At 68.4% G+C, this 55751-nt stretch carries 57 protein-coding genes (1 of these 57 running past the window's edge); 34 read left to right on the forward strand and 23 right to left on the reverse strand.

Features of this window, described 5'->3' with window-relative positions; all coding sequences use genetic code 11:
* The coding region (locus tag ASF18_RS13960) for a chemotaxis protein (protein WP_244472707.1) at window positions 1-1021 on the reverse strand (1021 nt) is incomplete at its 3' end.
* Between the two features lie 49 nt (window positions 1022-1070).
* Entirely contained in the window at window positions 1071-1265 is a 195-nt protein-coding gene (locus ASF18_RS13965; protein WP_056275182.1) for a hypothetical protein, read from the reverse strand.
* A gap of 345 nt (window positions 1266-1610) precedes the next feature.
* Between ASF18_RS13965 and ruvC the strand changes: the two genes are divergently transcribed.
* Entirely contained in the window at window positions 1611-2177 is a 567-nt protein-coding gene (gene ruvC, locus ASF18_RS13970; protein WP_056352383.1) for a crossover junction endodeoxyribonuclease RuvC, read from the forward strand.
* 82 nt (window positions 2178-2259) lie between these two features.
* Window positions 2260-3030 (forward strand): hypothetical protein, encoded by a 771-nt coding sequence (locus ASF18_RS13975; RefSeq protein ID WP_056352385.1) that lies wholly within the window; start codon window positions 2260-2262, stop codon window positions 3028-3030.
* Here the strand turns inward: ASF18_RS13975 and ASF18_RS13980 are convergent.
* Window positions 3014-3661 carry a YceI family protein gene (locus ASF18_RS13980; RefSeq protein WP_056352854.1) on the reverse strand — a complete coding sequence of 216 codons (648 nt, stop codon included), beginning with the start codon at window positions 3659-3661 and terminating at the stop codon, window positions 3014-3016. The genes ASF18_RS13975 and ASF18_RS13980 overlap by 17 nt on opposite strands.
* 172 nt (window positions 3662-3833) lie before the next feature.
* On the opposite strand from ASF18_RS13980, the gene ruvA reads away from it, so the two are divergent.
* The 3 genes from ruvA to bfr all read left to right on the forward strand — a co-directional run bounded on the left by ruvA (window position 3834) and on the right by bfr (window position 5540).
* Window positions 3834-4451, forward strand: a complete 618-nt coding sequence (gene ruvA, locus ASF18_RS13985; protein ID WP_056352855.1) for a Holliday junction branch migration protein RuvA — start codon at window positions 3834-3836, stop codon at window positions 4449-4451.
* A gap of 259 nt (window positions 4452-4710) precedes the next feature.
* Window positions 4711-4980 (forward strand): (2Fe-2S)-binding protein, encoded by a 270-nt coding sequence (locus ASF18_RS13990; protein WP_056214472.1) that lies wholly within the window; start codon window positions 4711-4713, stop codon window positions 4978-4980.
* 62 nt (window positions 4981-5042) lie between these two features.
* Entirely contained in the window at window positions 5043-5540 is a 498-nt protein-coding gene (gene bfr, locus ASF18_RS13995) for a bacterioferritin (protein ID WP_056214475.1), read from the forward strand.
* A 40-nt stretch (window positions 5541-5580) separates the two neighbouring features.
* On the opposite strand, the gene ASF18_RS14000 is transcribed toward bfr, so the two are convergent.
* Entirely contained in the window at window positions 5581-6135 is a 555-nt protein-coding gene (locus tag ASF18_RS14000) for a Uma2 family endonuclease (protein ID WP_056275666.1), read from the reverse strand.
* A 276-nt stretch (window positions 6136-6411) separates the two neighbouring features.
* Here ASF18_RS14000 and ruvB point away from each other — a divergent pair, with 276 nt between their 5' ends.
* Window positions 6412-7413, forward strand: a complete 1002-nt coding sequence (gene ruvB / locus ASF18_RS14005) for a Holliday junction branch migration DNA helicase RuvB (RefSeq protein ID WP_056215338.1) — start codon at window positions 6412-6414, stop codon at window positions 7411-7413.
* 84 nt (window positions 7414-7497) lie between these two features.
* Here ruvB and ASF18_RS14010 read toward each other — a convergent pair whose 3' ends face one another.
* Window positions 7498-10251, reverse strand: coding sequence for an EAL domain-containing protein (locus tag ASF18_RS14010; RefSeq protein WP_056352387.1), 2754 nt, complete (start codon window positions 10249-10251; stop codon window positions 7498-7500).
* Window positions 10252-10592: 341 nt separating this feature from the next.
* On the opposite strand from ASF18_RS14010, the gene ybgC reads away from it, so the two are divergent.
* A complete protein-coding gene (ybgC, locus tag ASF18_RS14015) occupies window positions 10593-11039 on the forward strand; it encodes a tol-pal system-associated acyl-CoA thioesterase (protein WP_056275188.1) in 447 nt (148 codons plus the stop codon).
* A gap of 51 nt (window positions 11040-11090) precedes the next feature.
* On the opposite strand, the gene ASF18_RS14020 is transcribed toward ybgC, so the two are convergent.
* Window positions 11091-12344, reverse strand: coding sequence for a methyl-accepting chemotaxis protein (locus ASF18_RS14020; RefSeq protein ID WP_200917596.1), 1254 nt, complete (start codon window positions 12342-12344; stop codon window positions 11091-11093).
* 394 nt (window positions 12345-12738) lie between these two features.
* Between ASF18_RS14020 and tolQ the strand changes: the two genes are divergently transcribed.
* The 4 genes from tolQ to tolB all read left to right on the forward strand — a co-directional run bounded on the left by tolQ (window position 12739) and on the right by tolB (window position 16850).
* Window positions 12739-13455 carry a protein TolQ gene (gene tolQ / locus ASF18_RS14025; RefSeq protein ID WP_056214491.1) on the forward strand — a complete coding sequence of 239 codons (717 nt, stop codon included), beginning with the start codon at window positions 12739-12741 and terminating at the stop codon, window positions 13453-13455.
* A gap of 27 nt (window positions 13456-13482) precedes the next feature.
* Window positions 13483-13929: a biopolymer transporter ExbD gene (locus ASF18_RS14030; RefSeq protein ID WP_056214495.1), complete on the forward strand. Its 447-nt coding sequence runs from the start codon at window positions 13483-13485 to the stop codon at window positions 13927-13929.
* 11 nt (window positions 13930-13940) lie between these two features.
* Complete coding sequence (tolA, locus tag ASF18_RS14035; RefSeq protein WP_056352395.1) at window positions 13941-15365, forward strand: cell envelope integrity protein TolA; 1425 nt, start codon at window positions 13941-13943, stop codon at window positions 15363-15365.
* Window positions 15366-15530: 165 nt separating this feature from the next.
* Window positions 15531-16850, forward strand: coding sequence for a Tol-Pal system beta propeller repeat protein TolB (gene tolB, locus ASF18_RS14040; RefSeq protein WP_056214500.1), 1320 nt, complete (start codon window positions 15531-15533; stop codon window positions 16848-16850).
* Window positions 16851-16874: 24 nt separating this feature from the next.
* Here the strand turns inward: tolB and ASF18_RS14045 are convergent, their stop codons facing one another.
* The 5 genes from ASF18_RS14045 to ASF18_RS14065 form a co-directional block, all read right to left on the reverse strand.
* Complete coding sequence (locus ASF18_RS14045; protein ID WP_056352397.1) at window positions 16875-17453, reverse strand: hypothetical protein; 579 nt, start codon at window positions 17451-17453, stop codon at window positions 16875-16877.
* Window positions 17454-17630: 177 nt separating this feature from the next.
* Window positions 17631-18863: an MFS transporter gene (locus ASF18_RS14050; protein ID WP_056352399.1), complete on the reverse strand. Its 1233-nt coding sequence runs from the start codon at window positions 18861-18863 to the stop codon at window positions 17631-17633.
* Between the two features lie 138 nt (window positions 18864-19001).
* Window positions 19002-21179: a protein-disulfide reductase DsbD domain-containing protein gene (locus tag ASF18_RS14055; protein WP_056352401.1), complete on the reverse strand. Its 2178-nt coding sequence runs from the start codon at window positions 21177-21179 to the stop codon at window positions 19002-19004.
* A 154-nt stretch (window positions 21180-21333) separates the two neighbouring features.
* Window positions 21334-23160, reverse strand: a complete 1827-nt coding sequence (locus ASF18_RS14060) for an aminopeptidase P family protein (RefSeq protein ID WP_056352403.1) — start codon at window positions 23158-23160, stop codon at window positions 21334-21336.
* A 22-nt stretch (window positions 23161-23182) separates the two neighbouring features.
* Window positions 23183-24121 carry a 50S ribosomal protein L11 methyltransferase gene (locus tag ASF18_RS14065; protein WP_056352404.1) on the reverse strand — a complete coding sequence of 313 codons (939 nt, stop codon included), beginning with the start codon at window positions 24119-24121 and terminating at the stop codon, window positions 23183-23185.
* A gap of 203 nt (window positions 24122-24324) precedes the next feature.
* On the opposite strand from ASF18_RS14065, the gene ASF18_RS25075 reads away from it, so the two are divergent.
* The 5 genes from ASF18_RS25075 to ASF18_RS14090 all read left to right on the forward strand — a co-directional run bounded on the left by ASF18_RS25075 (window position 24325) and on the right by ASF18_RS14090 (window position 27749).
* Complete coding sequence (locus ASF18_RS25075) at window positions 24325-24456, forward strand: hypothetical protein (protein WP_280138938.1); 132 nt, start codon at window positions 24325-24327, stop codon at window positions 24454-24456.
* 86 nt (window positions 24457-24542) lie between these two features.
* The gene (gene modA, locus ASF18_RS14075; RefSeq protein ID WP_056352405.1) at window positions 24543-25364 is read left to right on the forward strand and encodes a molybdate ABC transporter substrate-binding protein; all 822 of its coding nucleotides are present in this window, start codon (window positions 24543-24545) and stop codon (window positions 25362-25364) included.
* A 22-nt stretch (window positions 25365-25386) separates the two neighbouring features.
* A complete protein-coding gene (modB, locus tag ASF18_RS14080) occupies window positions 25387-26088 on the forward strand; it encodes a molybdate ABC transporter permease subunit (protein ID WP_156389720.1) in 702 nt (233 codons plus the stop codon).
* 4 nt (window positions 26089-26092) lie between these two features.
* A complete protein-coding gene (gene modC / locus ASF18_RS14085) occupies window positions 26093-27205 on the forward strand; it encodes a molybdenum ABC transporter ATP-binding protein (RefSeq protein WP_056352407.1) in 1113 nt (370 codons plus the stop codon).
* Window positions 27206-27353: 148 nt separating this feature from the next.
* On the forward strand, window positions 27354-27749 hold the full coding sequence (locus tag ASF18_RS14090) for a hypothetical protein (protein WP_056352409.1): 396 nt from the start codon (window positions 27354-27356) through the stop codon (window positions 27747-27749).
* Between the two features lie 115 nt (window positions 27750-27864).
* Here ASF18_RS14090 and ASF18_RS14095 read toward each other — a convergent pair whose 3' ends face one another.
* The gene (locus tag ASF18_RS14095) at window positions 27865-29529 is read right to left on the reverse strand and encodes a flagellin (RefSeq protein ID WP_056352411.1); all 1665 of its coding nucleotides are present in this window, start codon (window positions 29527-29529) and stop codon (window positions 27865-27867) included.
* A gap of 243 nt (window positions 29530-29772) precedes the next feature.
* On the opposite strand from ASF18_RS14095, the gene ASF18_RS14100 reads away from it, so the two are divergent.
* Window positions 29773-30180, forward strand: coding sequence for a flagellar biosynthesis repressor FlbT (locus tag ASF18_RS14100; protein WP_056214538.1), 408 nt, complete (start codon window positions 29773-29775; stop codon window positions 30178-30180).
* A gap of 82 nt (window positions 30181-30262) precedes the next feature.
* Here the strand turns inward: ASF18_RS14100 and flaF are convergent, their stop codons facing one another.
* A complete protein-coding gene (flaF, locus tag ASF18_RS14105) occupies window positions 30263-30622 on the reverse strand; it encodes a flagellar biosynthesis regulator FlaF (RefSeq protein ID WP_056214542.1) in 360 nt (119 codons plus the stop codon).
* 173 nt (window positions 30623-30795) lie between these two features.
* On the opposite strand from flaF, the gene ASF18_RS23085 reads away from it, so the two are divergent.
* Window positions 30796-31041, forward strand: coding sequence for a hypothetical protein (locus ASF18_RS23085; RefSeq protein ID WP_056381226.1), 246 nt, complete (start codon window positions 30796-30798; stop codon window positions 31039-31041).
* Window positions 31042-31059: 18 nt separating this feature from the next.
* On the opposite strand, the gene ASF18_RS24300 is transcribed toward ASF18_RS23085, so the two are convergent.
* The 7 genes from ASF18_RS24300 to ASF18_RS14135 all read right to left on the reverse strand — a co-directional run bounded on the left by ASF18_RS24300 (window position 31060) and on the right by ASF18_RS14135 (window position 35180).
* The gene (locus tag ASF18_RS24300; protein WP_200917598.1) at window positions 31060-31200 is read right to left on the reverse strand and encodes a hypothetical protein; all 141 of its coding nucleotides are present in this window, start codon (window positions 31198-31200) and stop codon (window positions 31060-31062) included.
* Window positions 31201-31289: 89 nt separating this feature from the next.
* Window positions 31290-31601, reverse strand: a complete 312-nt coding sequence (locus ASF18_RS14110) for a hypothetical protein (protein WP_056352413.1) — start codon at window positions 31599-31601, stop codon at window positions 31290-31292.
* 158 nt (window positions 31602-31759) lie between these two features.
* Window positions 31760-32290, reverse strand: a complete 531-nt coding sequence (locus ASF18_RS14115) for a metallophosphoesterase family protein (protein WP_056352416.1) — start codon at window positions 32288-32290, stop codon at window positions 31760-31762.
* Between the two features lie 21 nt (window positions 32291-32311).
* Window positions 32312-33412 carry a TonB family protein gene (locus ASF18_RS14120; protein ID WP_056214558.1) on the reverse strand — a complete coding sequence of 367 codons (1101 nt, stop codon included), beginning with the start codon at window positions 33410-33412 and terminating at the stop codon, window positions 32312-32314.
* Window positions 33413-33415: 3 nt separating this feature from the next.
* A complete protein-coding gene (gene tolR / locus ASF18_RS14125) occupies window positions 33416-33910 on the reverse strand; it encodes a protein TolR (RefSeq protein ID WP_056214562.1) in 495 nt (164 codons plus the stop codon).
* A gap of 118 nt (window positions 33911-34028) precedes the next feature.
* Window positions 34029-34718 (reverse strand): MotA/TolQ/ExbB proton channel family protein, encoded by a 690-nt coding sequence (locus ASF18_RS14130; protein WP_056214567.1) that lies wholly within the window; start codon window positions 34716-34718, stop codon window positions 34029-34031.
* A gap of 60 nt (window positions 34719-34778) precedes the next feature.
* Window positions 34779-35180 carry a Tat pathway signal protein gene (locus ASF18_RS14135; RefSeq protein ID WP_244472724.1) on the reverse strand — a complete coding sequence of 134 codons (402 nt, stop codon included), beginning with the start codon at window positions 35178-35180 and terminating at the stop codon, window positions 34779-34781.
* A gap of 582 nt (window positions 35181-35762) precedes the next feature.
* Here ASF18_RS14135 and ASF18_RS14140 point away from each other — a divergent pair.
* Window positions 35763-36200: an Hsp20 family protein gene (locus ASF18_RS14140; protein WP_056214570.1), complete on the forward strand. Its 438-nt coding sequence runs from the start codon at window positions 35763-35765 to the stop codon at window positions 36198-36200.
* 74 nt (window positions 36201-36274) lie between these two features.
* Entirely contained in the window at window positions 36275-36559 is a 285-nt protein-coding gene (locus tag ASF18_RS14145) for a DUF1150 domain-containing protein (RefSeq protein ID WP_056214573.1), read from the forward strand.
* Here ASF18_RS14145 and ASF18_RS14150 read toward each other — a convergent pair.
* A complete protein-coding gene (locus ASF18_RS14150) occupies window positions 36546-37337 on the reverse strand; it encodes an alpha/beta hydrolase (RefSeq protein WP_056352418.1) in 792 nt (263 codons plus the stop codon). The two genes, ASF18_RS14145 and ASF18_RS14150, sit on opposite strands and share 14 nt — an antisense overlap.
* Before the next feature lie 183 nt (window positions 37338-37520).
* Here ASF18_RS14150 and ASF18_RS14155 point away from each other — a divergent pair, with 183 nt between their 5' ends.
* Together ASF18_RS14155 and infC are read left to right on the forward strand one after the other, a co-directional pair.
* A complete protein-coding gene (locus tag ASF18_RS14155) occupies window positions 37521-38753 on the forward strand; it encodes a glycosyltransferase family 4 protein (RefSeq protein ID WP_056352423.1) in 1233 nt (410 codons plus the stop codon).
* A 186-nt stretch (window positions 38754-38939) separates the two neighbouring features.
* Window positions 38940-39461: a translation initiation factor IF-3 gene (gene infC, locus ASF18_RS14160; protein ID WP_238280755.1), complete on the forward strand. Its 522-nt coding sequence runs from the start codon at window positions 38940-38942 to the stop codon at window positions 39459-39461.
* Between the two features lie 190 nt (window positions 39462-39651).
* On the opposite strand, the gene ASF18_RS14165 is transcribed toward infC, so the two are convergent.
* Entirely contained in the window at window positions 39652-41982 is a 2331-nt protein-coding gene (locus tag ASF18_RS14165) for a glycogen debranching N-terminal domain-containing protein (protein WP_056352424.1), read from the reverse strand.
* 160 nt (window positions 41983-42142) lie between these two features.
* Window positions 42143-43276 (reverse strand): glycosyltransferase family 4 protein, encoded by a 1134-nt coding sequence (locus ASF18_RS14170; RefSeq protein ID WP_056214584.1) that lies wholly within the window; start codon window positions 43274-43276, stop codon window positions 42143-42145.
* Window positions 43277-43701: 425 nt separating this feature from the next.
* On the opposite strand from ASF18_RS14170, the gene ASF18_RS14175 reads away from it, so the two are divergent.
* The 12 genes from ASF18_RS14175 to nuoL form a co-directional block, all read left to right on the forward strand.
* Window positions 43702-44067 carry an NADH-quinone oxidoreductase subunit A gene (locus ASF18_RS14175; protein WP_055948771.1) on the forward strand — a complete coding sequence of 122 codons (366 nt, stop codon included), beginning with the start codon at window positions 43702-43704 and terminating at the stop codon, window positions 44065-44067.
* A gap of 60 nt (window positions 44068-44127) precedes the next feature.
* Window positions 44128-44715 (forward strand): NADH-quinone oxidoreductase subunit B, encoded by a 588-nt coding sequence (locus ASF18_RS14180; protein WP_056214588.1) that lies wholly within the window; start codon window positions 44128-44130, stop codon window positions 44713-44715.
* A 15-nt stretch (window positions 44716-44730) separates the two neighbouring features.
* Window positions 44731-45378 carry an NADH-quinone oxidoreductase subunit C gene (locus ASF18_RS14185; RefSeq protein WP_056352426.1) on the forward strand — a complete coding sequence of 216 codons (648 nt, stop codon included), beginning with the start codon at window positions 44731-44733 and terminating at the stop codon, window positions 45376-45378.
* 16 nt (window positions 45379-45394) lie between these two features.
* A complete protein-coding gene (locus tag ASF18_RS14190) occupies window positions 45395-46585 on the forward strand; it encodes an NADH-quinone oxidoreductase subunit D (RefSeq protein ID WP_056352428.1) in 1191 nt (396 codons plus the stop codon).
* 19 nt (window positions 46586-46604) lie between these two features.
* A complete protein-coding gene (nuoE, locus tag ASF18_RS14195) occupies window positions 46605-47708 on the forward strand; it encodes an NADH-quinone oxidoreductase subunit NuoE (protein WP_056352430.1) in 1104 nt (367 codons plus the stop codon).
* A gap of 1 nt (window position 47709) precedes the next feature.
* Window positions 47710-49011, forward strand: coding sequence for an NADH-quinone oxidoreductase subunit NuoF (gene nuoF, locus ASF18_RS14200; protein WP_056275233.1), 1302 nt, complete (start codon window positions 47710-47712; stop codon window positions 49009-49011).
* Between the two features lie 45 nt (window positions 49012-49056).
* Window positions 49057-51138 (forward strand): NADH-quinone oxidoreductase subunit NuoG, encoded by a 2082-nt coding sequence (nuoG, locus tag ASF18_RS14205; protein ID WP_056352432.1) that lies wholly within the window; start codon window positions 49057-49059, stop codon window positions 51136-51138.
* A gap of 12 nt (window positions 51139-51150) precedes the next feature.
* A complete protein-coding gene (gene nuoH / locus ASF18_RS14210) occupies window positions 51151-52173 on the forward strand; it encodes an NADH-quinone oxidoreductase subunit NuoH (protein ID WP_056214611.1) in 1023 nt (340 codons plus the stop codon).
* A 24-nt stretch (window positions 52174-52197) separates the two neighbouring features.
* Window positions 52198-52686 carry an NADH-quinone oxidoreductase subunit NuoI gene (gene nuoI, locus ASF18_RS14215; RefSeq protein WP_056275243.1) on the forward strand — a complete coding sequence of 163 codons (489 nt, stop codon included), beginning with the start codon at window positions 52198-52200 and terminating at the stop codon, window positions 52684-52686.
* A 217-nt stretch (window positions 52687-52903) separates the two neighbouring features.
* Window positions 52904-53524, forward strand: coding sequence for an NADH-quinone oxidoreductase subunit J (locus tag ASF18_RS14220; protein ID WP_056214617.1), 621 nt, complete (start codon window positions 52904-52906; stop codon window positions 53522-53524).
* 43 nt (window positions 53525-53567) lie between these two features.
* A complete protein-coding gene (nuoK, locus tag ASF18_RS14225; RefSeq protein WP_055947368.1) occupies window positions 53568-53873 on the forward strand; it encodes an NADH-quinone oxidoreductase subunit NuoK in 306 nt (101 codons plus the stop codon).
* A gap of 148 nt (window positions 53874-54021) precedes the next feature.
* Window positions 54022-55751, forward strand: partial view of an NADH-quinone oxidoreductase subunit L gene (nuoL, locus tag ASF18_RS14230; protein ID WP_056352434.1) — the 5' portion only. The gene runs 364 nt beyond the window's last position; only the first 1730 of its 2094 coding nucleotides appear in the window; the start codon lies at window positions 54022-54024; the stop codon falls past the right edge of the window.

The raw sequence follows: 55751 nt of genomic DNA on the forward strand, positions 1-55751 counted from the left end.
CGTTGAGGGCGAGCAGGTTGGTCTGGCCGGCGATGCCCGAGATCAGGCCGACGACGTCCCCGATCCGGGCCGCGCCCGTGCTCAGGGCGTGAACCAGGCGGCCGGTGGCATCGGCCTGCCCCACCGCCCCCTGGGCCATCCGGGCCGAATCCGCGACCTGCCGGCCGATCTCCGCGACGGTGGCGCCGAGTTCCTCGGCCGCACCGGCCACCCGACCGACATTCTGCGCGGCCATCTCGGCGGCGCCGACCACGGACCCGGCGCGCCCCGCCGTGCCCTCTGCCGTTCCCGTCATGGTCTGCGCGCTGCCCTGCAGCGCCCCCGCCGCCTGCGTGACCCGGCTCAGGATGCCGCTCACCGTCGACTCGAAGGACCGGGCGGTCTGCCGCAGGGCGGCCCTGCGCTGCGCATCGGCGCCCGCCCGCGCCAGCGCGGTCTCCGATTCCAGAGCCTGCATGCGCTCCATCTGGGCGCGGATGGCGCCCTCGGAGGCCGCCTGCGCCGCGAAGGCCGTCGCGAGGGTGCGGGCGACCCAGGCCAGCACGCCCGTTTCGAGGATCAGGATGACCGCGTGCAGCATCACGCGGGCGAGGTCAAAGCGCTGGGCGGCGCCGGAGAAGATCAGGGCCGGCATCGCGAGGTTCAGGGTGAGGTGGTGCCCGGCGACGGCGGCGGCGCAGGCCACCAGGATGGTCCAGTCGCACCAGGCGACGCTCACCGCCAGGCCGGCGAAGAAATACATGTGCAGGTCGACCTGCCACGGATGCCCGGCGAAGGCCGAGAGCAGGATCGCGGCCATGCCGATCAGGGACAGGCTGCTCACCAGCCGGGTCGCCGGGCCGATGGCGGAGCGCCGCCACATCAGCGTGCTGAGGCCGGCGAGGGCGCCGGCAACCGACACCGGCACCAGCATCGGATTGCCGGCGATCCAGGCCGCGAGCACGACGATCGGCAGGTGCAGCCAGAGGAGGCCGATGAGGAAGCGGCCGAAACGCTGCCGAAGGGTGTCGAGGGTCGTCATCGCCGGGTCGGATCCAGAGGGGAGCGTCGGGGTCTTCGGGTCGGAGCGATCAGGTTCGCGAGGCGGGCGTGCAGCCCGTCGCGAACCGGGCGTCGGGGACGAGCCGGGCTCCGGACGCGTCGAGCCGGGAGACGCGGTCGGAGGATCCGGCGCGCGCCGCCAGGCCGGCCGGCAGGATCGGGGTCGCGAGGATCGCCACGGGTCCGCGGAGCCGGTTCGGGCGATGGGCCTGGGCGTCGATCACGAGGAAACCCGTCCGCCTGAATGGTGTCCTGTGAGAATAGGGGCGAACAGTCTAAGGAGCGGTTACAGGGCCGTCTGGGATCGGGGAGGTCCCCGCGCCGGTCTGCCTGTCTCGTCCGATCGATCCGCGTCCTTCGTAACGACCGCCCCGCGCGGACGCATCGCGTCCGTTTGGTCCGACGAGAAGTCCGGATTTCCTTGCGACGGGTTTGTTCGGTCCGTCGCGCCACCGCGGTCGCCATCGCCGCGGCGCGGATTGGCATAACGCTCCGTTCACGGTATGTCCCTAACGCTCGGACGGCGCGATCTTCGCGCCCGGAGCCGCGCCAGCCATGACCCAGTCCGCATGACCGTTCCCGTTCGCATCCTCGGCATCGATCCGGGCCTGCGGCGCACCGGCTGGGGCGTCGTCACGGCCACGGGGACCAAGCTCGCCTACGTGGATTGCGGCGTCGTCACCTCGGACGGGGACTTGCCGCTCGCCCTGCGCCTGCGCGAGCTCTACGAGGGCATCACCCGCATCGTCGGGGCCTTCCAGCCGGACGAGGTCTCGGTCGAGGAGACCTTCGTCAACAAGGACGCGCAGGCGACGCTGAAGCTCGGCCATGCCCGCGCGGTGGCGCTGCTGGTCCCGGCGCTCGCCGGCATGCCGGTGTTCGAGTATTCCGCCAACCTGATCAAGAAGACGGTCGCGGGCTCGGGACATGCCGACAAGGTCCAGATCCAGGCCATGGTGAAGTTCCTGCTGCCGAAGGCCGAGTTCAGGGTGGCCGACGCGGCGGATGCGCTCGCCATCGCCATCACCCACAACAGCCACCGGGGCGCCCATGCCCTCAAGCGCCAGCACGCCCCCGTGGCCGGGACGAGCAGCCTGGCGGCGGCCCGCATCGCGGCGGCCCTGGCGCGCACCTGACCGCGCCGCGCCCTGGACTCCGCCCGGGCGCTTGTGCAGTGCCTCTGTGCGCGACGCGCGCGCGGGGCGGAGATCGAACGGAATGGCCCACCAGGGAACGACGCGGCCGGCGCTGCCGGTCGGCGAGACGCTGCGGGAGGGCGTGCGGTCCGCGCTTCCGGCGATCCGCGCCCTCGGCTCGGCGACCACCGCGGCGTTCCTCGTCGTCCTGGCCAAGGAGGCGGCCCACACGCTGATGGGCGACCCGACGCGGCCCGCGCGCTTCCAGGACGACCTCTTCCTGGTCGACGGCCTCTGCACGATCCTGCTCGCCCCCTACTGGATGGCGATGTTCCGGCTCCTCCTCGGGGCCGACGGCTCCGTGCGGGCGGTCGTGGCGGGCCGGGCGGGGCCGTTCCAGGACTTCCTCGCCCTCGAGCTGTTCTGGCTTCTGGTCAGCGGGGTGCTGGACCGGGGCCTCTCGCCGGAGCGGCTCGGTCCGGGTCCGCTGATCGTCGGCCTGCTCGCCTGGATCGCCCTCCTGCTCCTGCAGATCTGGACCAGCCTGCTCGCGCCGGCCCTGGCGGTCGGCGCCCCCGAGGCGACCCTGCGCGGCGTGCTCGCGATGACCCGCGGATCGGCCGCCCGGATCGGCGTGATCCTCGTGGCCACGATCCTGCCGCTCGGCCTCGTGGACCGGATGCTGCACGCGCCCGAGCGCTCCGGGGCCGACCTACCCCCCGTCGTCCTGGCCGTCCGGATCCTCGCCTCCAGCCTGATCGACATGGCGCTGCTCGTCCTGGTGACGGCCCTCCTCGCCGCGATCTACCGGCGCCTGGGGCCGTCGGGGCGCGGCCTCACTCCACGGCCTTGAACTCGCCCTCGAGCCGCAGGGACACCTCGTCGCCGAGGAGCGGCAGGAAGGCGTTGATGCCGAAATCCGAGCGCTTGATCACCGCCCGTCCGTCGAAGCCGACCGTGTAGGCCTGGTTCACCGGGTTGATCCCGGCCTGGTTGAAGGTGGCGTCGAAGGCCACCGGCCGCGTCACCCCCTTGAGCGTCAGGTCGCCGTTGACCCGCGCGGTGGCGGGGCTCGTCGGCTCGATGCTGGTCGCGGTGAACGTGGCCTTGGGGAACTTTGCGGTGTCGAAGAAGTCCGGCGCCTTGAGGTGCTGGTTGAGCCGGTCGTTGAGCCCGTTGACGCTGTCGGTGCCGATGGTGACCGTGAGGGTGGATTTGGCCGGCTCCTTCGGGTCGAGCACCGCCTGCGCGGTCACGTCGGTGATCTGGCCGTAATAGGTCGAGAAACCGAGGTGGCTCACCGACCAGGTGATCTTGCCGTGGGCGGAATCGAGCACGTAGGCGCCCGGACGCACCTGGGTCGGATCGCTGGAGGGCGCGGCCGGTGCCGGCGTGGCCGGTGCCGGTGTCGGCGTCTCGGCCGCCCGGGCCGCGCCGGCGGTGAACAGGAGCCCGGAGGCGAGGAGCAGCGCGGTCTGGCGCATCGAGACGGTCATCCGTGTGTGTCGGGCAGGGCGCCTTTGATTTCACGAACGCCGCGCGGCCTCAAGGCGGGCCGGCCGCCGTCGCGACGGAGCACATGGCGCTCGGGCGCGCCGGCCTGTAGGCAATCCGCCGACGGATGGGCATCCGGCGGCGCGAGGGATGGGCGAGGCGATGATCGGCAAGCTGAAGGGCGTGGTGGATTCCTATGGCGAGGATTTCGTGATCCTCGACGTGCAGGGCGTCGGCTACGTGGTCCACTGCTCCGCCCGGACGCTCCAGCGCCTGCCCGGCATCGGCGAGGCGGCGGACCTCGCCATCGAGACCCATGTCCGGGAGGACATGATCCGGCTCTACGGCTTCCGCTCGGATGCCGAGCGCGAGTGGTTCCGCCTGCTCCAGACCGTGCAGGGCGTGGGCAGCAAGGTCGCCCTCGGCCTGCTCTCGGTGCTCGAGCCCGCGGCCCTCGCCTCGGCCATCGCCATGGGCGACAAGGGCGCGGTGGCGCGGGCCCCCGGCGTCGGCCCGCGCCTCGCCGCCCGCCTCGTGGCGGAACTCAAGGACAAGGCCCCGGCCTTCGCGCCCATCGATCCCGCGGTGATCGCGCTGTCCGGCGCGGTCGAGGCCCGCACGGCGCCGCAGCCCGTCGCCGACGCCATCTCGGCCCTGGTCAATCTCGGCTACGCCCCGGTCCAGGCCTCCGCGGCGATCGCCGAGGCCCTCAAGAACGCGGGCGAGGGCGCCGAGGCCAAGACCCTCATCCGGCTGGGATTGCGCGAACTCGCCCGGTGACGGCCCGTCGATCGTTGGGGCGCGACGGAATTGTGCCCTTGACGCTCGCCATTCCCGTTGCCAGTTTGGAAGGAGACAGCTAACCTGCTGAAAGTAAAGCAGTTTTCAATTGTTCTAATCTACGCGCCAATCCGATGCACGGGCTCAGCTTTTGCGCTCTGGCGTCAGCACCGCCTCAGATTCGACGAAGTGGCCGGGTGAAACCCCCACCCGGCGGCCTCTACCCGACACGCGAGCCACGCACGAGTCACGGTCCCGCATGATCGTCTGTTCCTGCAACGTCCTGTCCGATCGCGCGGTGCGCGCCTGCCTGCATCGCGGCCCGGATTGTCCGCGCACGCCGGCCCAGGTCCAGGCCTGCCTCGGGTGCAGCCCGAAATGCGGGCGCTGCGCCCGGACCATCCGCGGCATCCTGCAGAACGCCCTCGAAAATGCCCGCGATGAGGCCGCGCATGCGTGCACGGCGACTTGCGCGAGCTCCTGTAGTTTGGTCAAGGTCCAGGCTGCGGAGGAGGGGATCGCCGCCTGAGCGCCCATTCCGGGTGCTGAAGCTCCCCTCCGGCTGAACGTGCCTCAAGGGAGATTGGGCGGATGAAGGGTGATGCGAAGGTCGTCGAGTACCTCAATCGGGGACTGCGCAGCGAGCTCACGGCGGTCAGCCAGTACTGGCTCCATTTCCGCATGCTCAACGACTGGGGTTACATCGAGCTCGCCAAGTTCTGGCGCAAGGAATCCATCGAGGAGATGAACCACGCGGATCGGTTCGTCGACCGGATCCTGTTCCTCGACGGCTTCCCGAACCTGCAGGAACTCGATCCCCTGCGGATCGGTCAGAATGTCCAGGAGATCATCGAGTGCGATCTCGCCGCTGAGAACGAGGCGCGCGCGCTGTACCTCGAGGCGGCCAAGTACTGTGATTCGATCAACGACCGGGTGTCGAAGCGCCTGTTCGAGGATCTGGCCGAGGACGAGGAGGGCCATATCGACTTCCTCGAGACGCAGCTGGAGCTGATCGGCCAGATCGGCCTGCCGCTCTACGCCCAGAAGCACATCGGCGGCCTGGAGCCGATCGCTCCCGAAGCCGAATAAAGGTAGGAATGATGGGGCGCCGGGCTTCGAGGCCCGGCGCTCAAACGGATAGGACGCGAAAGTAGATATCGCGCAGGGGCAGCACCGCCTGGATCGTCGAAAGATCGAGGACCTCATCGAGGCCATCGATCACCCGATACCCGCTCCAGCGTCCTTCGATGCGGTCGAAGACCTCGAGATGCGGCCGGTCCCGCGCCACCAGCACATAGTGCTGAAGTGAGGCGAGCTGCTGATAGACGGCCCACTTCTCGAAGCGATCCCGGGCCTCGGTCCCAGGCGAGAGCACCTCGACCAGGACCGTGGGATTCTCAACAGACGTTGCGCCTGGTTCGATGTCGCCGCAGACGACGAGCACATCCGGAAGCATCGCGGCCTCCAGGGTTTTGCTCTTCATGTAGAATGTTTCGGTGAAGGTCTGGCAGGACGATCCCTTCGCGCGAAAACCGACTTCCAGGCCCAGGGCGATGTTCTGGACGATCCGCGCATGCTCCCAGCGCGCGCCGACCATCATCCGGACCACGCGTCCCCCGATCAGCTCCCAGCGCTCGTTACGGGGCTTATCGGCCAGCAACTCCTCGAAGTCGTCGAGGGCCATCCGTTCGAATTCCTGCGACGCACCGCCCACGGGAAGCTCTCCGCCTGCGACGAACCAGCGCCCCACACGCCCTGCGCCGCGACGGGAATGTAGCGCGAACGGCGCCGTTATGCGACATCCGCCAGGAGAACAGATGATGGACGCTGGCCCCGGCCCCCACCGAGAATCCGTGTGAGCAAACCTGCGAGACCCACCTCGAAGGCATCGGCGCCCAAATCGCCGACCCTCCATCCGCTTCCCGAATCGCTCCTCACGCCCGAGCGGCGCGAGGACGACCTGGAGCAGTCGATCCGGCCCTTGAGCCTGTCCGAATTCATCGGACAGCGGGCGGCGCGCGCCAACATGAGCATCTTCATCGAGTCGGCCAAGAAGACCGGTTCGGCCCTGGACCACGTGCTGTTCGTCGGGCCGCCCGGCCTCGGCAAGACGACGCTGGCGCAGATCGTTGCCCGCGAACTCGGGGTGAACTTCCGCTCCACCTCCGGCCCGGTCATCGCCAAGGCGGGCGACCTCGCCGCCCAGCTGACGAACCTGGAAGAGCGCGACGTGCTCTTCATCGACGAGATCCACCGCCTCAATCCGGCGGTGGAGGAGATCCTCTATCCGGCGATGGAGGATTACCAGCTCGACCTCATCATCGGCGAGGGGCCGGCCGCCCGCTCGGTGAAGATCGAGCTGCCCAAGTTCACCCTGGTCGGGGCCACCACCCGCGCCGGCCTGCTGACCACGCCCCTGCGCGACCGGTTCGGCATTCCGATCCGGCTGGAATTCTATGACGTCGACGAGCTCGAGCTGATCGTCAGCCGGGGCGCCCGGGTGCTCGGCCTCGGCATGTCGCCGGAGGGCGCCAACGAGATCGCCAAGCGCGCCCGGGGGACGCCCCGCATCGCCGGGCGGCTGCTGCGCCGGGTGCGCGACTTCGCCATCGTGGCCGATGCGCCCACGGTGACCCGCGCCATCGCCGACCGGGCGCTGCAACTCCTCGACGTCGATCCGGCGGGCCTCGACGTGATGGACCGCAAGTACCTGACGATGATCGCGAGCTCCTTCAACGGCGGGCCGGTCGGGATCGAGACCATCGCGGCCGCGCTGTCGGAGCCCCGCGACGCGATCGAGGACATCATCGAGCCGTTCCTGATCCAGAAGGGGTTCGTCCAGCGCACCCCGCGCGGGCGCATGCTCACGCCCCACGCCTTCCGCCACATGGGCTTTCCCGAGCCCCGGCGCGAACCGAGCGGGCAGTTCGGCCTGTTCAACGCCGGCGATCCGGACGCCTGAACGGCGTGCGGCCGAGGGATCGTACCAAATCCTTCCGATCCCTACGGGATGGCGGATTTGGGCTTCGCTCGAGCGGACCCCGTATCAGGCCGCGTCGCGCTGGTGCGTCCGGTCGGACCGCGCGTCCGCGCGATCCGGCGGGGCGAAGGTCCGGCGGGTCAGGATGTCCGTGAGGTCGGGCGCCGGCCGGGCCCGACTGAAGAGGAAGCCCTGCAGCGCGTCGCAGCCTTCCGCCTCGAGGAGGGCGGCCTGCTCGGCCGTCTCGACGCCCTCGGCGACGACGCCCATGTTGCAGGCCTTGCCGAGGCCCACCAGGGCCCGGACGATGGCGATGGCGCCCCCGTCCTGCCCGAGGGTGCGGACGAAGGACTGATCGATCTTGAGCGTGTCGAAGGGAAACCGGCGCAGGTAGCTGACGCTCGAATAGCCCGTGCCGAAATCGTCCATCGCGATCCGGACACCGAGGCTCTTCAGGCGATGCAGGATCCGGAAGGTGTCGGCGTGGTCGCGCAGGAGCACGGATTCGGTGATCTCCAGTTCCAGCCGGCTCGCCACGAGTCCGGCGCCGATCAGCGCCCGCGTCACGTCCTCGACGAGGTCGCCGCGGAGGAACTGCACGGAGGAGAGGTTGACGGCGATCGTGAGCGTGTCCGGCCAGGTCGCCGCGTCGCGGCAGGCCTGGGCCAGGACCCAGGCGCCGATCGACCGGATCAGGCCCATCTCCTCGGCCAGGGGAATGAAGGTCGCCGGACCGATCAGGCCCTCCTGGGGATGGCGCCAGCGCAGCAGCGCCTCGAAGCCCTTGAGGGTCCGGGTCCCGGCCGCGACGAGGGGCTGGTAGTGCAGCTCGAACTGCCCGGCCGCCAGGGCGCGCCGCAGCTCGGTCCCGAGCTGGTGCCGGCGCTGGATGTCCACGTCCATGTCGGTCTCGAAGAAGCGCCAGGTGCCCCGGCCCGCCGCCTTGGCCTGGTACAGGGCCACGTCGGCACGGCGCAGGACGGCGTCGCTCTCGGTGTCCGCCGGCTCCACGAGGGCGATGCCGATGCTGGTGCCGATGACGATCTCCCGGTCCTGGACCGCGAAGGGCATCTGGAGCATCGCGACGAGGCGCGCGGCGAGATCGGCCGCCTCCCCGGGCGCGACGATCCCGGACTGCACGATGGCGAACTCGTCGCCCCCCAGGCGCGCGACGAAATCGGACGGGCGCAGGCATTCCCGCAGGCGCTGCCCCGCCAGGCACAGGAGGGCATCCCCGGCCGGATGACCCAGGGTGTCGTTGACCCCCTTGAAGCCGTCGAGGTCGAGGTAGAGCACCGCCGTCCGCCTGCCGCCGCGGCCGGCGAGCACGCCCGCCATGTGCTCGCGCAGGAAGGCCCGGTTGGGCAATCCGGTCAGCGCATCGTGGCGCGCCATCCGGACGATCTGCGCCTCGCTCCGGCGGCGCTCCGTGACGTCCTCGTGCGTGCATTGCCAGCCGCCCCGGATCGGAACGTGCTTGACGGCGATGGCCCGCCCATCGGCGAGATCCCAGGTGAAGGAGGCCGGCGATCGCGCGGCCTCCTCCGGGGCGGGCCAGGGCGGAGCGCGATCGCCGTTGCTCGCCGTGAGATAGGACCGGATGGCCGCCAGCGTCGTGCCGGGCTGGCGCAGGTCCGGCGGGACGCCGTGCAGCGCGACGTAGCGCGCGTTCATCACGATCAGCCGGTTGTCCTGGTCGAACAGGCAGAGCCCTTGGGTCATGGTGTCGAGGGCGACCCCGAAGCGGGCATATTGCGTGCGCAGCGCGTGCTCGCTGCGGGCCCGCTCCTCCGCGCGCAGGAGCCGTTCCTGGCCGCCGGCCTGGCGCCGGCCGAGCACGAAGAGCCCGACGAGCCCGAGGTCGAGGAGGCCGGCGGCCGCGCCCAGCACCGTGGCCTGGCGGCGCCAGGGCGCCAGGGCCGCCGCGGTGGTGCGGCTGACGCTCAGGGTCGCCGGATAGGTCGAGAGGGCCCGGGTCGCGATGAGCCGGTCCTGCTGGTCGATCGGGCTGACGGTCCGGGTGACGCCGCCGGCCTTGTTCTGCAGGGCGATCAGGGCGGCCCCGGTCGTGGTGTACCCGCGTCCGATCGCGTTGTCCCGGTGCGGATGGCGCACCAGCAGCACGCCGTCGGTGCGGAACAGCGAGATCACGTAATCGGGCTGTGGCGCGATCTGCCCGTAGAGGCCGGCGAAGTACTCCAGCTCCACCGCGCCGAGCACGAGCCCGAGGAACGTCCCGTCTGGGGCGGAGATCTTGCGGGCGATGTACAGGGTCCAGGTTCCGTTGCCGCGGTTCTGCACCGGCTCGCTGACGAGGCGCTGGAGCAGCGGGTCCGAGGCCAGGGCCTTGAAGTAGGCCCGGTCGGCGATGTTGACGTCCGGGATGGGCCAGAACCGGGTGAAGTTGCGCAGGGTCCCGGTGTGATCGACCACCGTGACGGCGTTGACCTGGGGCAGGGCCGCCGTGCGGGCGCGCAGGGACTCGTGCATGGCGCGCGTCGAGACCTGGGCCGCGAAGGCCGCGGGCGTGGCGATCTCGGCGGCGCGGATCTCGTCGATGAGGGCGTCCTGCACGAGCTCGATCGCCTGCAGGGCCCGGTCGGCCTGGTCCGCCAGGACGGTGGCGAGGCTGACGAGGTTCTGCTCGGTATCGGCGACGGCCCGGCCGTGCAGGTCCGCGATGAAGAGTCCCGCCCCCGCGGCGATCGCCAGGCCGAGAACGCCACCCGCGGATGCGAGCAGCACGATGGAGCCGGCGTGAAGGGTTTTCGCCAGGGCGATCAGATGAGCCGATCGCTTCCGAACGCTGGCCGTAAGCATGTTCCTATCCTTGTACCGCCACGGCGGCACAGACATCGCCCCGGAGCGACTCGGCGTTGCTTCCCGGGGGGCGCCAAGTGCTCGGCGCTCCAGCGCCTTCCGGTGGATCAACGTGGGAACGCCTTAATTTTCCGTCCGTGCTTTCCGGCGGAATCTTTGCTCCGCCCGCGCCGAAACCCGCGCCGTCGACGCGCGGCCTCCCGCGGGACCGCGTTGCTCGCCCCTCGGAATCTGCTAGAGCGGCCCACCGCTCGCGGACGCTGCGCACCCCGTCGCGGAGGCCTCGGCGGGCGGTCTGCGGGCCGCGGGGGGCGTTCATCACGAATCCGGGAGCCGCCACGTTGACCCAGCCCGAACCCGGCGTGCACGCCCTCGCGGTGCGCGTCTATTACGAGGACACCGACTTCTCGGGCTTCGTCTACCACGCGAGCTACCTGCGCTTCATGGAGCGGGGACGCACCGAACTCCTGCGCGGGCTCGCGGGCGACCAGTCCGACCTGCACCGGGACGCGGCCGGAATGCACTTCGTCGTGCGCCGCATGGTGATCGACTATGCCAAGCCGGCGCGGATGGACGACCTCCTCGAGGTCCGGACCTGGACGACCGCGATGAAGGGCGCCTCGATGCACCTCGCCCAGGAGGTCCGGCGGGACGGCGCGGTGCTGGTGAAGGCCGAGGTCGTCGTCGCCTGCGTGCGCGACGGTCGCGCGATCCGCCTGCCCGACAGCCTGCGGCGGCTCCTGTCCCCGGAGCGCGACGACCCCGATCCCACGCCCCGGTCATCGTAGCGGGGCCTGTGCCGACGTCCGGTCCCGCGCCCGGAGGTGGCCGCGTCCGCGTCAGATCTTGCGGACTTCGCCCAGGAAGAGCTTGACCGCGCCCGCCACCGCCTCGATCTCGCGATTGAGATCCGCGGTCGCGCGCAGCATGCTCTGGGCCGCGTCGGCCGAATCCGTCGCGCTCGTGGCGACGGCGGCGACGCTGGAACTCACCGTCTCGGTCCGGCCCGAGGCTTCCTCGACGCTGCGGCGGATCTCGGTGGCGGTGGCCGACTGCTCCTCGACGGCCGAGCCGATGGAGATGGCGCTCTCGTCGATCCTCCCGATGATGCCGGCGATGCGCTCGATGGTGGAGGCCGTGGACGTCGTCGCGGCCTGGATCATCGCGACCTGACGGGACACGTCGTCCGTCGCCCGGGCGGTCTGGGCCGCGAGCTCCTTGACCTCGCTGGCCACGACGGCGAAGCCCCGTCCGGCCGGCCCGGCGCGGGCCGCCTCGATGGTCGCGTTGAGGGCGAGGAGGTTGGTCTGGCTGGCGATCTGCCCGATCATCCCGACGACCTGGCCGATATGGCCGGAATTCTCGCTGAGGGCGCGCACGCGCGTCACCGCCTCGCGGGCCTCCTCCACCGCCTCGCCCGTCACGGACCGGGAGCGGTCCATCTGCTGCGTGATCTCGGCATTGGCGGTGTTGAGTTCCTCGACGGCGCGGGCCACCGTCCGGACGTTGGCCGAGGTGCCGGACGCGCCGCGCGACGCCGTCGCGGCGGCCTCGGAGGTTTCGCCCGTCTTCTCCAGGACCTGGTGGGCCGCGTGGCGCAGGGTGTCGGTGGCACCGCCGGCGCCGTCGAGGGCCGCCCGGATGGCCCCGTCGAAGGCCGTGATCGCGTCGGCGAACGGCGTCACGTCGGCCCAGGACAGGACGGCGGCGATGTAGGCGCCCTGCGCCATCACCGCCGAGACATGCAGGTCGAGCGTCTTGGGGCCGAGGCGGATCTTCGTGTGCCAGGGCAGGCGCGACGGGTCCGCCACGATGCCGCGTTGGTGCTGGGGGTTCTTGTGAAACACATCCATCGAGGTTCCGACCATGCCGTCGGGATCGACGTCCCGGGGCAGGTCTTGCCGCAGCGCGTGCATGGTCTCGATGCTGCGCCGGTTGGCGAACGTGATGTTCGCGCTCACCGGATCGACGACGAGCACGTTGACCGGCAGCGCATCGAGGACCGCTTCCAGATCCATCTGCTGCGAGACCTTGGCCCGGTTCTCGGCGTGGGGGCGGCGCCATGCGTCCAGTATCGTTCTCTGGGTTTTCATCGTAGCGACCCGCCGGAATTTGGTCTTCGATAGCAATGATCTGGTTTTATCTGTGATGACGCTTAAAATTTCGTTAAAGCGCAGTTGAGCCGTTCGTGTTCAGCCTCTGGACAAATGTTGTCCTCCGGCGGCGTTCGCCGAGGACGCGCGGCGGACATCCCGATCCCTCGGCCCCCTCCGGGGCTCCGCCCGCGCGGGCCGCAAGGGAATGTTAACCCTGCCGGGTGCTTAACTGCCCTCGGGCCGGACGGGTGCACTGCACACGGCCGGCTCATACTTTCGACAGATTCGCGGGCCATTGAGCCTTGAAATCGCTCAAAGTTCCGGTTGAAGCGCGCAGGACGGACCACCGGTTCCGTGACGGCTCCGCGCGGGGTTTTTCGAGGATCATGTCATGAACCCAGCCGATGCCATGCAGGCGATGCCGGCCCCCGACATGACCCTGCTCGGCCTGTTCCTGCAGGCGCATTTCGTCGTCAAGATCGTGATGCTCGGGCTGATCGGGGCCTCGATCTGGTGCTGGTCGATCATCGTCGACAAGACCCTCCTGTTCCGCCGCACCAAGGCTGAGATGGACGCCTTCGAGGAGGCCTTCTGGTCCGGCCGCTCCCTGGAGGAGCTCTATCGCTCGTTCAACGACCGGCAGCCGGTGGGGCAGGGCGCTCTGTTCGTGGCCGCGATGCGCGAGTGGAAGCGCTCCTTCGAGGGCTCCGGGCGCCAGATCCAGAGCCTGTCCCAGCGCATCGACAAGGTGCTGGACGTGACGATCCAGCGCGAGGTCGAGCGCCTCGAGTCGCGCCTGCTCTTCCTCGCCTCCATCGGGTCGGCCGGTCCCTATATCGGCCTGTTCGGCACGGTCTGGGGCATCATGACCGCCTTCACGTCGATCGCCGCCTCCAAGAACACCTCGCTGGCCGTGGTGGCGCCGGGCATCGCCGAGGCGCTGTTCGCCACCGCCATCGGCCTGTTCGCCGCCATTCCGGCGGTGCTCGCCTACAACAAGCTGCAGTCCACGGTGGCCAAGAACCAGTCGCGCCTCGAAGGCTTCGCCGACGAGTTCTCCGCCATCCTCTCGCGGCAGATCGACGAGCGCCTCTCGCTCGTCGCCTGACCCCACCCCCACACCCGAGGAACGATCATGGGCATGGCCCACGGAGCAGCGCAGGGTGGCGGCGGACGGCGTCGGCGGGGACGCCGGCACGCGGCCATCAACGAGATCAACATGACGCCGTTCATCGACGTCGTGCTCGTGCTGCTGATCGTCTTCATGGTCGCGGCGCCGATGATGACGGTGGGCGTGCCCCTCGACCTGCCGCAATCCAAGGCGAGCCCGCTCAATTCCGACACCAAGCCCGTGACCCTGTCGATCCGTCAGTCGGGCCAGGTCTTCCTCGGGGAGAGCGAACTCTCCGACGACACCATCGTCCCGAAGCTCACCGAGAGCTCGAAGGCCGGCTTCGAGGAGCGCGTGTTCGTGCGCGGCGACAAGCGGGTCGATTACGGCCGCGTCGCCCAGGTGATGGCGATCGTGACCGGCGGCGGCTTCAAGAAGGTCGCCCTGGTCACCGAGCCGGACCAGAAGTAGCGGGCCCGGCGGTGCGGATTCCCTTCAAGCGCAGTGAACCGGGCGTCTGGGTCTCGGCGGCGACGCATGTCGGCCTGCTGACGGTCGCCCTGCTCTCGGTGGCGGCGCCCGCCCTGCCGGACGCGCAGGAGGGCGTGCCCGTCGAGGTGATGACCGAGCAGCAATATTCGGAGCTGACCAAGGGCGAGCGCAACGCCGATGCGCCCCAGCCCAACGCCAAGCCGCGTGCCGACCGCGTCGCCGAGAAGTTCGAGGAGCGCGAGCCCGAGAACGCCAAGGTCGATGCCCCGGCCCCGCCGAAGCGCCCCGCCGACATGAAGGTGGCGAGCGCCGAGGAGATGCCGCTGCGCTCCAGCGAGCCCGATCCGCAGGACGCCAAGGCCGAAGCCGCCAAGGCGGAAGCGGCCAAGGCCGAAGCGGCGGAAAAGGCCGCGAAGGCGGACGCCGCGAAGGCTGCGGCCGCCGCCGAAGCCAAGGCCGCCGCCGAGGCGAAGGCTGCCGCCGCTGCCGAGGCCAAAGCCGCGGCGGCCGAAGCCAAGGCCGCGGCCGCCGAAGCCAAGGCCGCCGCCGCCGCGAAGGCCAAGGCCGAGGCCGTCAAGCGCGAGCAACTCGCCGAACTCATCGAGAAGCAGGAGGCGGAAGCCGAGGCCAAGGCCGAAGCCGCCGCCAAGGTCGAGGCTGCGAAGGCCGAGGCGAAGGCGGAGGCGGCCCGCAAAGCACGGGCGGAGGCCAAGGCGAAGGCCGACGCCGAGGCGAAGGCCGAGAAGGAAGCCGAGGCCAAGGCGAAGGCGGTCGCGGAGGCGAAAGCCAAGGCGGAGGCCGAGCGTCAGAAGGAGCTCGCCGAAGCCAAGGCGGAGGCGGACGCCGAGGCCAAGGCCGAGGCCGCCGCGAAGGCCAAGGCCGAGGCCGCCGCCAAGGCGAAGGCCAAGGCGATGGCCGACGCCAAGGCGAAGGCGGATGGGGAAGCGAAGGCCAAGAAGCAGGCCGAACTCGCCGACAAGTTCAGCGCGGGCGACATCCGTTCGCTCCTCGCCTCGAAGGCGCCCTCGCAATCCACCGGCGCCACCGGCCGCGAGGTGCAGCGCACCGCATCCCTGGGCGCGGCCTCCGGCAACGCCCAGCGCCTGTCGCCCTCCCTGCGCGATGCCCTCGTGGGCATGCTCCAGCAGCAGATCGAGCGCTGTTACGTGGCGCCGCCCGGTGCCACCCAAGGCGTGGTGCTGCCGATGCTCGACATCCGGCTCAATCCGGACGGCACGCTGACCTCCGAACCGCGCATCATGCGGGGCGGCGCCAACGCGGTCGATCGATCGATCGCCGAGGCGGCTCAGCGCGCCGTGCGTCGCTGCGCGCCCTACAAGATCCCGGCCCAGTACGCGCCGTATTACAACGACTGGAAAGCCATCAACGCGGAGTTCGAGTTCTCGCGGGTGTGATAGGCCCGTCGGAGCGTGACCGCGTCGAAGCGTGCGGATGCCCGGCGTTCACGGGGGTCGAGGCAAGCCCTCGGCCCGATCCGCCAGGACAGGCGCAGATCCGCAGCCACGCTCCCCTCCGACCACATCGACGATCCTCGCATTCCCACGACCACGGAATCGATCATGCATCCCAGTCTTCCCAAGGGCCTGACGTCGCTCCTCGCCCTCCTGGCCCTCGTCCTGTGCGGCTTGAACCCGGCTGCGGCGCAGCTCAACCTGCGCATCGGCGGCGGGTCGTTCCAGCCGATGCCGATCGCGGTCACGGATTTCTCGGGGGATCCGAGCCTGGGCCTCCTCGTCTCCAGCGTGGTCACGAACAACCTGCGCCGGTCGGGCTACTTCACGCCCGTCGAGAAAGCGAAGTTCCCCGAGGCCCCGGGCTTCGATGCGGTCCCGGGTTTCGAGAAGTGGAAGGCGGCGGGCGTTCAGGCCCTGATCACCGGGCGGGTGGCGCGTGACGCCTCGGGCAAGCTCAAGGTCGAGTTCCGCCTCTGGGACGTCACCTCGGGCCAGCAGATGACCGGCCAGCAATACGGCACCGATCCGGCCAATGCACGCCGCACCGGCCACCTCATCTCGGACGCGGTCTACACCAAGATCACCGGCCTCGGCCCCTGGTTCGACAGCCGCATCGCCTTCGTGGACGAGTCCGGCTCAAAGGAAAACCGGCGCAAGCGCCTGATGGTGATGGACCAGGACGGCGCCAACGTGCGGGCGCTCACCAATGGCGACAACGCCGTGGTCGCGCCGCGCTACTCGCCGGCGACCCAGGACATCGCCTTCATGACCCAGACCACCGGCCAGCAGCCGCGCATCCAGGTCATCAACCTCGAGACCGGCAGCCGGCAGGCCCTCGGCAAGTCCGGCTCGATGAGCACCAGCCCGCGCTTCTCCCCCGACGGCCGTCGTCTCGTGATGAGCGTCCAGGAGGGCGGCAACGCCGACATCGTCATCATGGACCTCGCCTCGAAGGCGCAGACGCCGGTCACCAACGGCAATGCCATCGACACCTCGCCGACCTTCTCGCCCGACGGCAGCCAGATCGTGTTCGAGTCCGATCGCGGCGGCTCGCAGCAGATCTACGTCATGAGCGCCTCGGGGGGGACGCCCACCCGCCTCTCCTTCGGCGAGGGCTCCGCCTCGCAGCCGGCCTGGTCGCCGCGCGGCGACCTCATCGCCTTCACGCGCCAGCGCAAGGGCGGCTTCGCCATCTGCGTGATGAAGCCGGACGGAACGGGCGAGCGTGTGCTCACGGAAGGCTTCCACAACGAGGGCCCGACCTTCGCGCCGAACGGCCAGTACGTGCTGTTCTTCCGCGATCCGGGCGGCCAGGGCGGCGGCAAGCTCTACATGGTCGACATCACCGGCAAGGTGGAGCAGCCGGTCCCGACCCCGTCCTACGCCTCGGACCCGACCTGGTCGCCGCTGCTGTCGGGGAAGTAGGACGGGACGCGCGCGGCGGCCGTGTCAGCCGCGCTCGTAGCCCGTGGTTCGGCGCACGAAGCTGAAAGCCGAGCTCAGCGATGCGCCGGCGGCGCCGGTCACGGCCTGAACGGCACCGACTGCCGCCTGAGCCGCCTCGCTCGCCGTCGTCGCCAGGGACGAATCCGCGTGTCCCGGTCCGTCGACCGTCTGGGTCATCCGCTGTGAGGCCCGAGCGAACCCCCGTCGCAGTACTTCCCGATCGTTGCTGATCAGCGCCGGAAGCCGCGGGTCGGCCAGGGCGATCAGCAGGCCTGCGTCCTGGAACGTGATTTCCAGCAGCGTCTGAGGTTGGGATTCCTCGGCCGACACCGAGGTCAGGGCGGTCGCGGCGAGCAGCGCCGTGCCGCTCAGATCGATGTTCGATGCGAGGGCGAGACTTCCCTTCAGACCTTCGAGAAGTTGCCCGCCCCAGTTCCGGTTGCCCGCGATTTCTCCGTGCGCCTCGACGGCGAGGATGCTCTCGACGGAGCGCTCGACACCGTCCGGGCTGGTCAGAACGCCCGACTCATAGGTGCCTCTGCCTTTTCCGCAATTTCCGGCAACCACCTTGATGTCAGCCATTGCAGCCTCCTGCAGGATTTCTACGCATGCGTGCAGGCCGCTGTCATGTCGAAAAGCTCGGCCGTGCCGGCGCGATGGATCGGCAACGGGGCTCCGAGACATCGTGTAAGGCACTGTTTACGCAGGCTTTATCCCTGGTGTGCAGCGAATCGGGCGGCTAAGGGATAAATCCGCCCTTCATTCCGCCGGCACGAGCCGGTCCCGGGCCCGCAGCGCGGGAAACACCCGGCCCCAGAGCGCCGCGACGAGGAGGGTGGCGAGGCCGCCCGCCACCACGGCCGGGACGGCCCCGATCAGGGCCGCCAGGGTGCCGGATTCGAACTCGCCGAGTTCGTTCGAGGCGCCGATGAAGACCGAGTTCACCGCCGAGACCCGGCCGCGCATGGAATCGGGCGTCTCGCCCTGCACGAAGGTCTGGCGCACGAACACGCTGATCATGTCGGCCGCCCCCGTGACGAACAGGCAGGCCATGGAGAGGGGCAGGGAGGTCGAGAGGCCGAAGCCCACCGTGGCGAGGCCGAAGATCCCCACGGCCTGGAGCATGCGCAGGCCGGCCCGGCGCTGCAGCGGCCGGTAGGCGAGGGCGATCGCGGTGAGCACGGCGCCGGCCGCCGGCATGCTGCGCAGGACGCCGAGGCCGAGGGGGCCCACGTGCAGCACTTCCGCCGCGAAGATCGGCAGGAGGGCGGTGGCGCCCCCGAGGAGCACCGCCACGAGGTCGAGGCTGATGGCGCCGAGCACCACCGGATGCGTGCGGATGTAGGTCAGGCCGGCCGAGAGGGTCTCCCAGGTCACGGGCGGCCGCTCGGCGATGGGGGCGGGCCGGAACCGGATCGCCAGGATGAGGGCGCTGGCGAGCGCGAAGCTCACGGCGGCCGCCCCGAAGACCACCGCCGGCCCGAGGGCGTAGAGGAAGCCGCCGGTGGCCGGGCCGAGGATCGAGGCGCTCTGCCAGAGCGAGGCGTTCCAGGCGATGGCCGAGCTGAACAGGGGGCGGGGCACCAGGGTCGGCAGCAGGGCCTGCAGGGCCGGGTTGGCGAAGGCGCGACAGGTGCCGATCACGACGACGAGCCCGTAGATCGGCCACAGGGTCGTGGTGCCGAGCCAGGCCGCCAGGAGCAGGCCGAGATCCGCCGACGCCAGGGTCGCGTAGGCCAGGGCCGCCACGCGGCGCCGGTCGTAGGTGTCGGCGACGTGGCCCGTCACCAGGGCCGAGAGCATGGCGGGCAGGAAGCTCGCCAGGCCCACGAGGCCCAGGGCCAGGGCCGAGCGGGTGATGTCGTAGACGAACCACCCCACCGCCACCGCCTGCATCTGGAAGGCGAGGCCGGTGAGGAAGCGGGCCGCTCCGAAGAGGCGGAAATCGCCGTTGCGGAAGACGTCCCAGCGCGGCGCGGCATCGGTGCTCATGCGGCCGTGCTGAGGCAGGGCGGTTTGCGCGTCAAGCGCAAGGATGATGGGGCGGACTGAACCGTGCAGCCGCGGGGCTCGACCGTCCGCGGCGCGACCGGCCCGCCGGCGGAGACCTTCGTCAGGGCCGCACTTCGGTCAGGGTCGCACTTCGGTCAGGGCCGCACTCCGGTCCGCGGCCGCGAGGGGCACCGCCTGCAGAGCCTCCAGCACCAGGCCGGGGGTGAGGATCTGGGGCAGGACCGTGGGCTCGCCCGCACCGGAATAGAGGAGGTAGAGCGGGACGCCGCTGCGGCCGTGGCGCTCCAGCAGGCGGGTGATCTCGGGGTTCTGGTTGGTCCAGTCGCCCTTGAGGGCGGTGATGCCCCGCGCCTTCAGCCCGGCCTGGACCGCCTCGGCGCGCAGGGCCACGCGCTCGTTGACCTGGCAGGTGATGCACCAGGCCGCCGTCATGTTCACGAAGACCGGCTTGCCCTGGGCCAGGAGCCCGTCGAGGCGCGCCTGGGTGAAGGCGCTGCCATCGGCCTGCGCGGCGTCGGCCCCCGCCCGGTCCCGGTCGAGGCCGAGGGTGAGGATCGCGAGGGCGGCGAGCGCCGCCACGGCGGTGCCGCGCGCGACCCAGGTGCCGGCCGGGCCGGCCCCGTGCCCGCGCTCCCAGGCCCAGGCGGCGAGGCCCATGAGGACGAGGCCGACCAGGGCGGCGAGGAGCCCGGCCGAGCCCACCTGCTGCGACAGCACCCAGACCAACCAGGCCACGGTGGCGTAGATCGGGAAGGCCAGCGCCCCCTTCAGGGTGTCCATCCAGGCGCCGGGGCGGGGCAGCCGCCGCAGGGCCGCGGGCCAGATCGTCAGCGCGAGGAAGGGCAGGGCGAGGCCGAGGCCGAGGCTCGCGAAGACCGCGAGGCTCACGCCGGCCTCCTGGGTCAGGGCGAAGCCCACCGCCGAGCCCATGAAGGGGGCGGTGCAGGGGGTGGCCACCACGGTGGCGAGGATTCCGGTGAAGAACGAGCCTTCCAGGCCGGCCCGCCGGGTCAGGCCGTCCCCGAGGCCCGCGATGCCGGCGCCGAGATGGACGACGCCCGACAGGCTGAGTCCCATGGCGAGCAGCAGGTAGGCGAGGCCCGCCACCACCAGGGGCGATTGCAGCTGGAAGCCCCAGCCGATGCCGGCGCCGGCCCCCTTCAGGGCGATCAGCAGGCCGGCGAGGGCCAGGAAGGACGCGAGCACGCCCGCCGTGTAGGCGAGGCCGTGCAGCCGGACCCGGCCCGCCGGCTCGCCGGAATGCCGCACGAGGCTCAGGACCTTGATGGACAGGACCGGGAAGACGCAGGGCATCAGGTTGAGGAGGAGGCCGCCCAGGAAGGCGAGGCCGGCCGCGCTCCAGAGGGTCAGGCTCTCGGCCGGGACCTGCGCGGGTGTGGGCGCCATCGTCGCGTTCGTGGTCGCGGCCGAGGCCGTCGCGACGGCGGTGGCGTCCGGGGCCTCCCCGATGGCGTAGGCGCGGCGCACGGGTCCGTCCGGCGTCGCCTCCGCGAAGGTCAGCACCCCCGGCAGGGTCGCGGGGGCCGCTGCGGTGGCGTCGCCGCGGGCCAGGTCGATGTGCAGCCCATCCGCGTCGCTGCGCGCCTCTTGGGGCGCCGCGTTCTCGATGGCGGTCTCCGCATAGGGGAAGTAGGCGACGTCGGACGCCGCGAGCCCGGCCGGCGCGGCGAGGTGCACCTGCAGACGCCCGTTCTCGGCGCCGTAGCGCACCGGCCAGGGGGCGGGCGCGGGCAGGGCCGCGCGGGCGGCCTCGAACAGCATCATCGATCCGGGCGCGACGCCGGTGCTGGTGCCGGTCTGCGCCACCGGCAGGGTCAGGCGCAGCTCGGCCGAGCCCGGCACGCATTCGCGCTCGCAGACGAGGTAGGTCAGCTTGGCCTGGAGCGTCACCGGCTTGGCCGAGGCCAGCGTGGCCGGCGGGGTCACCTGCGCCAGGAGGACGGCCTCGTCCTCGTAGCCGTAGTTCATCAGGTGGGCGACCGGGATGCGGCTCGGGCTCGGCCACTGGATCGGCCCCGCCGAGAACCCGGGCGGCAGCGTCCAGGCGACCTCCGGAGCCAGGCCGGAATCGCCGGGATTGCGCCAGTAGACGTGCCAGTGCGGCCGCATCACCAGGCGGATCCCCACCGTGAAGGGCTCGCCCGGCCGGATCGCGGCGGGCTCCCCGACGAGGCTCGCCTTCACGAGGTCGGCCGGCACCTTGAAGCCCTGCGCGGAGGCGGTGGGCAGAGCGAGGCCGAACAGCGCGAGCGCCAGGGCGAGAAGCCGGATCATAGAATCCTGTTCGGAGATGGAGGCGGGCAGGTTACGTCCGTTCGGCCGGAGCGCAAAATCCCGAAGCCGCGAGATCCCTTGTCCCCGCCTTTCCGCGCCGCCGAAAGGCGCAGGATGGTCGCAAGGGCCGTCCGGCGCTCCGGCCGGGCCAGGGTCAGACCGACGCCGCCATCGGCCGGGTCGCCGCCGCCAGCCAGGCCCGCGTCGCCCCGTCGAGGTCCGGTTCCAGCGCCTCCCGCACGCGGGCGTGATAGGCGTCGATCCAGGCCGTCTCCTCCGGGCTCAGGAGCTCGGGGCGGATCAGGCGACGGTCGAAGGGCGCCAGCGTCAGGGTCTCGAAGCCGAGCATCGGGCGCTCGCCGCCGGGCACGTCGCGGACCTCGACCAGGACGAGGTTCTCCAGGCGGATGCCGTAGGCGCCGGGCCGGTAGTAGCCCGGTTCGTTCGAGAGGATCATGCCGGGCTCGAGGGCGACCGTTCCGGTCTTGGCGATGCGCTGCGGCCCCTCGTGCACCGACAGGAAGGACCCCACGCCGTGGCCGGTGCCGTGGTCGAAGTCGAGGCCGGCCTCCCAGAGGGGCAGGCGGGCGAAGGCATCGATCTGCGCGCCCGTCGTGCCCTTCGGAAACACCGCCCGGGCGATGCCGATATGCCCCCGGAGCACGCGGGTGAAGTGGTCGCGCATCGCCTCGGAGGGCGTGCCGATCGCCACCGTCCGGGTGATGTCGGTGGTGCCGTCGCGGTATTGCGCCCCGGAATCCACCAGGAACAGCTCCCCGGGCCGGATGCGCCGGTCGGTCTCGCGGCTGACCCGGTAATGGACGATGGCGCCGTTGGGGCCGCTGCCGGAGATCGTCGGGAACGAGACGTCGCGCAGCAGGCCGCCCGCGGCGCGGAAATCCTCCAGGGCCTCCACGGCGGCGATCTCGGTCAGTGTATCGCCCTGGTCCGCGAGCCAGGCGAGGAAGCGGGTCACGGCGACGCCGTCGCGCAGATGCGCCGCCCGGGTGCCGGCGATCTCCGCCGCGTTCTTCACCGCCTTCATGGCCGTGATCGGGTCGGGGCCGAGATCGGCGACGCCTCCGGCCGCCTCGACCCGCTGCTTGAGGGCGTATGCGGCGGTGGCGGCGTCGAGGCGCAGGCGCGCGGCGTTCGCCGCCTGCGCCGCGAGGCCGTCCGCGAAGGCCGCGCGCGGGTGGAGGTCGGCGAGCGGCGCGAGGGCGGCGCGCAGCTCCGGGCTCACGGCGGGCGAGGTCAGGTAGAGGGCCGCGCGGCCGTCCCGCGGCACCAGGGCGTAGCCCAGCGCCAGGGGGGTGTGGGCCACGTCGCTGCCGCGCAGGTTGAACGCCCAGGCGAGGTTGTGCGGATCGGAGATCACCAGGGCGGCGTCGTCCGCCTCGGCCAGGGCCGTGCGGATGCGGGCGAGCTTGTCCGCGGCGGACGCGCCGGCGAGCTCCGGCGGATGGGCGACGACGGGCCCCGCCGGCTGCCCCGGCCGGTCGGTCCAGACCGCGTCGACGGGGTTCCGATCCGCCGCCTGCAGGCGCGCGCCGGCCTTGGCCACCGCGCGCTCCAGGCGCGCCACGCTGTCGGGGGTGTGCAGCCAGGGATCGTAGGCCAGCACCTGGCCGGCCTTGATGTGGGCGCCGATCCAGGCCGCGACGCTGGTCTCGGCCAGGGGCACCGGGGTGATGAGGGCGGTGTCGACCTGGGCCGGCGCCTGCAGGGTGTAGCGCCCGTCGACGACGAGGGCGGCTTTTTCGGACAGGATCACGGCGGTGCCGGCCGAGCCGGTGAAGCCCGTGAGCCAGGCCAGGCGCTCGGCCTGCGGCGGCACGTACTCGGACTGGTGCTCGTCAGCGCGGGGCACCACGAAGCCGTCGAGGCCGGCGTCGCGCAGGGCCGCGCGCAGGGCCCGGATGCGGTCGGCCCCGTGGCGGTGGCTCGGATCGTCGAAGGTCTGGAAGCGGGCGCGGGTCATGGCGCCCAGGGTTACGCCGGGCTCAGAGGGGCCGCAACCGCGTCCGGCGCGGGCGCGCCGCCGCGCCGCCGCGCGTGAGCACCAGCGTCGCCCAGCCCTCGATCAGCCCGTGCCGGGCGAGGTGGAAGCCCCGGTGCCGATAGGTGGAGAGGACGCCCGGCACGTCGCGCTCGATGAGGCCGGAGAGGATCAGCACGCCGCGGTCGGCGACGACCGCCGACAGCGAGGGCGCCAGCCCCTTCAGGGGCCGCGCCAGGATGTTGGCGAAGACCACGTCGAAGCGGCGCGGCCGGTCGGCGAGGGGGTGGCGCACCCCCGGCCCCTGGTAGAGCCGCAGGACCGGCCCGAGGCCGTTGAGGCGGGCATTGCCGATGGCGGTGGTCACCGCCTCCGGGTCGAGGTCGCCGGCGATGACGGGCGTGTGCAGGTATTTCGCCGCCGCGAAGGCGAGGATGCCGGTGCCGGTGCCGACGTCGAGCACGTGGGCCGGGCGCCCGCGCTTGAGGATCCCCGCGAAGGCCCGGAGGCAGCCCAGCGTCGTGCCGTGATGGCCGGTGCCGAAGGCCAGCGCCGCCTCGATCTCGATGGCGAGGTCGTTGGCCCGGACCGTGTCGCGGTCATGGCTGCCGTGGACGAGGAAGCGGCCGGCCCGGACGGGCTTCAGGCCCTCCAGGGAGGCGCGGACCCAATCCTGCTGGTCGATGGTCTCGAAGGTGGCGACGTCCGCCTGCGCGCCGACCACGGGGCGGATCAGGTCGCGGATCATCGCCTCGTCGGGCGCATCGGCGAAGTAGGCCTCGAGCCGCCAGGTCCGGCCGTCCTCGGCCTCGAAGGCGGCCACGGCCGTCTGGGTCGGGTCGAACATCTCGCCGAGGAGGTCGGTCATCGCGCGCGCCGACCCCTCGTCGGTGAGGAGGCGCAGCACATGGGTCGGACGGTGGGGAGGCAGGCCTTCGAGCATGATCGGGGCTCTACCACCCGCGACGTCCCGCCGCCACCTCGCGCGCAAGCTTGGCCGGAACGGAACCGCCGGATCCGCGTTTGCTGTGGCTTCTCCAGGCTCGCGTCGATGTCGGAGCGTGCGTTGTGCGTATGAAAATCAGAAGAGCCGGCGGACGAACGCCGGTCGTTCTCGCGGAAAAGTCCAAGGCCCGCCGTCGCCTCGTGCGCGATCGCGGAGGCTTCACCGATGCCGAGACGCTGACGGGACCCCTGCCCGGACCGATGCTGGTGCTCCTGAGCCGTCTGCACCGCTCGGAGCGTCCGCCCGTCGAGGACGAGGAGCGGGGCGCCTGACGAGCCCCGTCCCGATCCGTGCTATGGCGGCTCCGGCGCCGGCGGCCTCTCCCGGGTCGTGCCGGCCGCAGACGAAGGGCTGATCGATGATTCCGACGCGGCGGACGTGGCTCGGGGCGGTGCTGGGATTGGCGATCTGGGCCGGCGTGACGCCGGCGCGGGCCGAAATACCCGTACGGGCCGAGACGCCCGTGGTGGTCTTCGCCGCCGCCAGCCTGAAGAACGCCCTCGACGCGGCCACCGCCGCCTGGACGACGGAGACCGGCAAGACCGCCCGGATCTCCTACGCGGCCTCCAGCGCGCTGGCCAAACAGATCGAGGCCGGGGCGCCGGCCGACCTGTTCCTCTCGGCCGATCTCGCCTGGATGGATGACGTGGCGGGCAAGGACGGCCTCAAGCCGGGCACCCGCTCGAACCTCCTGCGCAACGCCCTCGTGCTGATCGCCCCCAAGGATTCGGCTGTGGCCCTGGCGCTCAAGCCCGGCCCCGACCTCGCCGCGACCTTCGCCAAGGCGCTGGGCGACGGTCGCATCGCCATGGGCAACGTCGCGGCGGTCCCGGCCGGCAAGTACGGCAAGGCGGCGCTGGAGACTCTCGGCGCCTGGGAGGGCGTGAAGGACCGCCTCGCCCAGGCCGAGAACGTGCGGGCGGCCCTCCTGCTCGTGGCCCGCGGCGAGGCGCCGCTCGGCATCGTCTACGCCACCGACGCGGTCTCCGACCCCAGCGTCCGGGTGGTCGCCACCTTCCCGGCCGCGAGCCACCCGCCGGTGATCTATCCGGTGGCACTCACGAAGGAGTCGACCAACCCGGATGCGGCCGCGCTTCTCGCCTACCTGCGCAGCCCCGCCGCCCGGGTGTTCTTCGAGCGCCAGGGCTTCTCGGTGATCGGCGCCGAGGACCGGACCTGATCGTCCGGCCTTGAGCCCCGCGATCCTGGACCGGCTCGGCCTCTCGCCGGAGGAATGGTCCGCCATCGCCCTCAGCCTGCGCGTGGCCGGGGTCGCCACCCTGGCGAGCCTCGGCCCGGGGCTGGCCGTCGCCTGGGTGCTGGCGCGTCGGCGCTTCCCCGGACGGGCGCTCCTCGACGGGCTGGTCCATCTCCCCCTCATCCTGCCCCCGGTGGTGACGGGCTACCTCCTGCTCCTGGCCTTCGGCCGGCGCGGGACCTTCGGGGCCGTCCTGGCCGATCTCGGCATCGTCCTCTCGTTCCGCTGGACCGGGGCGGCGCTCGCCTGCGCGGTGATGGGCTTTCCCCTGATGGTGCGGGCGATGCGCCTCTCCCTGGAGGCCGTCGATGCCCGCGTCGAGCAGGCCGCCGCGACCCTCGGCGCCGGACCCTGCGCGGTCTTCCTCACCGTGACGCTGCCCCTCGCCCTGCCGGGGGTCCTGGCCGGCGCGGTGCTGGCCTTCGCGAAAGCGATGGGCGAATTCGGCGCCACCATCACGTTCGTGTCGAACATTCCCGGGGAGACCCAGACCCTGCCTTCGGCGATCTACACCCTGACCCAGGTGCCCGGCGGGGAGGCGGGGGCCCTGCGCCTCACCCTGGTCTCCGTGGCGATCTCGATGGCGGCGCTGCTGGTCTCCGAGCTCCTGGCCCGCCGGGTCGGGCGCCGGATCGGGGCGGGGTGAGCCGATGACGCTCGCGGTCGATCTCGCCCTGGCGCGCGGCGCCTTCCGCCTCGACGTGGCCTTCACCGCTCCGCCGGGCCTCACCGCCCTGTTCGGCCGCTCGGGCTCGGGCAAGAGCACGGTGATCGCCTGCCTCGCCGGTCTGGCCCGGCCCGACCGGGGCCGGATCGCCCTCGACGGCGAGACCCTGCTCGACACCGAGCGCGGCCGCGCGGTGCCCGCCCATCGCCGCCGCATCGGCACCGTCTTCCAGGAGGCGCGGCTGATGCCCCACCTCTCGGTCCGGCAGAACCTCGCCTACGGGCGCTGGTTCGCCCGCGGCCGCCGGGACAGAGGCGGCCTGGAACCGGAGGCGGTCATCGCGCTCCTGGGCATCGGCCACCTCCTTGACCGGCGGCCGGCCGGTCTCTCCGGCGGCGAGGGCCAGCGCGTGGCGATCGGCCGGGCGCTGCTGTCGCGGCCCCGCCTCCTGCTCCTGGACGAGCCGCTTGCCGCCCTCGATGCCGAGCGCAAGGCCGAGATCCTGCCGCTGATCGAGCGCCTGCGCGACGTGGCCGCGATCCCCTTGGTATACGTCAGCCATGCGGTGCCCGAGGTGGCGCGCCTCGCCGACACCATCGTGGTGCTCGAAGGGGGCCGCGTCGCTGCCGCCGGACCCGCCGAGGGCATCCTGCGCCGGGGCGATCTCGGGGCCTTCCACGCGGCCGAAGCCGGCGCCCTCCTCGACATGGTGGTGGAGGCCGATGCCCCGAATTCCGGCCTGACGCTCCTCTCCGGGCGGGCCGGGCGCCTCCTCGTGCCGCGCCTCAATCGGGCGGTCGGCACCGGCATCCGCGTCCACGTTCCCGCCCGCGACGTCCTGCTCTCCCTCGACGAGCCCATCGGCTTGAGCGCCCGAAATCGCCTGAGCGGGCAAGTCCTTGCCCTGCATCCTCAGGCGGACGGCACGGTGTTGGTGGAGGTGGATTGCGGCGGCGCCGTGCTCTCCGCACGCCTGACCCGCGCCTCCGTGCACGAACTCGGCCTCGTCCCCGGACGGCCGGTCTTCGCCATCGTCAAGAGCGTCGCCTTCGATCCGCACGGGATGGGACGGGCGGCCGGCGTCGTCGAGATCTGACCGATCGTTAAGATTCGATGCGTCGCCTTGGCATTACCTTGAGCCTGTCGGCCAAGAAGCCGGTGGCGGAACCGATTCCTTAAGATCCCATTCACGCCGCAAGCCTTGTCTAGCTGGAGACCGCGAAAGCCGCGAACAGGAGCGTGCCATGTCGATTACTAGCCTCGGCGCCGTGCTTCCGGCCCGCGTCACCGGCGCCACGCCGGCTCCCAGTCCCCCGGTTCAGCCCGTTCAGGTCCCGGCGCCCCTCGCACCGGCCGTGCGGGTGGAGATTCGCAGCCAGGACCCGGGAGCCGATCCGCGTGCAGGCACCGTCCGGACACCCACGCCCGAGCAGGACGCGAAGGCGACCCAGACCGTGATGGAGCCACGTATCCGGATCGACCAGGACACCAAGGCGGTGGTCTACCAAGAGGTGGATCCGAATTCGGGCGACGTCGTGGTGCAACTGCCCGACCCGGTGGTGCTCAAGGCCCGCGCCTATGCGGAGGCCGCCGAGGCCCGCGCCAAGCCCGTGGCCCGCCCCTTCGACCGTACCGCCTGAGCTGCAGCGAGCGAAACGAAGAGAAGGCCGGGGCGGTGCGCCCCGGCCTTCTCTTTTGACGTCCACTCGAATCAGAAAAAAGCCGCCGGCCCGAAGGCCGGCGGCCGGCTTTCCCTTAGCGGAGGAGCTGCAGGATGCCCTGCTGCGCCGTGTTGGCAAGCGAGAGGGCCGAGATGCCGATCGACTGGCGGGTCGACAGGGCCTGCGAGTTGGCGGCTTCCTCGTTGAGGTCCGCGTTCGTCAGGTTGGCCGAGCCGGTGTCGAGGATGTTGATCAGGTTCTTCGAGAAATCCTGACGGTTCTGCACCACCGTGAGATTCGAGCCGAAGGTCGAGGACTGGGCGCGAAGCTGGCTGGTGGCGGCAGTGATGGCCGTCAGGGCCGAGTTGATCTCATCATCCGACTGGAAGCCGCCGGTGATGGAGTTGAGACCCAGACCATCGGCGTCGAGCTTCGCGCCGGCAATCGTGATACTCGAAGAACCGGTCTCATTGAAAGTAACCTTCAGCGAGTTCTCACTTGGATCGCTGCCCGAGCGGGACAGCAGATTGATACCGTTGTAGCTGGAGTCCTGGGCCTGCTGCGTGATCTGGGTCAACAGGTCGTTGAACTGCTTGGCCAGCGCAGTCCGGGTAGAGTTCGTACCACTGGCCGAACCAGAGCCCGAGGCGACGACAGCCTTGGTCGTGGTACCGGCAACGCCGAAGCCGAGGTCCGTGTTGCCGCCGGCGGAGTTGTCGATGGTAATCTTCTGAGATGAGCCGGTCGCAGTCGACGTGAAGGTCAATTTGTTGTTGGTGTCGAAGCTTGCAGTGACCTGGCCCTTGAAGCCAGTATCAGATGAAAGCTGGCTGTTGATCGAGGCAAGGATCTCGGTCTTCGTCGTCGCAGCGGGTGTCGCACCTGCCGCCACCGTGATAGTCTTGGTCGGACCGCTGCCCAACTGGATGTTGAACGCAGCCGTGTTGGCGCCGGAGAGATCAAGGGTCGTCGCTACAGCCGTATTGGCAACTGCGATCGCAGCGGTTGCCGTGCTCTTAGCAGCGGCACCCGTGGCAGTCTGCGCAGCGACCGCCGTGCCGAACCCGATATCCACTTCGTTGCCAGCGGTGTTGGTGACAACCGCGGAGGCTGCCGAACCCGTTGCCGTCGAGGTGAAGACAATACGACCGTCGGTGGTCTTGGACGCGGAGACCGCTGCCGGATTGGTCGTATCGTTGGCAAGCTGATTGTTGATCGCCTTGACAACGTCGTCGGCAGTCGCTTTCGCAACATTGCTGGTAACACCGCTCAGAGTTGTCGCATCAAGCGTAATCGTAGTGGTGTTGGTCCCGTCACCAAGAGTGAAAGTGGCGTTGCGGGTGCCCGAAAAGTCTTGCGTACCATCGGTGGCAGCCGTGGTGGTGCCCTGAAAGCCAGTCACCGCTGTGAGGATTGCGGCAGTAGCAGGGGTTCCACTGGAGACAGCGCTCTTGTCGGCCAGTGCCTGGTTGGCGGTGGACTTTGCGGAGTCGACCAGCTTCTGGATCGAGGTGATACCCTGGTTGGCGGCCTGAATGGTCTGGACGCCGTTAGAGATACCGTTGAGGAGAGAGCCGAGATCGCCCGAGCGGCCGGACAGCGACTGCGAGGTGAAGAAGCTCGTCGGGTCATCGAGGGCCGAGTTGACCTTCTTGCCGGTCGAGAGCCGGTTCTGGGTGCTGGAGAGAAGGTCGGCCGTGCCCTGCAGCGAGAGCAGGTTCTGGCGGGTCGCGGCGGTAAGGGTGATGCCTGAGGACATGCTGTTCGATCCATTCTGATCGGTGCGCCTCCATTTTTGGAGGCAAGGTCACATGAACACCCATCCGTTGCGATCGACTTAAGACACGCATCGAACGAAAGCTTGACGGAAACGATCAATTGCCATCGATTTTGAAAAAGATGTTTTTTGTCAAAGTGTTGATGATGTAGGGCGGGATCGGCCTTGAGGTCCCGTTAACCAAGATCGACCATTGTACCCATCAGGTTCGCAACGAGGATCGCCATGCCCCTGAAGATCGAACTGAAGCCGTTCGAACGCCTGCTGATCGGGGGCACCGCGATTCGCAACGGTTCACGGCGTTCCAGCTTCGTCATCGAGACCGTGACGAAGTTTCTGCGCGAGAGCGACATCATCCTGGAGAGCGAGGCGGACACCGCCTGCAAGCGCCTCTATCTCACCCTCACGGTAATGTACCTCGCCGAGGTGACCTCGGAGACAGAGGATCTCTTCATCACGCAGGCCAATGCCCTGATCGCGGCAGCGCCCAGCATGGCGCCCTACCTGCGCGACATCCATGATTTCATCGCCGAGCGCGAACTTTATCGTGCTCTGAAGCGCTGCAAGGAGTTGATCCACTACGAGCAATCGCTGGCCGAGCGGCTGGCACCGCCCACGGCGTCCCGCGGTTGATGCAGGGATACCGAGGCTGAATCGAAAGAGCCCGCCGCTTCCCAGCGGCGGGCTCTTTCGATGGAGGCTTGTGGTTCGGAAGCTACATGCGCAGGCCGGCGGCGATGTTCTGATTGATGCTGATGAGGGCGGAGAGCTTCTCGGCTCTCGGTTCGATCAGCGTGTCGATCATCCGCTTGAAGACGAAGGTCGAGAGTTCCGCGATGTTGTTCTTGATCTCGACCGGCAACGGGCTCTCGGGAGCCGTGGCCGCTCCGGCGATGATGGTCCAGACCTTCTGATTGAAGTTCAGGGCGTCGTTCAGGGCAGGGGACTGATTGGTCCAATCGGTCTGGATCGCCTGCAGACGTGTCGCAGCCTTGATCAAGACGGCAGCCTCTGCCTCGCGCGGCGACAGTGCAGTCTGTGCAACCCGGGCATAGGCGCTGGCCCCGTACGACATCGCTCGATCCTCCCTCAAGGTGTGCAGACCCGATTCGGGGCGCGGGCCGAACTTAGGCATCCGATTGTTAAGGGACCGTAATATCACGCCGTGCCGTAATCATGCCCGGATATGCGACGACGGAGAGCGCGCGCCCACGCGGATCACGCGCAGGGTGTTGGATTACCGCCACCATGATGAATTTCATTCTGGGCACTGTCGCGGGCGGATTGCTGGTCGGGCTCGTCACGATTTCCGCCGTCCGCCAACCGGTCGTGCAGGCCAAGCTGGGCCTTTTTCCCGTATCCACTGCGCTGTTGATGCCATCGGCGAAGACGCCGGAGGCATCTCGCCCAGATCCGCCATGCCGTCAGACCGCGACGGTAGGACAACCGGACATGCTGTTCTCAAAGCGACGGTTCTGGTTCGTCGCTCCCTGAGCGAACGATCCGTAAGACTCAGAGGCTGCTGATCAGGAACATCACCATCGTGGTCGCCACGGTGGTGCTGACGAACCCGCAGAGGGCGGCCGCGAAGGAGGGGCCGGTGGAGAAGCTGCGATTCGTGGTCTTCAGGTCGAAGGCGGCGGTGGTGTTCATGATGGCTGACCTTGGCGGCGACTCATCTGTCGCGTGCGGGTTGACAGTGAAACGAAGCGTGGCGGGCGGGCGTGCGGGCCCACACCCCATCAATCGCAACGATTGGCGCGCTTGGCCGCCCGAAGAGCCCGCGACTCGCTGCGCAGATCGATGGCGACGACGCCAGCGCCGCAGTCCTCGAAGGCATCACGCGCGTCGGCATAACGGTCGCCGATCTCGTCAAGGGTGTCACAGGCACGGTCGTGATGGCCGATCCGCGCCTCCTGACGGAACTGGTAGCGGAGGGCATTGGCCTCATCGATCTTGCGTTGCGCGTCGAGACAGGCGGGGGCGGCGAGGGCTGGCGTCACGAGAGCCATCACGAGGCCGGCGGCAAGAGTCAGTTGAAGGGATTGACGCATGGGGACACCTGAGATGGGGACACTTAGACGTGCCGCCGGTGAACAGAATTCATCGAGCGTTCGAAAGTGTCCGCAAGATCAGTACTGAACTCTCCGATATTGCATCGGAGGAGCAGCACTCATATCGCGTGCAGGTTCCAGAAACGGCGAACCTGTCGTTAAGGTTCCACGCTGGCCCATGGCGTCGTCCGCCGGCGCCGGGAAACCAGAATTGCGGCCAGAGAAATCGGAGCGGGGCCCTGCGCATCGACACCGACATCGTACTGCCGGGGAATCGGTTTCAACTTGTTGTGCGAGTGACCGTGCAGGTTGACGGCACCGCGACTGATTCCGTTCCAAGTCCGGAACGCGTAGTGACAGAGTACCAAGCGCCGCGCATCGACGGTAATCTCGGCATAATGGGCGATCGTAGCCCATCCGGGCGCATGCAGTGTCCCGGCCCCGTCATTGTTTCCGATGATGAGGTGCTTGGTGCCTGACAGGCTTCCCAGGATCGCGGCAATGCGGCTGTCGGAGGAACCGAGGGCGAAGTCGCCGAGGTGCCAGACGTCGTCCTCGGGCCCGACGACCGCATTCCAGGCGGCGATGAGTGCGGCGTCGTGTGTCGCAAGATCGGCGTAGGGCCGCTTGTCGATCCGCAGGATGCGCGGATCGCCGAAATGCGTGTCGCTGGTGAACCATACGGCCACAGTTGGCTGCCCGCGCCGCGATCAGCGTCCGGGACTGAAGCGCAGCGGCACGGTAACAGCGAGGCTGCTCAGACTGATCCCGGCGGGTGCTGCGGGGAGTGAGCCACGAACGGTCGCTAAGGCCGCGCTATCGATGGCGCCGACGCCGCTGCTGCTCGCCAGTCCCGAACTCAGCACCTGACCGGAGCGGGATACCGTGAACCGAACGACGGCCACGCCGCCGCTGGTGCCAGCCGCCGCATTCGCGTTCATTCGCCCCCGGATCGCCGAGCTCAGCATGCCTTGCCATGCCCTGAGCGCATTCGGATCGTTTCCGCCAGCGGCTGAGCCCGCACTGCTCTGCCGCGAAGCGGAAGCCGAATTCTGCTGGGCACGCCCTTCGCTCGCCGCGGCCGCCGCGCGGCGTGCAGCCTCCTTGGCAGCCTTTGCCTTGGCTTCCTTGGCAGCTTCGCGACGGGCCTCGGCGATGGCCTCGCGGCGCTCCTCCTGTTCGACCTTCAGGCGGGCCTCGCGATCGGCCTTCCGCTTCGCCTCACGCTTGGCCTCGAGGATCTTGGCCATATCCGGCTTCGGCTTCTCCACCTCTAAAGGCTTGGGAGCCTCCGCGATCGTGGGCGGGGGCGGCGCCAGGGCGGGCGCTTCCTGTCCCGTCGAGGTGATGACCTGATCCTCGGGCGGCGGTTCGACGACCGCTTCGGTCGGAGGCGTGACCGGTGCCTCAGGCGGCTCGGCCATGGTGGTGGCTTCGGGGGCGATCGGTGCCGCGTCCGGCGGCGGCGGGACGGTGGCTTCGGGCGGCGCCACCTCGGTCGTCTCAAGAGGTTTCGTGACCGGAACCGCCTCTGGCGTTTCCACCGGATTCGCTTCAGGCGGGGCGGGTGCCTGGGCTGCCTGCTCGGCGGGCGCCTGGGTGTTCGCCTCTGTCATCTGCGGGGCGAGATCGATCGTCACGATATTCTCGCCCGGAGGCGCGGTTGGCGCCGTGCCGAACAGTGCCATGCCGACCAGCGCTGCGAGGTGCAGGGCCAGCGCAACGAGGAACGCCGCGGCGAGCCCGGACGGACCGCGCTGTTCCGGTTCAACCGGTGTCGCGAAGGCGCTGTTGGGATGCAGGGCGTTCATGGATTACTGCGGCGTTCCGCTGACAGGGGCCGGAGCGGCGGCCGGCGAAGCGGGCAGCGCACCGCCGGGCGATTGGGCGATCAACGAGACCTTCGTGAAGCCGGCTTGGCCGACGAGGCCCATCACCTCCATGATCTTGCCATAGGGCACGTCGCGGTCGCCACGCACCAGCATCACCTGGGTCGGGTCCTGGGCCGCCAATGCGCGCAGGCGGGGCAGGATCGCATCCGGCGTGAGTTCTTCCTTGGCGAGGTAGGGCCTGCCGTCCTTGTCGATGGAGATCTCGAGCGGCTTCTTGGCCTGGGCGACTTTCTGGGCGGTGGTCTTGGGCAACTGCACAGGCACGCCCGTGGTCATCAGGGGAGCGGCCACCATGAAGATGATCAGCAGCACGAGCATAACGTCGACCATCGGGGTGACGTTGATCTCGGACATCGGCGCTGCGTCGAGACCATCATCGTCATCGCCGCCGCCGGCGCGGATCGAACCCATTGCCATCGTGAAGCGGCCCTCCAGGGCCAGGGCGAAGGGCGATCAGGCCGGTCCGCCGCACAGGTTGCTGTCAGGAATCGGCGCTCGCGCGGCGCCGGAGCGTGCCTTGGTCAGATAGGAGCGTTCACTCGGCGGCGGCACGGCCATGCACGGCTCGGTCGCGGGCGAGGCGATTGCCGAGAATGCCGATGCTGGAGACGAAACTGGACTGGATCCGACTGACATCGTTGATAAGCTTGTTGTAGGCCATCACGGCAGGGATCGCGACGATCAGGCCGATGGCCGTGGCGAACAGGGCTTCGGCGATCCCTGGGGCGACCACCGCCAGCGAGGTGTCCTGGCTCTTGGCGATGGACGAGAAGGAATTCATGATGCCCCAGACCGTCCCGAACAGCCCGATGAAGGGCGCCGTCGAGCCAGCGGTGGCCAGGAGAGGCAGGCCGGTTTGCAGACGCTTGATCCGGCTGGTCAGGGCCGCGCGCATCGCGCGCTCGATGCGGTCGCGCCGCTCGGCCCGGGTCTCGCTGGAATCCTGATCCCGCCAAGCCTCTGCGGCCGCTCCCATGATCTGAGCGTCCATGCCGCCGCCGGATGATTCAAGCGCTCCACCGGACCGCACCAGCACGTCGAACGCCTTGGCTTGACGCTTGGCGGCGGCAATCCGGACGATCTTTTCGAAGACGACGGTCCAGCACGCGATCGAGGCGATCACGAGGAGGATCATCACGCCCTTCACGATCGGATCCGCCTGCAGGAACAGTCCGATGAAGGAAAAGTCGTGCGTGACTTCGGCCTGCGCTGCGGTCGGGTCCATGATGGTCTCTCTCAGTGCGTACGGTGTGCGGGCTTCGATATCGGATCTCGAATGCGCTGATCAGCGCACGAAGGCCGCGGAGGTCTTACTCTCGGTCTCAATGCGGTCGAGGCAGGTCTCACGGCTGGCCTCGCCGCCCTCGCAGGCCAGGACGTCGTTGAGGAGCAGGCGACCGATCTTTGGGCAGGCGATCCCCGGGAAGTCGAAGAGGCGGACCATCGTCTTGCGGTCTTGCACCGGTCCCAGCTCCACGGACAGGCGCTTCTGGGCGATGCCTTCGGTATCGAAGGCGAACAGATCGACCTTCAGGGATTTCAACGCTGGGCCGCGGCTGTTGTCCACGAGAAGATAGGTGCGGCAGGCGTCGCCGGCGGGTTCCAGGCGATTGAGTTCCAGCTTGATCGGCGCGGTCTTGCCGTCCTGCGCGGTGACCGGTGCGGCAAGGCTCGTGAGTATCGCCAGGGACGCGAGGCCGGCAACGACATGCTTCGCCACGATGGTCTTATTCCTACGCAAGGACCCGTCTTCGCTCACGCCGCGCACTCCCGCTAAAGTACCGTCGCTCAGCGCGACGCAACCAGATCCCAGCGCGATCGCCTGTCTCGACAGGATGTCTCGACAGCCCTGCTTGGCCCGGCATCGATTTCGGTGAGCACCCCGGCGCGCCGTCTGAGAACCACGATCCAGGGACTGCCCTACGCGGGGTGGGCATATCCGAGGACGCGACCGCAGATCAAGCGCAGGGCGGAATATCAGAGGAATTCCAAACTGTTACTCGGGACACCGAAGCGGTCTAGCTTGCGATCTGCCGAACCGTCCCGCCTTTGGATGCCGAAAGCGCCTGAGCCCTCAGGGGCTAACGGGTGCTCGGAGGCTGATGGGGCAATGTGTCGGGGCGGCCTCGCCCTTGATGCGTTCCGAGCGCGCCTCCATATCGCGATGACCGGCGATCGAATGCCGGGAGGGGTGCTGCGAAGGCGGGCCCCGATCACCGAAGTGCCTCATGAAACTCTGTTTCGGGCTTCGCTGGAAGGATATGCGTTCGTGACGACTCGGCCCTCTCCGTTCGGACATCCCTTTCTCCTCGGATTCGATGAGATCGAACAGGCTCTCGACCGGGTGTCGAAGGCCGCCAACGATGGGTATCCGCCTTACAATATCGAGCGTCTGGCGCGGACCGAGCATCAGCCGGAGCGCCTTCGCATCACTCTGGCTGTCGCGGGGTTCACCCGCGATCAGCTCGACGTGATGCTCGAGGAGAGCCAACTGGTGGTGCGTGGCCGGCAGGTGGACGACAAGACCCGGCAGTTCCTGCACCGCGGTATCGCTGCGCGTCAGTTCCAGCGCGCATTTCTGCTCGCGGACGGCATGGAGGTGATGGGCGCCGATCTCTCGAACGGTCTCTTGTCGATCGACCTGACTCGGCCGGAGCCGGACAGAATCGTCCGCAAGATTGCCATCGCGTCCCGCGACGAGGCCTGATGCCAGGGCTTCGGCTCACATCGACCGCCGGGCCCGTTCCCGGTGTACCGCTCTGCCAAGAAGGAGGGCAGTCCATGACCGAGTTCAACACCAATCCGCTCACCCAGGCCGATCTCGACCCGGCCGACTTCAATGTGGCTGATCTCGCTGCGCTCGGCGAAGGACATATCGCCTATGTGCGCGCGATCCGCTCCGACGAGGTAAAGCGCATCTTTCCGCAGGCACCTGACCTGACACCTGGTCTTGACCTGTTCGCGCTTCTCTCGGCCAGCGGTGCACCGATCCTGCTCGCCGACTCTCGGGATGCCGTGGTGGCCAATGCGGCCGCCAACGACCTCTACACGGTCAGTCTGCACTGACCCGGAATTCGGTGACCGTCGTCAGAAGCTGTTGCAGATCCTGCGGCCGGGACAGACGATGGTCGCCGTCCGCGATGAGGGTGAGGAGGGTGCCGGCCTTCGGAAGCCTCTCCACCACGCGCAAGGCGTGCGTATAGGGAACGTCGGGGTCGTCCATGCCCTGCAGGATATGGACTGGGCAGCCGGGATCGAAGTTCGCTCCGAGCAGACAATGGCGCTGACCGTCCTGGATGAGCGCGTGAGTGATCGGGACCGGCGTCGGATCATAGGCGCTTGGCCGAAGCCAGGCGCCGTCCCGTTCGATCTGCGCCCGGATTTCTGGCGTGAACCGGTCCCAGAGGAGGCTCTGGGTGAAATCCAGGGCCGGCGCGATGAGGACAAGGCCTGACGGCGCCGTCCGGCGGTTGCCTGCGCGCGCACAGGCCACCAGGCATGCGATCCAGCCGCCCATCGACGAACCCACCAGGATCGGGTTCTCGGGCGCATAGGCAGCAACGACCGCCTGTGCATCCGCGAGCCAAGTTGAAATCGTGGCTTCGGCGAATACGCCGGTCGATTCGCCATGGCCAGTGTAGTCGAATCGAACCAGAGGTCGGCCCTGCCGCTTGGCCCAGGCATCGAGCGTCATCGCCTTGGTGGCGCCCATATCGGAGCGGAAGCCGCCGAGCCAGACCAGTGGAGGGCCTTCGCCGGCTCTCCGTCGCACTGCGATCTGCCGTGCCGCCGATCCGGTCCCGACCTCAAGGAACTCCAGCGCCCCATCCTGCACAGACGTCATTCGTTAACCCTTGCCCTGGGATGCATCGAACTGAACGCATCGCCTTTGCATTCCGTTTACCGGGCCGTAAAGCGCGGCGTTCAAGCTCACGGCCATGACCGACACGCAAGACGGACGCTGTTTTCCTTGGGTACGCGACCCGAGCTTCGATCCCGGGCCGTGGGCCATTCCGGCTTGCCCGTCATGAACGGCGACGTGCGCGGCAGCTTTCCGTCCGAGCGTGCGCCGTTCGCGGGGGCGACCATCTTGCAGATCATTCCGGAGCTCGATGCCGGCGGCGCCGAGCGCACCACCGTCGATGTCGCCGCCGCCTTGGCTGCGGCCGGCGCCCGGGCGCTGGTGGCCACCGAGGGCGGCCGCCTGATCGGCGAATTGCAGGCCAAGGGCGGCATCTGGCTCCCGTTTCCGGCGGCTTCGAAGAATCCGCTTGCCATGGCCGTAAATGTGGGGCGCCTCGCCCGCCTGTGCCGACGCGAGGGCGTGCACGTCGTCCACGCTCGCTCGCGGGCCCCGGCCTGGGTCGCCTTGGGTGCCGCGCGCCGCGTGAAGCTTCCCTTCGTGACGACGTATCACGGCAGCTATTCCGGCCGTACGGGGGTAAAAGTCCTCTACAACTCCGTGATGGCACGGGGTGACGTGGTCATCGCCAACTCGCACTACACGGCCGACCTGATCCGCACCCTGCACCCGGAACAGGCGGGCGACCGGGTTCGGGTTATCCATCGCGGCACCGATCTGGCGCAGTTCACGCCCGCGGCGGTCTTGCCGACGCGGGTCGAAGCCCTGCGCCGTGCCTGGGGCGTCGCCCCGCATGAGCGCGTGGTGCTGCTCGCGGCGCGGCTGACGGGCTGGAAGGGTCAGCGGGTCCTGATCGAGGCGGCGGCGCTGATGCGCGATCGCGGCATCACCGACGTTGCCATCGTCCTCGCCGGCGACCCGCAGGGACGCGTCGCCTACGAGCGCGAGCTCGATGCGTTAATCGCGGCGCGCGGCCTTCAGGCGATTGTGCACCGGGTTGGGCACTGCACTGATATGCCGGCGGCCTTCCGGGCGGCCTCCGTCGTGGCGGTACCATCCGTGGAGCCCGAAGCTTTCGGCCGTTCCGCCGTGGAGGCCCAGGCCCTGGGCACCCCTGTGGTGGTGTCGGATCTTGGAGCCGTGCCGGAAACGGTGTTGGCACCTCCCGAAGTTCCGCCGGCCCAGCGGACGGGATGGCGAGTTCCGCCGGGTGATGCCGGTGCTCTGGCCGACGCTCTGTCGGACGCCCTGTCCCTAGGGGCCAGCGCGCGCGATGCGATGACTCGGCGCGGCCGAGCGCATGTCGAGGCGCACTTCTCCCTCGAAGGCATGGTCGGTGACACACTTGCCGTCTATGCCGACCTCATCGTCAGCCGGGCTGTGGCCGCACGCGGGTGATCGCTGCGTCCAATGAACCAAACTGCGACGACCGTGTTGACTTGCACGAGAGTTCAGCCAAGGTGTCGCACCGAATTTCGCGAGCGATGGGTGGCCAGGATCGACCCCAAACGGGGTTTGAGTTCGCGGGCTGCCGTTTCGTCGTTTCATTAGGAGACCAAAGCCATTCGTAGACCTATGAGAGCTATGCCGGCCCCGCAGAAGGACGGGCCGCGCGCCAACCGGGACATCCGCGGCGTCCGCGAAGTGCAGCTCATCGACGACACCGGACAGAACCGTGGCGTCGTCGCCTTCTTCGACGCCATCGCCATGGCCGAGGAGGCGGGTCTCGACCTCGTCGAGATCGCACCGAACTCCGTCCCTCCCGTCTGTAAGCTTCTTGACTACGGCCGTTTCCGCTTCAACGAACAGAAGAAGCAGAACGAAGCGCGCAAGAAGCAGAAGACGGTCGAGGTCAAGGAGATCAAACTCCGCCCCGGGATCGACAAGCACGACTACGATACAAAGATGAAGGCCGTAATCCGGTTCTTTGAGGAAGGCGACAAGGTCAAAGTGACTCTGCGCTTCCGCGGTCGTGAGATGGCTCACCAGGACATCGGCCTGCGCCTGCTCGAGCGGGTGAAGAACGAGACCCAGGAGATCGCTAAGGTTGAGAGCGAGCCGATGCTCGAAGGCCGCCAGATGATCATGATTCTGGCTCCGCGCTGAGCAGCTCTCGGCTGAGCGCCTGACGCAGAAAATGCACCGCCTTCCTCTCGGCAGGCGGTGTTTTTCGTTTTCCACGCCTGCATGAATCCGGTCGACGACGCGTCGGTGTGTCGACCGGCGGTCTTCCAAGTAGAGAGCGTTTTTGCCCAGCGGGCAGCATCCCGCGCGAATGCCGCCCGCTCTTCGAGGCCTACTTCAGCAGAGAGATCTGCGCATCGCCGGTCCGCCGGAGGACATTGACCGTGACGTCCTCGCCGTAGCGCTGCAGGCGCAGGTCCACGCGTGAGGTGCCAATCTTCAGGTTGAAGATCGACACGCCGTCGAGGAACGGCGGCAAGGTCGGATTGCGGAAGCGGACCCGATTACGGTCGTGGTCGATCTCCAGCCCGAGGCAGGCCGCCAGGAAGGCGAACGGCGCCGCTGCGGCCCAGGCCTGTGGCGAGCAGGCCACGGGGTAGGAGACGGGGCCGCGCTGGTGGCGTCGCATGAAACCACAGAACAGCTCCGGCAGCCGCTTCTGATCCTGATAGAGAGCCGTGTCGAACATGCCCTCGAAGATCCGCGACGCTTCCGGTTTCAGGTTGTAACGCGCCAGTCCCAGGGCGATCAGTGCGTTGTCGTGCGGCCAGATCGAGCCGTTATGGTACGACATCGGATTGTAGCGAGCTTCGCCGCGGGCGATCGTGCGCACGCCCCAGCCGTTGAAGCCGTCCTTCGACAGGAGGTTGGCAGCGACGCTCGCTGCGCGCTCCTGCCGCGCGATGCCGGTGAAAAGCGCATGGCCGGCGTTGGACGAGCGTACGGCGCATTGCCGCTTCTCGCCATCGAGGGCGAGGGCGTAGGTGCCGATCGCCTCGCACCAGAATGCCTTATCGAAATTGTCGCGCAGGGTCTGCGCCTCCTCGCCGAGACGCTGCGCCAGGGTGTCATGGCCCAGGAGCGAGGCGAGCTTGGCCGCCCCGTTCTTGGCGGCATAGACGTAGCCCTGGACTTCGCAGAGAGCGATAGGGCCCTTCGCCAGATTGCCGTCGGTGTGGAAGATGGAGTCGTGACTGTCCTTCCAGCCCTGGTTCTCAAGGCCCTTGTCGGTGTCGCGAGCATACTCAACGAACCCATCGCCGTCCCGGTCGCCGTACTCGTCCATCCAGGTGAGGGCGAGTTCCAGAGCAGGCCAGATCCCCGAGATTGTCTCCAGGTCACCGGTGACGGCATAGTACTCCCAGGCCAGCATCACGAAGAGCGGCGTGCCGTCGATGGTGCCGTAGTAGTGCCGGAACGGCACCTCGCCGAGCATGGCCATCTCACCGCGCCGGGTTTCGTGCAGAACCTTGCCGGGCTGCGCGTCGGCGGCCGGGTCGACGGCCTGGGCCTGGGTCGAGGCGAGGTAGCGCAAGACGCCCTTCCCGAAGTTCGGGTCGATCCAAAGCGCCATCATGGCAGTGATGATCCCGTCGCGCCCGAATACCGTGGAGTACCAGGGAATGCCCGCGAAGGGGTAGATGCCTTCCGGCGTCCGGCTTGCCAGCATGTAGAGGTCAGCGGTGGCGCGACAGGCGGCTTCGTTGAACTGGTCGTTCGACGAAATGATCGTCGTGATGCCGGCAGTGAGCTGGCGCAGGTCGCGACGGGAGTCGCGATAGGCCCGAGCGAAAATGACACCCTCGGCGAGACCCTTCGGGTGGCGCGGAGCAGCGGAACTCCCTGCGGCGCGCGACAGGCCGGCTGCTGCATCCTCGCCGACCCGCTCGGCAGCGGGAGCGCTGGTGAAGGCGCGGTGTGATTCGAAGACCGCTCTCAGGAACAGCGAAGCGCGTCCGCCTGGCGGCAGGGAGACGACGAACTCGGCGCGGCCCGGCTCGATCTGCTTGGGCGTCGGCCCGAAATGCAGGCTCGTGGTGCGCACGACCTCGTCGAGGCCGGCGTAGCGAAACTGGACCTCGGATTCGCTCGCCACCTGAACGCTGCGCTTGCCGCGCACGGGGCGGTCCATGCCGCGCACTTCGAAGAGATCCCGGAAATCGGCGTCGAAGGTGACGGCAACCTTAAGATGCCAGTGTCGGGAATCATAGTTGCGGAGGCCGATCCTATCGTAGCACGCGCCCTTGAAGAGAAACTTGGTGCGTTCGATCGCGATCAATTCGCGGGGGATCGTGGTCTCGTCATGAGCGTCGATGCGGATGTCGGGCGTCGTCATGTCGACGCTGAGCGCGCCGTTGTCGTCCTGCATCACCGAGGACAGCAGCAGCGGTCGCTGGTCCTCGATGGTGACATGCAGACGTGAGAGGTAGCGCGTGTCTTGGAAGTAGAGGCCCTCGGGACCGGGGAGCACGCCGATATCGCCGTAGCTGTCGAGAACCGCGAAAGCCTCGCCGTATTTCAGCGAGCGCAGCGGGCGCTCGACAAGTGAGGTCTGCGCCTCGATGTGATATTGCGGCAGGACTTCGTCGGCATCCTGGAAGCCCCGGGGAATCCGCGTTTCGGTCGCGGGCTCGGAGGTCGCCTTCAGTGTATCCGCTGCCATGCCTGAGCGTCTCCGAAATGGGTGTCGAATCAAAAGGGCCGCCGGTCGCATGATGCGGCGCGGCGGCCCTCAGTGGCAGAGGTAGTGCGGCAATCTTGCGGCGCCAGCCTGCTCGGCGGCGAGCAAATCCGATGCCGGGCGGGGCCCGGCTCGGACAGTATCAGGCAGGCATCGCAGCGACGGAGATCTGGGGCAGGGCGGAGCCGTTCATCTCGCCATAGTGCGAGGAGAAAGCGCCGGCATGCGGTAGCTTGATCACCGAGTTCGCGCCGGCGAGCAATCGCTCGTAGGCGGCAACGTACTTACGCACCATGCACTCGGCGGTGAAATTACCTTCGAAGTGCCTGCGCACGCCAGTACGGCTCATCGACTTCACTGCGTGGACCGCCGCCACCGCGTCATCCATCGAGTCGCACAGGACGCCAGAGACACCATCCGCGATCACCTCCGGCACGGAACCGTTCCGGAAAGCGATGACCGGCGTGCCGGCCGACATCGCCTCGATCATCACGAGGCCGAAGGGCTCCGGCCAGTCGATCGGGAAGGCAAGGGCGAGGGCGTTGCCGAGGAAGTCCTTCTTCTGCTCCTCGTTGATCTCGCCGATGAACTCGACGAGGGGATGGTGGATCATCGGCTCGATGACCTCGTCCCAATAATCTTGGTCGGCCTTGTCGACTTTTGCGGCGATTTTCAGCGGTATGCCGGAACGGATCGCCATCTCGATCGCACGGTCGGGACGCTTTTCCGGGGAGATGCGGCCGAGGAAGGCAAGGTAGCCGCCTTTCGACTCCGGATAGAACGGGCAGTTCTGGGCCGGAAGACCGTGGTGGATGGTCGAGAGCCAGTTGACGTTCTCGGGCATCGGGTCACGCTGATTGTCCGAGATCGACACCAAAGGCATACCCGTGAAGGTGCGGTAGACCGGCATGAAGTCCGGCACGTCGAGGCGCCCGTGCATCGTCGTGAGGCATTTGTGATTTAGATCTTCGAACATCGGATACTGAAGCAGATCGATGTGGAAGTGGAGAATATCGAACTCGTGCGCTCGCTTGTGCACGTGGTGCAACATGGCAAGGTGGCTCGCAGTGTGATCCCGATAGCCGAGGAGGCGCAGGCCCTCGGGCGTGCAGGCTGCGAGCTTGGCCGAGGTCTCCGAATCACCGCTAGCGAACAAGGTCACATCGTGGCCCTGGCGGACCAGTTCCTCGGTGATCCATGACACCACGCGCTCGGTACCACCATAGAACTTCGGGGGTACGGCCTCCGAAAGCGGAGCAATCTGGGCAATGCGCACGAAGCGTCTCCTATGAGGTCGAATGTTGCGCCGACCTAACGCGATCCGGCCTGAGTGGGACATGAACGAAACGGACGGCCAAGGTTATGGTTCCCGGCCCTTGAGCTACGCCAGAGCTCTCTGACAAACGGACTAAGATGTCCCCGCTATCCCCGCGTTCGATGCCGTCTGGCATGCCAGGCAAGTCCATGGCAGGAATTGTAGGAAACCGGCCGAACGACCCCCTGCGCGCATCGGTCGTGTTGTTCGGAACGGGGGAAGAACTACCTCAGGCGCATGACCGATTTTGTGCGACGCACGATGCCCTTGTTTCACTCCGGGGGGTCGTCTAAGCCTCGCGCCGGCGCAGTCTGGCATTGGAGCAATTCCATGCGGCCTAAGGCGTCGAAGGCGTCGCAATCGCCTGCCAATACGAGAGGTCCCGCATGTCCGGCCTGATGGCAGACTATCTGCCCCTCATCGTCTTTATCGGCGTCTCTGTGTTCATTGCTGCGGCCCTGCTGGTTGCGCCCTTCCTGGTCGCCTACAACAGCCCCGATCCGGAAAAGCTGTCGGCCTACGAGTGTGGCTTCAATGCTTTCGACGACGCGCGCATGAAGTTCGATGTTCGCTTCTACCTCGTCGCGATCCTCTTCATCATCTTCGACCTCGAGGTCGCGTTTCTGTTCCCGTGGGCAATCTCCTTCGGTGAGCTTGGATGGTTCGGCATGTGGTCGATGATGGCTTTCCTCGGCGTTCTGACCGTCGGCTTCGTCTACGAGTGGCGCAAAGGCGCCCTCGAATGGGACTAGTGTTCCCGAATCGCGCCGTCCACGAAGTCCGCCCATCCGAAGCCTGATCCCGAGAAACCGATGGCCTTCAGCCCCGACCTCTCCCGCGCCCCGGCGATCGCCCAGGCCCCCAAGGGCATCATCGATCCCAGCACGGGCCTTCCGATCGGCGCCAATGATCCGACCTTCCTGTCGATCAACGACGAACTCGCCGATCGCGGATTTCTCGTCACGTCCACGGATGATCTGATCAACTGGGCCCGCACCGGCTCGCTGATGTGGATGACCTTCGGCCTCGCCTGCTGCGCCGTTGAGATGATGCAGATGTCAATGCCGCGCTACGACTGCGAGCGCTTCGGATTTGCGCCACGCGGGAGCCCGCGTCAGTCCGATGTGATGATCGTCGCCGGCACGCTGACCAACAAGATGGCTCCGGCTTTGCGCAAGGTCTACGACCAGATGCCGGAGCCTCGCTACGTCATCTCGATGGGTTCCTGCGCCAACGGCGGAGGCTACTACCACTATTCCTACTCGGTGGTCCGCGGCTGCGACCGGGTGGTGCCGGTGGACATTTACGTCCCGGGCTGCCCGCCCACGGCCGAGGCGCTGCTGTATGGCGTGCTCCTGCTCCAGAAGAAGATCCGCCGCACTGGTACGATCGAGCGCTGAGGAAGGACGCCCGGCATGACCAATGGCATCAGCATCCTTGCCCATACCGCGCCGGAGTCCGGCGTCGGCGCCCTGCAGCGGATCAGCGACCATGTCGCCGGTGCGCTCGGGCCCGCGATCGTCTCCCGCACCATCGCCTTCGGCGAACTCACCCTCGTGGTGCAGGCCAGCGACATCGTCTACGCGCTGACCTACCTGCGCGACGACCCAGCCTGCGCCTTTCGCTGCTTCATCGACATCTGCGGCGCCGATTATCCAGCCCGGGAGAAGCGGTTCGACGTGGTCTATCACCTGCTCTCGCTGCGCCATAATTCCCGGATCCGCTTGAAGGTGCAGACCGACGACCAGACGCCGGTGCCCTCCGTAATCGAGGTCTTTCCGGCCGCGAACTGGTTCGAACGCGAGACCTACGACCTCTACGGCATCCTGTTCTCGGGCCACCCGGACCTGCGTCGGCTGCTCACTGATTACGGCTTCGAGGGGCACCCCCTGCGCAAGGACTTTCCGCTCACCGGCTTCGTCGAGGTCCGCTACGACCAGGACGAAGCGCGCGTGGTCTACGAGCCGGTCAAGCTCACCCAGGAATTCCGAAACTTCGACTTCCTTTCGCCGTGGGAGGGCACCGAGTACGTGCTCCCGGGCGATGAGAAGACGTCGGCTTGAGCAGCGAAGCGAGGCCATGACCGAGCACAACATCCGCAACTTCGCGATCAATTTTGGACCGCAGCATCCGGCGGCTCACGGCGTGTTGCGCCTCGTGCTGGAACTCGACGGGGAGATCGTCGAGCGGGTCGATCCCCACATCGGCCTGCTCCATCGTGGCACCGAAAAACTCATCGAGCACAAGACCTACCTCCAGGCGACGCCCTACTTCGACCGGCTCGACTATGTTTCGCCGATGAACCAGGAGCACGCCTTCTGCCTCGGCATCGAGAAGCTGCTCGGGCTCGAGGTGCCGCGGCGGGCGCAGCTGATCCGCACGCTGTTCTGCGAGATCGGGCGCATTCTCTCCCACCTTCTCAACGTCACCACGCAGGCCATGGATGTCGGCGCCCTGACGCCGCCGCTCTGGGGCTTCGAAGAGCGTGAGAAGCTGATGATCTTCTACGAGCGTGCATCGGGCGCTCGGCTCCACGCCAACTACTTCCGGCCCGGTGGCGTCCATCAGGACCTGCCGCCCGCACTGATCGACGACATCGAAGCGTTCATCGATCCGTTCCTGCAGGTTGTCGATGATCTCGACAACCTCGTCATGGGCAACCGCATCTTCAAGCAGCGCAACGTCGACATCGGCATCGTCACCGTGGACGAGGCGATGGCCTGGGGCTTCTCCGGCGTGATGGTCCGTGGTTCCGGCATCCCGTGGGACCTGCGCAAGTCGCAGCCCTACGAGGCCTACGAGGAGATGGAGTTCGACATCCCCGTGGGGAAGAACGGCGACACCTACGATCGCCAGGTCATCCGCATGGAAGAGATGCGCGAATCGGCGAAGATCATGAAGCAGTGCTGCATCAAGCTGCGCCAGCCGGCAGGCCAGGGGCCGATTTCAGCTACGGACGGCAAGATCGCTCCGCCGCCACGCCGCGAGATGAAGCGCTCGATGGAAGCGCTGATCCACCACTTCAAGCTCTACACCGAAGGCTTCCACGTGCCGGCCGGCGAGGTCTACGCCGCCGTCGAGGCACCCAAGGGCGAGTTCGGCGTCTATCTCGTCGCCGACGGCACCAACAAGCCCTACCGCTGCAAGATCCGCGCTCCGGGTTTCGCCCACCTTCAGGCGATGGACTGGATGTGCCGCGGCCACATGCTGGCCGACGTGTCCTGCGTGCTTGGCACGCTGGACATCGTGTTCGGCGAAGTGGACCGGTGAGGATCAAGGTTCGAAACTGATGGCCAACCGCAGACTCGCCTCCGCTGCCGAGCAGCCCGCCACCTTCACGTTCTCGTCCGAGAACGCCGATTGGGCGAAGGGCCAAATCGAGAAGTATCCTGAGGGCCGTCAGGCCTCGGCGGTGATCCCGCTGCTCTGGAAAGCGCAGGAGCAGAATGGCGGCTGGCTGCCGCAGAAGGCCATTGAGGCGGTGGCCGACGAACTTGGCATGCCGCATATCCGCGTGCTCGAAGTCGCGACCTTCTACACGATGTTCGCCTTGGAGCCGGTCGGCAAGTTCTGGATCCAGCTTTGCGGGACCGTGCCGTGTGATTCGTGTGGCGCGCGTGAGTTGAAGGACTACCTGCACCACCGTCTCGGAGCGCCCGGCCACGTGAGTGCTGACGGTAACTTCTCTTGGCTCGAGGTCGAGTGCCTGGGCGCCTGCTGCAATGCTCCGATGGCGCAGATCAATCAGGATTACTACGAGGACCTGACACCCGACCTCCTCGGCAAGCTGATGGACGACCTCGCCGCTGGCCGGCCGGTGAAGGTCGGCTCGCAAGTCGGACGGACCTCGTCCGAGCCGCTCGGGGGCGCCGATACACTCACCGATGCGAACCTGTTCGACGGATCGCGCGTCGGAACCTGGCGCAAGCGCTTCGAGCAGAAAGAGGCCGAAGGTGGCAGCGAGCGGGGCAAGGCCGAGGCGGCTTCGTCCGAACAGCGCGCCGCCGGCGACCCGAAGCCCGCCCGTCCCGATGCGGGTCGGGCCGTCGGGACGCCGGCGACCGACGGGCCTGCCCAGCGGGCTGCGGCCGGAGAGTCTCCCGTGAGGGCGAGCGATAAGATGGATGCCGCCGACGGGACGAACTCGACGGCGCAGCCAGCCTCGCCGACCGCGCCGGCTCCGGAGATGATCGCGAAGTCTGAAGCCGCAGGTGCGGAAGCCGGTACCCAGTCGAGCCTGCCGCGCAACGAGCCACCGCCCCAGCCAGCGGCCACGGGTGCCAGCGCGGACGTCAAAGACCCTCAGTCGGCCGGCACCGAGGCCTCATCGACGAAGGCTTCAACGACGAGGCCGGAGACACCCGGGTTTTCCGCCCCAAAGAAGGGGAACTGACATGCTCGCCGATCAGGATCGCATCTTCACGAACCTCTACGGCCTGCATTCTCCCGGGCTCGAGGCCGCCAAGCAGCGCGGCGCCTGGGATGGCACCAAATTCCTGCTGGAAATGGGCCGCGACTGGATCATCGACGAGATGAAGCAGTCGGGCCTGCGGGGCCGTGGCGGCGCTGGCTTTCCAACAGGCCTTAAGTGGTCATTCATGCCCAAGAAGTCCGACGGGCGTCCGCACTACCTCGTGGTCAATGCCGACGAGTCCGAGCCGGGCACCTGCAAGGACCGGGAGATCATGCGGCACGATCCGCATCTCCTGATCGAGGGCTGCATGCTGGCATCCTTCGCGATGGCCGCGCATGCCTGCTACATCTACATCCGCGGCGAGTACGTCGCCGAGAAGCATGCCCTCCAGCGGGCGGTGGACGAGGCTTACGAGGCCCGCCTCGTCGGCAAGGACAATGTCCACGGCTATCCCTTCGACATCTACGTCCACCATGGCGCCGGCGCCTATATCTGCGGCGAGGAAACGGCGCTGCTGGAGAGCCTCGAAGGCAAGAAGGGGATGCCGCGCCTGAAGCCTCCATTCCCCGCCAATATGGGTCTTTATGGTTGCCCCACGACGGTCAACAACGTCGAATCCATTGCGGTGGCGGGCACCATCCTGCGCCGCGGCGGCGCCTGGTTCGCCGGCCTCGGTGGCAAGAACAACACCGGCACCAAGCTGTTCTGCGTCTCGGGCCACGTCAACAAACCCTGCAACGTCGAGGAGGAACTCGGGATCACCTTCCGCGAACTCATCGACAAGCATTGCGGCGGCATGCGTGGCGGGTGGGACAACCTGCTCTGCTCGATTCCCGGCGGCTCCTCGGTGCCCCTGGTCCCGGCCGAGCAGATCATCGATGCCAAGATGGACTTCGACACGCTCAAGAACCTCGGCTCCGGCCTCGGCACGGCGGCGGTCATCGTGCTCGACAAGTCCACCGACATCGTCTCGGCGATCGCCCGCATCGCCTACTTCTACAAGCACGAGTCCTGCGGCCAGTGCACGCCCTGCCGCGAAGGCACGGGCTGGATGTGGCGCGTGATGCTGCGCATGGCGGAGGGCCGGGCCCAGCGCCGCGAGATCGACATGCTCCTCGACGTGACGAAGCAGATCGAGGGTCACACCATCTGCGCGCTCGGCGACGCGGCCGCCTGGCCGATCCAGGGTCTGATCCGGCACTTCCGTCCTGAGATCGAGAAGCGCATCGACCGCTACAGCGCCAACCCGCATTCCGATCCGGTGCCGATGGCGGCGGAGTGATCCGCCCCTCGCGCCGCCCTTAAGTTTCGAGACCGAGACCCACGCATGACCAAGATCGTCGTCGACGGCACCGAGGTCGATGTTCCGGCGGAGTACACGCTGCTCCAGGCCTGCGAGGCCGCAGGCGCGGAAATTCCGCGCTTCTGCTTCCACGAGCGGCTGTCCATCGCGGGCAATTGCCGGATGTGCCTCGTGGAGCTCAAGGGCGCTCCGAAGCCGGTGGCCTCCTGCGCCTATGCGGTGAAGGATTGCCGGCCCGGACCCAACGGCGAGCCGCCGGAGGTGCTGACGCGCTCGGGCCAGACGAAGAAGGCCCGCGAGGGGGTAATGGAGTTCCTCCTCATCAACCACCCGCTCGACTGCCCGATCTGCGACCAGGGAGGCCATTGCGACCTGCAGGACCAGGCAATGGCCTACGGCGTCGACTCGACCCGCTACGGGGAGAACAAGCGCGCCGTCGAGGAGAAGTACATCGGCCCGCTGGTGCGGACCGCCATGAACCGCTGCATCCACTGCACCCGCTGCGTCCGCTTCCTAGCGGAGGTCGCCGGCGTGCCGGATCTCGGCGCCATCGGGCGCGGCGAGGACATGGAGATCACGAGCTACCTCGAATCCGCCATGGGCTCGGAGCTTCAGGGCAACGTCGCCGACCTCTGCCCCGTGGGCGCCCTCGTCCACAAGCCGCAGAGCTACGAGGTGCGGCCGTGGGAGCTGTCGAAGACCGAATCCGTCGACGTGATGGACGCCGTCGGTTGCGCCATCCGGGTCGATGCCCGCGGGCGCGAGGTCATGCAGATCGAGCCGCGCGTGCACGAGGAAATCAACGAGGAGTGGATTTCCGACAAGACCCGCCACGCGGTGGATGGTCTGCGCACCCAGCGTCTCGACCGGCCCTACCTGCGGGAGAACGGCCGCCTGCGCCCTGCGTCCTGGGGTGAGGCGTTCGCCGCCATCGCGGCGAAGGTGAAGGGCACCGACCCCAAGCGCATCGGCGCGGTGGTGGGCGATCTCGCCGGCGTCGAGGAAATCTACGCGCTGAAGGCGCTGATGACCTCCCTCGGGGTGACGAGCCTCGACTGCCGACAGGCCGGCGAGGCGATCGATCCGGCTTGGGGCCGGGCCGCCTACACCCTCGGCACCGGCATCGCCGGGATCGAGGAGGCGGATGCGATTCTCCTCATCGGCACCAACCCGCGCCTGGAGGCCTCGCTCCTCAACGTGCGCATCCGCAAGCGCTGGCGCATGGGCCCCCTGGCGGTGGGCCTCATCGGCGAGCCCGTCGACCTCACCTATCCGCACACCTACCTGGGGGCCGGACCGGAGACCCTGGCCGATCTCGTCTCCGGCCGGCACAGCTTCGCCGAGGCGCTGAAGGCGGCGAGCCGGCCGCTCGTCATCGTAGGCACCGGCGCGCTGGCGCGGCCGGACGGCGCCGCGATCCTGGCCGCGGCGGCGAAGCTCGCGCGCGACATCGGCGCCGTGACGCCCGCGTGGAGCGGCTTCGGCGTGCTCCAGACCGCGGCGGCCCGGGTCGGCGCCCTCGATCTCGGCTTCGTGCCGGGGGGGGGCGGGTTCGACTTCGCCGGGATCGCGAACGGCGGTAATCTCGACGTGGTATACAATCTCGGTGCCGACGAGGTCGCGGTGGGACCGGGTGCGTTCGTGATCTACCAGGGCACGCACGGCGACCAGGGCGCCACGCGGGCCGACGTCATCCTGCCGGGAGCCGCCTATACCGAGAAGAGCGCGACCTACGTCAACCTCGAGGGCCGGGTCCAGACCACGAATCGCGCCGGCTTCCCGCCGGGGGATGCCCGCGAGGATTGGGCGATCCTGCGCGCCCTGTCCGACGTGCTGGGCAAGCGCCTGGCCTTCGATTCGCTGGGGGCCCTGCGCCGGGCGCTCTATGCCGAGCATCCGCATTTCGCGGCCCTCGACGCCATCGCCCCGAACGATGCGGTCGCCACCCTGGAGACCTTGTCGACCTTGGGCGGCGAGCCGACCCGCGCGGCCTTCGCGTCGGCGGTGCCGGACTTCTACCTCAGCAACGCGATCGCCCGCGCCTCGCGGGTGCTCGCCGAGTGTTCGAGCCTCGCCCGGGTGCGCGGCCTCGAAGCGGCCGAATAAGGATCTCCTGCGATGACCTTCTGGGAAATCCTCGGCACCGTCCTGCTGCTGGCGCTCAAGAGCTTCGTGCTCCTGGCGCTGCTGCTGGTCTTCATCGCCTATGCGCTTCTGGCCGACCGCAAGATCTGGGCGGCGGTGCAGCTCCGGCGCGGCCCGAACGTGGTCGGGCCCTGGGGCCTGTTCCAGTCCTTCGCCGATCTCCTGAAATTCGTCCTGAAGGAACCGGTCATCCCGGCCGGCGCCAACAAGGCGCTGTTCCTGCTGGCGCCCCTGGTCTTCGCCACCCTGGCGCTGGCCGCCTGGGCGGTGATTCCCCTGGCCGAGGGCTGGGCCATCGCCGACCTCAACGTCGGCATCACCTACATCTTCGCGATCTCGTCGCTGGGCGTCTACGGCGTCCTGATGGGCGGCTGGGCCTCGAACTCGAAATACGCCTTCCTGGGGGCGCTGCGCTCGGCGGCGCAGATGATCTCCTACGAGGTCTCCCTCGGCTTCGTCATCATCTGCGTCCTGCTCTGCGCGGGCTCCCTCAACCTCTCGCGCATCGTCATGGCGCAGGACACCAGCCTCGGCATCCTGGGCTGGTACTGGCTCTGGCTGTTCCCGATGTTCGTGGTGTTCTTCATCTCGGCCCTGGCCGAGACGAACCGCCCGCCCTTCGACCTGCCGGAGGCCGAATCGGAACTCGTGGCCGGCTACATGGTCGAGTATTCGTCGACGCCGTACCTGCTGTTCATGCTGGGCGAGTACGTGGCCATCATGACCATGTGCGCGCTGGGCACGGTGCTGTTCCTCGGGGGCTGGCTCTCCCCGATCCCGTTCGCACCCTTCACCTGGGTGCCGGGCCTGATCTGGTTCGCCCTCAAGGCCAGCTTCCTGTTCTTCATGATCGCCATGGTGAAGGCCATGGTGCCGCGCTACCGCTATGACCAGCTCATGCGCCTCGGCTGGAAGGTGTTCCTGCCGCTCTCGCTGGTCTCGGTCATCGTCGTCGCCTTTGTCCTCAAGCTCACCGGCCTCGCGCCGGGCGCCTGACAACCCCTCACGGAGATCCGAGCCATGAAGCTCGATCAGGTCGCTCAGGGTCTGCTGCTGAAGGAGTTCGCGTCCGGGTTCGTCCTGGCGATGAAGTACTTCTTCAAGCCGAAGGCCACGATCAACTACCCCTTCGAGATGGGCCATCGCGGCCCGCGCTTCCGGGGGGAGCACGCCCTGCGCCGATACCCCAACGGCGAGGAGCGCTGCATCGCCTGCAAGCTGTGCGAGGCGATCTGCCCCGCCCAGGCCATCACCATCGAGGCCGGCCCGCGCCGCAACGACGGCACCCGCCGCACGACCCGCTACGACCTCGACATGGTCAAGTGCATCTATTGCGGCATGTGCCAGGAGGCCTGCCCGGTGGACGCGATCGTGGAAGGGCCGAATCTCGAGTTCTCGGTCGAGACCCGCGAGGAGCTCCTCTACGACAAGGAGAAGCTCCTCCTGAACGGCGACCGCTGGGAGCGCGAGATCGCCCGCAACCTCGCGGTGGACGCGCCCTACCGCTGAGCGCGCGCTCCCGCCGGGCGGATCCTCTTGCCGGGCGCATCCTTCGCGCGGCCCGCGGACGAGACATCAGGGGCGATTCCGTTCCCACGGAGTCGGCCGGACCCCGCCGAGGCGGTTGTGCGCCGCAGGGGCGGGTTCTATAGACGGGCGGCCGGTGGGCCGTGGCACAATTTCGGCAGAAGGGGCCGTCCTCGGGACGGCTGATCTCTAGAATCGCATGAGTGCAGCCGCTGCCTTCTTCTACCTGTTCGCAGGTGTGACCATCGCCTCGGGCTTCATGGTGATCGCCTCGCGCAATCCCGTGGCCTCCGTGCTCTTCCTCATCCTGGCCTTCGTGAACGCCGCCGGGCTGTTCGTGATGATGGGCGCCGAGTTCCTGGCGATGATCCTGGTGGTCGTCTACGTCGGCGCGGTGGCGGTGCTGTTCCTGTTCGTCGTGATGATGCTCGACGTGGATTTCGCCCAGCTGCGCCAGGGCTTCCAGCAATACCTGCCCATCGGCGCGCTGATCGGCGCGGTCTTCCTGATCGAGCTGCTGCTCGTGGTGGGCTCCTGGACCATCGATCCGGGCCTCGTGCAGGCGCCCCTCGGTCCGGTCGCCAGCGCCGAGGCGGTGACCAACACCCAGGCACTGGGCCGGGTGCTCTACACGGACTACGTCTTCTTCTTCCAGCTCGCCGGCCTGATCCTGCTCGTCGCGATGATCGGCGCCATCGTGCTGACCCTGCGCGACCGACCGGGCGTCAAGCGCCAGAACATCGCCGTCCAGAACGCGCGCACGCAGACCATGGCGGTGGAAACCCGCAAGGTGCCCTCGCGCCAGGGCGTGGAAGTCTGATGGCCGGCGGACCTCGAACGGCAGAGACCGGGAGCCACATCCGATGATCGGCCTGAGCCATTACCTGACGGTCGCCGCGATCCTGTTCACGCTGGGTGTGCTCGGCATCTTCGTGAACCGCAAGAACGTCATCGTCATCCTGATGTCGGTCGAGCTGATCCTGCTGGCGGTGAACATCAATCTCGTCGCCTTCTCCACCCACCTCAACGACATCACCGGCCAGGTCTTCGCCCTGTTCGTGCTGACGGTCGCGGCGGCGGAGGCGGCCATCGGCCTCGCTATCCTCGTCGTGTTCTTCCGAAACCGCGGTTCGATCGCGGTGGAGGACGTCAACATGATGAAGGGCTGACGCGGGACCGCGACGCCACCCGATTCGACGCCCGGCAGCGCGGTGCGCGCGCCGCCGGGGCGGTGACACGAACCCCACAGGGCGCCGCTCGGGCTCCCCGCGCAGCGCGCGGGGACCGGGCGCACCCAGGAGGCCGGACAAGCCAGCGATGTATCACGCGATCGTCTTCCTCCCGCTCGTCGGCGCGCTGCTCGCCGGCCTGTTCGGCCGCCAGCTCGGCCCGAAGCTCAGCGAGGGCATCACCACCGGCCTCCTCGCCTTCTCGGCGCTGCTGTCCTGGGGCGCCTTCCTGGAGGTGCCGGGCACCGAGCACGCCACCCGCGTGCAGGTGGCCACCTGGTTCACCGCCGGCGACCTCGTGGTCGACTGGGCCTTCCGCATCGACACCCTGACGGTGATCATGCTGGTGGTGGTGACCTCGGTCTCGACCCTCGTGCACCTCTATTCCATCGGCTACATGGAGGAGGATCCGCACCGGCCGCGCTTCTTCGCCTACCTGTCGCTCTTCACCTTCGCCATGCTGATGCTGGTGACGGCCGACAACCTCGTGCAGATGTTCTTCGGCTGGGAGGGCGTCGGCCTCGCCTCCTACCTGCTGATCGGGTTCTGGTACGAGAAGCCTTCCGCCAACGCCGCGGCCATGAAGGCCTTCATCGTCAACCGCGTCGGCGATTTCGGGTTCTCGCTGGGCATCTTCCTCGTCTTCGTGCTGACGGGCTCGATCGCCTTCGACGGCATCTTCGCCCGCGCGCCCGAGATCAAGGACGCGACCTTCCACTTCCTGGGCTACGACTGGAACGCCCTGACCCTCGCTTGCCTGCTGCTGTTCATGGGCGCCATGGGCAAGTCGGCCCAGTTCCTGCTGCACACCTGGCTGCCGGACGCGATGGAGGGGCCGACCCCCGTCTCCGCGCTGATCCACGCCGCCACCATGGTGACGGCCGGTGTCTTCATGGTGGCGCGCCTGTCGCCGCTGTTCGAGCTCGCCCCCAACGCCCTCGTCGTGGTCACGGTCATCGGCGGCATCACGGCGTTCTTCGCGGCCACGATCGGCCTCGTGCAGAACGACATCAAGCGCGTGATCGCCTACTCGACCTGCTCGCAGCTGGGCTACATGTTCGTGGCGCTCGGCGTCGGCGCCTACTCGGCGGCCGTCTTCCACCTCTTCACCCACGCCTTCTTCAAGGCGCTGCTGTTCCTCGGGGCCGGCTCGGTCATCCACGCGATGCACCACGAGCAGGACATGCGGAACATGGGGAACCTGCGCCGCTACATCCCCTTCACCTCGGCGATGATGACCATCGGCACCCTGGCGCTGATCGGCTTCCCCTTCACCGCGGGTTACTATTCGAAGGACGCCATCATCGAGGCGGCCTACGCCTCGACGCGGCCCGGGCACACCCTGGCCTTCATCTGCACCGTCGTCGCCGCGCTGATGACCTCGTTCTATTCCTGGCGCCTGTTTTTCATGACCTTCGAGGGACCGGCCCGCTGGGCCGGCCACGGGGCGCACCATGACGACACCCACGCGGTGGCGCATGCCGCCGCCTCGACCCAGGCCGACGGCGCCCCGGGCCACCACGAGGGCGTCGCCCACGACGATCACGGCCACGACGTCGAGCCGGCCTCGCACAGCGCCATCGAGCACCACGACCATGCGCACACCCCGCATGAGAGCCCGCTGGTGATGACGATCCCGCTCGGCATCCTGGCCTTCGGCGCGCTCTTCGCCGGCCTGATCTTCAAGAACCGGTTCATCGGCGAGGGCATGGACTCGTTCTGGGGCCACGCCCTCGGCCACGGCCCCGACAACCACATCATGCACGACATCCATGCGGTGCCGGCGCTGGTGGCCTATTCGCCCTTCATCATGATGCT

This window comes from Methylobacterium sp. Leaf89 (genome assembly GCF_001422215.1).
Taxonomy (GTDB): Bacteria; Pseudomonadota; Alphaproteobacteria; order Rhizobiales; family Beijerinckiaceae; genus Methylobacterium.

Coding starts and splice junctions, on each gene's coding strand:
- ruvA (WP_056352855.1), top strand. CDS start 3,834: ATGATCGGCAAGCTGAAGGGCGTGGTGGATTCCTATGGCGAGGATTTC.
- ASF18_RS13975 (WP_056352385.1), top strand. CDS start 2,260: ATGGCCCACCAGGGAACGACGCGGCCGGCGCTGCCGGTCGGCGAGACG.
- flaF (WP_056214542.1), bottom strand. CDS start 30,622: ATGTCGTACGGGGCCAGCGCCTATGCCCGGGTTGCACAGACTGCACTG.
- ASF18_RS14220 (WP_056214617.1), top strand. CDS start 52,904: ATGAGTGCAGCCGCTGCCTTCTTCTACCTGTTCGCAGGTGTGACCATC.
- tolQ (WP_056214491.1), top strand. CDS start 12,739: ATGAACCCAGCCGATGCCATGCAGGCGATGCCGGCCCCCGACATGACC.
- modC (WP_056352407.1), top strand. CDS start 26,093: ATGACGCTCGCGGTCGATCTCGCCCTGGCGCGCGGCGCCTTCCGCCTC.
- ASF18_RS14165 (WP_056352424.1), bottom strand. CDS start 41,982: ATGGCAGCGGATACACTGAAGGCGACCTCCGAGCCCGCGACCGAAACG.
- ASF18_RS14030 (WP_056214495.1), top strand. CDS start 13,483: ATGGGCATGGCCCACGGAGCAGCGCAGGGTGGCGGCGGACGGCGTCGG.
- ASF18_RS14120 (WP_056214558.1), bottom strand. CDS start 33,412: ATGAACGCCCTGCATCCCAACAGCGCCTTCGCGACACCGGTTGAACCG.
- modA (WP_056352405.1), top strand. CDS start 24,543: ATGATTCCGACGCGGCGGACGTGGCTCGGGGCGGTGCTGGGATTGGCG.
- ASF18_RS14000 (WP_056275666.1), bottom strand. CDS start 6,135: ATGGCCCTCGACGACTTCGAGGAGTTGCTGGCCGATAAGCCCCGTAAC.
- tolR (WP_056214562.1), bottom strand. CDS start 33,910: ATGGCAATGGGTTCGATCCGCGCCGGCGGCGGCGATGACGATGATGGT.
- nuoH (WP_056214611.1), top strand. CDS start 51,151: ATGACCTTCTGGGAAATCCTCGGCACCGTCCTGCTGCTGGCGCTCAAG.
- ASF18_RS13980 (WP_056352854.1), bottom strand. CDS start 3,661: ATGCGCCAGACCGCGCTGCTCCTCGCCTCCGGGCTCCTGTTCACCGCC.
- nuoI (WP_056275243.1), top strand. CDS start 52,198: ATGAAGCTCGATCAGGTCGCTCAGGGTCTGCTGCTGAAGGAGTTCGCG.
- nuoG (WP_056352432.1), top strand. CDS start 49,057: ATGACCAAGATCGTCGTCGACGGCACCGAGGTCGATGTTCCGGCGGAG.
- ASF18_RS14190 (WP_056352428.1), top strand. CDS start 45,395: ATGACCGAGCACAACATCCGCAACTTCGCGATCAATTTTGGACCGCAG.
- ASF18_RS14055 (WP_056352401.1), bottom strand. CDS start 21,179: ATGATCCGGCTTCTCGCCCTGGCGCTCGCGCTGTTCGGCCTCGCTCTG.
- ruvC (WP_056352383.1), top strand. CDS start 1,611: ATGACCGTTCCCGTTCGCATCCTCGGCATCGATCCGGGCCTGCGGCGC.
- ASF18_RS14150 (WP_056352418.1), bottom strand. CDS start 37,337: ATGACGTCTGTGCAGGATGGGGCGCTGGAGTTCCTTGAGGTCGGGACC.
- ASF18_RS14175 (WP_055948771.1), top strand. CDS start 43,702: ATGTCCGGCCTGATGGCAGACTATCTGCCCCTCATCGTCTTTATCGGC.
- tolB (WP_056214500.1), top strand. CDS start 15,531: ATGCATCCCAGTCTTCCCAAGGGCCTGACGTCGCTCCTCGCCCTCCTG.
- ASF18_RS23085 (WP_056381226.1), top strand. CDS start 30,796: ATGATGAATTTCATTCTGGGCACTGTCGCGGGCGGATTGCTGGTCGGG.
- nuoK (WP_055947368.1), top strand. CDS start 53,568: ATGATCGGCCTGAGCCATTACCTGACGGTCGCCGCGATCCTGTTCACG.
- ASF18_RS14130 (WP_056214567.1), bottom strand. CDS start 34,718: ATGGACCCGACCGCAGCGCAGGCCGAAGTCACGCACGACTTTTCCTTC.
- ASF18_RS14060 (WP_056352403.1), bottom strand. CDS start 23,160: ATGACCCGCGCCCGCTTCCAGACCTTCGACGATCCGAGCCACCGCCAC.
- nuoE (WP_056352430.1), top strand. CDS start 46,605: ATGGCCAACCGCAGACTCGCCTCCGCTGCCGAGCAGCCCGCCACCTTC.
- ASF18_RS14050 (WP_056352399.1), bottom strand. CDS start 18,863: ATGAGCACCGATGCCGCGCCGCGCTGGGACGTCTTCCGCAACGGCGAT.
- ASF18_RS14010 (WP_056352387.1), bottom strand. CDS start 10,251: ATGCTTACGGCCAGCGTTCGGAAGCGATCGGCTCATCTGATCGCCCTG.
- ASF18_RS24300 (WP_200917598.1), bottom strand. CDS start 31,200: ATGAACACCACCGCCGCCTTCGACCTGAAGACCACGAATCGCAGCTTC.
- nuoF (WP_056275233.1), top strand. CDS start 47,710: ATGCTCGCCGATCAGGATCGCATCTTCACGAACCTCTACGGCCTGCAT.
- ASF18_RS14045 (WP_056352397.1), bottom strand. CDS start 17,453: ATGGCTGACATCAAGGTGGTTGCCGGAAATTGCGGAAAAGGCAGAGGC.
- ASF18_RS14185 (WP_056352426.1), top strand. CDS start 44,731: ATGACCAATGGCATCAGCATCCTTGCCCATACCGCGCCGGAGTCCGGC.
- ASF18_RS14155 (WP_056352423.1), top strand. CDS start 37,521: ATGAACGGCGACGTGCGCGGCAGCTTTCCGTCCGAGCGTGCGCCGTTC.
- ASF18_RS14065 (WP_056352404.1), bottom strand. CDS start 24,121: ATGCTCGAAGGCCTGCCTCCCCACCGTCCGACCCATGTGCTGCGCCTC.
- ASF18_RS14095 (WP_056352411.1), bottom strand. CDS start 29,529: ATGTCCTCAGGCATCACCCTTACCGCCGCGACCCGCCAGAACCTGCTC.
- bfr (WP_056214475.1), top strand. CDS start 5,043: ATGAAGGGTGATGCGAAGGTCGTCGAGTACCTCAATCGGGGACTGCGC.
- ASF18_RS13990 (WP_056214472.1), top strand. CDS start 4,711: ATGATCGTCTGTTCCTGCAACGTCCTGTCCGATCGCGCGGTGCGCGCC.
- ASF18_RS14100 (WP_056214538.1), top strand. CDS start 29,773: ATGCCCCTGAAGATCGAACTGAAGCCGTTCGAACGCCTGCTGATCGGG.
- infC (WP_238280755.1), top strand. CDS start 38,940: ATGCCGGCCCCGCAGAAGGACGGGCCGCGCGCCAACCGGGACATCCGC.
- ASF18_RS14110 (WP_056352413.1), bottom strand. CDS start 31,601: ATGCGTCAATCCCTTCAACTGACTCTTGCCGCCGGCCTCGTGATGGCT.
- ASF18_RS14020 (WP_200917596.1), bottom strand. CDS start 12,344: ATGAAAACCCAGAGAACGATACTGGACGCATGGCGCCGCCCCCACGCC.
- ASF18_RS14145 (WP_056214573.1), top strand. CDS start 36,275: ATGACCGAGTTCAACACCAATCCGCTCACCCAGGCCGATCTCGACCCG.
- ASF18_RS14090 (WP_056352409.1), top strand. CDS start 27,354: ATGTCGATTACTAGCCTCGGCGCCGTGCTTCCGGCCCGCGTCACCGGC.
- ASF18_RS14180 (WP_056214588.1), top strand. CDS start 44,128: ATGGCCTTCAGCCCCGACCTCTCCCGCGCCCCGGCGATCGCCCAGGCC.